This window comes from Thiocapsa roseopersicina (assembly GCF_900106925.1).
In the GTDB taxonomy this organism is placed as follows: domain Bacteria; phylum Pseudomonadota; class Gammaproteobacteria; order Chromatiales; family Chromatiaceae; genus Thiocapsa; species Thiocapsa roseopersicina.
Genome location: NZ_FNNZ01000013.1, coordinates 114570 through 172240 on the forward strand (window position 1 = coordinate 114570; position 57671 = coordinate 172240).

Here is a 57671-nt window from a genome sequence, read left to right on the forward strand (position 1 = left end):
GGCACCAGACGCGACTCCATCCCGCGACGCGTGCCGATCCAGAAGACACCCACGCCCTGTTCGCGCAGACGCTCGGCGACCGCGAGCGCGGGAAAGACATGCCCGCCGGTGCCGCCGGCCATGACGGCTACGCTCGTACCCATGGCAGCCCCCGTGTCGGTCCCTTCTCGGCCTCGATACGACGCACAGCCGCGTCGATCCGCAGCAGGATCGCGATCGACATACAGGCGGCGATCAGGCTGTTGCTGCCGTAGCTCATGAAGGGTAGCGTCAGCCCTTTTGTCGGCAACATCCCGACATTCACGCCGATGTTCACGAAGGCTTGCAGACCGAGACCGAGGCCGATCCCCTGGGCGACATAGGCGGAAAAACGTTCGCCGGCGGCCTGCGCGCGCGCCCCGATCGAGAAGGCCCGCCACGTCAGAAACGCGAATGCCGCGATCAACACCAGCATCCCGACCAGACCGAGCTCCTCGCCCACGACCGATGCGATGAAATCCGTATGTGCCTCCGGAAGAAAGAACTGCTTCTGGATCCCGTTGCCTAGCCCCACGCCGAGCCATTCACCCCGACCGAAGGCGATCAATGCCTGGCTCAACTGATAACCCGTGTTGAACGGGTCCTGAAAGGGATCGAGAAACGAGGTCACGCGCAGCAACCGATAGGGCGAGATCACGACCAACACCAAGAGCCCGGCGGCGACGACCAGGAACAAGACCACGAAGGGCATGAGGCTGACACCGCCCAAAAACAGTAGGCCCATGACGGTCGCCAGCATGACCGCCGTGGTCCCGAAGTCCGGCTGCTGCAGGATCAGTGCACCGGCTACTCCGATCAGGACCATGGGCCGGATGAATCCCGAGATCCGGTTGACCACGTCGTCGGCATGGCGCACCAGGTATCCGGAGACGTAGATGATCGCGAACAGCTTCACCAGCTCGGAGGGCTGAAGATTCAGCGGACCGAGCGGGATCCAGCGCGTCGCGCCGTTGACCTCGCGGCCCACACCCGGCACCAACACCAAGACGAGCGACAGGAGACCGAACAGGAAAAGCCAGACCCCGCCGCGCTCCCACCACTCGACGGGCACGCTGTAGGCCAGGACAGCCGCGGTCAAGGCGAGCCCCAGCGCAAAGCCGTGGCGCGTGACGTAATAGAAGGGATCGTCGCAGCAGTTGGCCGCTATCGACATCGATGCCGAGGCGACCATCACGAAGCCGAATGCCACCAACCCCAAGGCGCAAAAGAGCAAAGGGTAGTCTACCCCTGCGACCGAACGCTCGCGCCTGCGTTGTGCGCTGCGCGCTGGATTTCCACGCACCTGGCGGGCGGCGACCGTCATGCTCCGAGCCCCCGCACCGCCTCGGCGAAGACCCGCCCGCGATGCTCGTAGCTTTCGAACATATCGAAACTGGCGCAGGCCGGCGAGAGGAGAACCGTATCGCCGGGCCTGGCGATCGCCGCCGCCCGAGCGACCGCATCCTGCATGCTCACGGCCTCCCACAGCGGAACCTCGCCGTCCAACGCCTGCGCGATCAGCCCGGCGTCGCGTCCGATCAGAACCACCGCGCGTGCCGTACGCTTGACCGCCGAGCGCAGCGGCGCGAAGTCGGCACCCTTGCCCTCGCCGCCGGCGATCAGGACGGCGCGGCCGGTACTCCCGGGAGGAATCAAACCTTCCAGTGCCGCCACCGTCGCCCCCGGATTCGTCCCCTTGGAATCGTCGTACCAGCGCACGCCGTCGCGCTCGGCGACCAGCTCGCTGCGGTGCGGCAGACCCGAGAAGCGACGCAGAACCGTGCAGGACTGCTCCATCGGCAGGCCGCATCCGGATGCAAGCGCCAAGGCCGCAAGGGCGTTCGCCAGGTTGTGCATCCCCGGAATGCGGACCTCGGAGGCCGGCATCAGCGGCTGCGTCCCGCGGCAGAGCCAATGCGCCCCGTCATGGACGCGCAGCCCGAAGTCGCTGCCGGTCGGCCCGCCGAGGGTGAATCCGATCTCGAGATCGGCATCCCGCGGCATCGCAGCGACGATCGGATCGTCGCGATTCACGACGGCGACCCGCGCCCCCCTGTAGATACGTCCCTTGGTCTGCGCATAGGCGTCCAGATCCGGGTAGCGGTCCATGTGGTCGGCCGAGACATTGAGCACGACCGCCACATCGGCGCCGAGACTGAAGGTGGTCTCCAGTTGGAAGCTCGACAGCTCCAGGACATAGCGCTCGACCGAGGAGTCCAGCAAACCCAACGCCGGCTCCCCCAGATTGCCGCCGACGGACACGCGCTGCCCGGCGGCCGCGGCCATCTGCCCGAGCAAGGTCGTGACCGTGCTCTTGCCGTTCGATCCGGTGATGGCGCAGATCGGGGCCTGCGCGGCACGCGCGAAGAGCTCGATGTCGCCGACGACCTCGACACCGCGCGCCATCGCATCCCGAATCAAGGGGTCCGAGATCGGGACACCCGGACTGACGACCAGACGCGCGGCTGCTGCGAAGGCTTCGGGCTCGAAACCGCCGACGAAGACCGCAACCTCCGGCATCTCGTCCCGCAATTGCTGCAAGCCTGGCGGATGCTCGCGCGAGTCGGTCACGGCCGTCGCGATGCCTTGCGAGCGCAAATAGCGGACACAGGAAAGCCCTGTCTTGCCGAGCCCGACCACCAGGGTCTTCGCGGTATCGGACAGCAGACTCATCGTACCTGCTCGCAAGACATGCGCGGACCTGTGCCGCGATTGTCCGTTTCGATCGCTTTCATTCCCCCCCCGTCGAATCAAAGCCTACGCGAACCCAATGCTGTCGCTGCGCTTACCGGATCTTCAAGCTCGCCAATCCGACCAGCACCAAAACCACCGTCACGATCCAGAAGCGGACGATGACACGCGGCTCGGGCCAGCCCTTGAGCTCGAAATGATGATGGATCGGCGCCATCCTGAAGATGCGCTTTCCGGTGAGCTTGAAGGACATCACCTGCATCATCACCGAGATGGTCTCCACCACGAAGACGCCGCCCATCACGAAGAGCACCAGCTCCTGCCGGGCCGCCACCGCAACCACACCGAGCGCAGCCCCCAGCGCCAGTGCGCCGACGTCGCCCATGAAGACCTGCGCCGGATAGGCGTTGAACCAGAGAAACCCAAGCCCCGCGCCGACCAGAGCGCCGCAGAAGACGACCAGCTCCCCGACCTCCGGGATATGCGGGATCAGGAGATAGCTCGAGATCGGTCCATGGCTCGCGGCATAGACGAAGACCGCCAAGGCGCCGGCAACCAAGACCGTGGGCATGACGGCGAGGCCGTCCAGACCATCGGTCAGATTCACCGCGTTGCTGGCCCCGACGATCACGAAATAGGTCAGCAGAATGAACCAGGGCCCGAGCTGGATCGAGACGTCCTTCAGATACGGAATCAGCAGCTCGGTCTCTGCCGGAGAACCTGCGGTGACATAGAGCGCGATTGCCGCGGCAAAGCCCGCGACGGTCTGCCAGAGATACTTCCAGCGCGCCGCCAATCCGCGCGGGTTGCGCAGCACCAGCTTTTTGTAGTCGTCCACCAGACCGACCAGGCCGAACGCAAGCGTGGTCAGGAGCACGATCCAGACGTAACGGTTGTCCAGATCGGCCCACAACAGCGTGCTGACCGCGACCGCCACGAGGATGAGCGCACCGCCCATGGTCGGCGTACCGGCCTTGGAAAGATGACTCTGCGGGCCGTCGTCGCGGACCATCTGACCGACCTTGTAGGCGCGCAGACGGGTGATCATCGGCCGGCCGACAAGCAAAGCGATCGCGAGCGCCGTGAGCACGCCCATGATGGCGCGCAGGGTCAGATACCGGAAGACATTGAATCCGGTCTGAAATTGCGACAGCCATTCGGCAAGGTAAAGCAACACCTAACTCTCTCCTACGGCGCACAGCGCCTCGACGACCTGCTCCATCCGAGCGGAGCGCGAGCCCTTGACCAGGATACGGTCACCTGCGGACAGCGCGGTCCGGAGCGCGCGCACGAGATCCCCCTGGTCGGTGAAGTGGCGTGCACCGTCGCCGAAGGCGGAGGTCGCCGACATGCTCAGGACACCCACGCTGAAAAGACGGTCGATACCGGCGTCGCGCGCGCGCTCGCCGATCTCGCGGTGCAGTGCATCCGCCTCCGGACCCAGCTCGGCAAGGTCTCCCAAGACCAGCCAGCGCCGGCCCGACAGGCCCGCGAGGACTTGAATCGCCGCGGCGATCGAATCCGGGTTGGCGTTGTAGGTGTCGTCGATGACACCGACCTCGCCACACCGATGGGGATAGAGACGACCCTTCACGGGCATCAGCGTCGCGAGGCCCGCCTGGATCGCGCCCGGCGCGATCCCGAGCGCCAGCGCCGTCGCAGCGGCGGCCAAGGCGTTGCGGGCGTTGTGCTCGCCGGCCAGACGCAGGTCGATCGGGATCGCCTTGCCGTCGTGATGGGCGACGACATGGGTGCCGAAACCCGCCTCGGTCCACTCGACACGGATCTGCGAGCGATCGGCCCGGAGATCTGCCTGAAGGTCCTCCCGGAGATCCGCAGGGTCCTCCAGAGCGAAGGTCAGGACACGGCGGTCCTCGGCCAACTCGCGCCAGAGATCCGCGTAAGGGGAGTCGCCTGCGAAGACGAAAACCCCGTCGGTCGGCAGACCGCGGGCGATCTCGCCTTTGGCACGGGCGACGCCGTCGACGCTGCCGAAGCCCTCCAAGTGAGCGCGTCCGGCATTGGTGATGAGTGCAACATCGGGACGTGCGATGTCGGTCATGTAGCCGATCTCGCCGTGATGATTGGCCCCCATTTCCAGGACGAGAAATGCCTCGTCCCGGGCGCTCAAAAGGGTCAGGGGCATCCCGATATCGTTGTTCAGATTGCCGCGGGTCGCGCGAACGCTGCCGACCTGGCCGAGGATGGCGGCGACCATCTCCTTGACCGTGGTCTTGCCGTTGCTCCCCGTGATGGCGACGATCCGTCCGGGGAAGAGGTCACGCCAAGCCGCGGCGAGGGCTCCGAGCCCGGAGCGCGTGTCCTCGACAATCCACTGCGGCAGGTCCACCGGGAGGGGGTGATCGACCATCGCCGCGACGGCACCCGCGGCGCGGGCGGCGGCGACATGGTCATGCCCGTCGAAGCGCTCGCCGCGCAAGGCGACGAAGAGCTGACCGCTGCAATCGGCACGGCTGTCGGTACCGACCGAGACGAAGCGTCGATCCTCTCCTTCGAGACGGCCACCGGCGCGCGCAACGGCTTCGGCGAGAGACCACATCAGCGACGACCCTCCTGCCATTCGCGCAAGGCTTCGACGACCTGGGCGCGATCACTGAAGCGCACCTTGAGCTCGCCCATGTCTTGGATCGTCTCGTGACCTTTGCCGGCCACGAGCACGGCATCGCCGATTCCGGCCAAGGCCATTGCGGTGCGGATCGCGAGACCGCGCTGGCGTCGCACCCGCACCCGGCTCGGATCAACGACGCCGACGAGGATATTCGCGATGATCGTATCGCCGCACTCCCCGCCCGGGTTGTCGTCGGCGAGGATCAGCTCGTCGCTCAGACGCTCGGCTATGGCCCCCATGACGGGGCGTACGCGGGGATCACCCTCGCCGGCGCAGCCGAAGACCGTGAAGATGCGCCGCGGGCCGTGTTTGCGCAGATTCACGAGCGCCGTCTCGAGTGCGGCCGGTGTCCGGGCCTCGTCCACCACGACGAGCGGCGTCTGCTCGCCGCCGAAGCACTCCATCCGGCCGGGCACGCCCTGGATGCGGCTCGACTCGCGTGCAGCGCGCTCGAGTGGAAGGCCGCGCGCAAGCAGCACGGCCATGACGGCAAGGAGGTTGGACGCATTGAAGTCGCCGATCAAACCGACGGCAAGCTCCGCCTCGGCACAGGTATCCCTTGTCTCGCAGGCGACGCGCAGACGCAGACCTCTCGGCATCGGCACGATCGATCGGGCCCGGATGCAGATATCGCATGCGGCCAACAGGGCGTCGTCGGGCGGCGTCGCGCTCGCATCCGCCACGAAACCCGCTACCGAAACCCCCGCGGGCAGTGCGTTCAGGATGGTCTTCGAAAAGGGATCGCTCAGATTCAGTACGGCCCACTTCAGACCCGGAGACCGGAACAGGCGCAAGACGGCCTCGGCGATCGCCGGAGACTCGGCCGTGTCGCGCGCGACGTCGGGGTCGACGCCGTCGAGTCCGGTGAAGAGCGCATGGCTGAAGTGAAGATCCTCTGCTCGGAAGCGCTCAAGCGCTTCGAAGGAGACCTCGACGGCAGCCGCCCGGGCGCCGCGGGAGCATAGCCCCTCGAGCATCTCCTCGAGGCTGCACAGGTCGGGGTCGTCTGTCGTCTTGAGGTCGCCGGGAAAGCCATGGCCGACGGTGGCGACGACGCCGCAGGGCAACTCGACGGCCAACACCTGAGCGAGCGCGTGCGCAACGCTGGTCTTGCCGCGCGCCCCGGTGATGGCGAAGGTCTCCGAGCATGTCTTCGGCGAGCCGAGAACGCGGTCCGCCATCATGGCTTGACCTCGCGTCGCGCCAGAAGCATCGAGGGCTGCGGATCGTCCGGCGGGACATTGAACAGACGCAGGGCGCCCTCCATCACCTTCTGGAAGACGGGCGCGGCGACGAGGCCGCCGTAGTAGGCCTTGCCCTTCGGCTCGTCGATCATCACGGCGATCACCAGGCGCGGCGAGCCTGCCGGCGCAAATCCGGCGAACACCGCTTGATAGCGCCCGCCGCCGTAGCCGGCGCGCCCTGCCGATTTTTTGGCCGTTCCGGTCTTGCCGGCGACCCGATAGCCGGTGATGGCGGCACGTTTCGCCGTACCTTGATCCGAGACCACCGTCTCCATCATCGCCCGCACCTTGCGCGCCGTTTCGGCGCTGAGGACACGCGTCTCCTCGCCCGCAGGCACAGGCGACGCGGGATCCCGCCTCAACAAGGACACCGGGCGCTTGACGCCGTCGGCGGCCAACACGCCGTAGGCTTGTGCCAGTTGCAGTGCCGTGACCGACAATCCGTATCCGAAGGCTTGGGTGGCATGCTCGAAGACGCGCCACGTCGAATGATGGCGCAGCACCCCACGGCTCTCGCCCGGCACGCCGACATCCGTCGCGTGCCCGAAGCCGAGCTGATCGTAAAGACCCCAAAGATCGCCATAGCTCATCATCTGGGCAATCTTCACGACGCCGACGTTGCTCGACTTGGTGATGACCCCGGTCACATCGAGGTTGCCGTAGTTGCGTACGTCCTTGACGGTGTTGCTCCCGACCGCCAACGACCCGCCCCGCGTCGCGATTGTCGTCGTCGGCTTGATCAAGCCCCGCTCCAGTGCGGCAGCCACGACAAACGGCTTGATCGTCGAGCCCGGCTCCATGACGTCGGTCACGGCACGATTGCGGCGACGCTCGCTGCTGCCGCCGCGCTGGGCGTTCGGGTTGTAGCCCGGCTGGTTGACCATCGCGAGGATCTCGCCGGTCTCGACATCCAAGGCCACCAGCGTCCCGCCGACCGCCTTGTGCTCGGCAACGGCGGCCTTGAGCTCGCGATAGGCCAGAAACTGAAGGCGGCGGTCGAGACTGAGCGCGAGATCCGCACCCTGGCTCGGCGCACGGACCTGCTCGATCTCCTGCACGATCTGCTGTCGCCCGTCGCGAATCACCCGACGCAAGCCGGGCTCGGATTTCAGCCAGGAATCGTACGTGAGCTCGATGCCCTCTTGGCCGCTATCATCGATGTCGGTGAATCCGAGGACGTGCCCGAAGACCTCGACACCGGGATAGAAGCGACGGTACTCGGTCTCGAAGTCCACGCCCGCGAGATCGTGATCGGCGATGACCTGCCGCACCGCGCGCGCTTCTTCGAAGCTGACACGCCGCTTGAGATAGAGAAACCCGCGTTCGGAGGTGGCGTCGAGCCGCTCCTGCAGCTCCTTGGGCTCAAGTCCCAGCGCGACGGCCAGCGGCGGGATTGCATCGCGTCGCTCGACCAGCTTGCGCGGCTCGCCCCAGACGGTTTCCACCGGGGTGCTCACCGCCAGCGGCTCGCCGTTGCGGTCGGTGATCATACCTCGACGCGCGGCGATCTCGCCCACGCGCAGGTAACGGCGCTCGCCTTCGCTGCGCAGATAGTCGGTCTCGACGACTTGACGATAGAAGACCGCCGCCGAGAGGACGACGAAGGCGCTCGACAGAACGCCGACCAAAAGGCGGCGACGCAGCGCGAGATCCGGCTTGGCGTGCCGCGGCTCGGGACGTCGGGCACGGCGATTACGGGTAGACACGGCCGACCTCCTCGATCATCAAGACATCCTCGAACCTTGGATTGAACATGCCGAGCTGGTCCCTGGCCTTGCGCTCGACCCGAACGTGCGTCGAGAGTGCAGCCTCCTCGAGACGGAGCCGATTCCACTCCACGTCGACGGCGTCGCGTTGGGCGCGAAGCTCCTGCAAATGACCGAAATGGATCCTCGTCTGATACTTGGTGTACACCACGGCGATCGCCGAGAGGGTCACGGCCAAGGCCAAACCGACCAGAATCCACAGCGGGCGGGCGCTCATGCGAGGCGCTCCGCGACCCGCATGATGGCGCTGCGTGCACGGGGATTGGACGCGACCTCGGCGGGCGAAGGACGCACCGGCTTGCCGAGGATGCGCAAACGCCCGCGCGATTCCTCGGCGGTCACCGGAAGGCCCTTGGGCAGAACGGGACCGCGCGACTCCGTGCGCATGAAACGCTTGACGATACGGTCCTCCAGGGAATGAAAACTGATGACGACCAGCCGCCCGGCGTGGGCCAAGAGATCGCAGGATTGGCGCAGGCAATCCTGAATCTCCTCGAGCTCGTCGTTGATCCGGATGCGCAGGGCTTGGAAGGTCCGTGTTGCCGGGTGCTTGCCGGGCTCGCGCGTCGGCACCGACCGCGCAACCAAGGCGGCGAGCTGGGTCGTCGTCGTCAAGGGGCTTTCGCTGCGCTGCGCGACGATATTGCGCGCGATGCGTTTGGCGAAACGCTCCTCGCCGAAGTCGAACAGGACTTGGATGATCTCGGCATCGGACGCATGCGCCAGCCATTGCGCTGCCGATTCGCCGTGGGTGGGGTCCATTCTCAAATCCAGCGGACCTTCGGAAGAAAAACTGAAACCGCGCTCCGCCGTGTCGAGCTGAGGCGAGGAGACCCCGAAATCCAGCAGTAGGCCGCAGAGGTTGCCCTGAACGCCGACGTGCGCGAGCAGCTCGGTGATCGAGCCGAAGCGCCCGGACAGCATCGTGAAGCGTCGATCGGCACGCGCAAGCTCGCTCCCCGCATCGACCGCTTCGGGATCGCGATCGATCGCGATCAATCGACCGGACTCGCCGAGGCGCGCCAGAACGGCACGACTGTGCCCGCCACGCCCGAAGGTGCCGTCGACATAGATGCCGTTCGGATCCACGACCAAGGCGTGCACGCTCTCCTCCAGCAGAACCGGCAGATGTTGTTGCTCAATCAAAGGGATACTCTAAAGCGTCAAGGAACCGAGCCCGGCTGCCGTCGCCAACTCTCCGATACCCGCATCGCCGAGCGCCGCTTCGTTGCGCGCGTTCCATGCAGGCTCGTCCCAAAGCTCGAACTTCGAGCCCTGGCCGACGAAGGCGACACGCTTCTCGAGCGATGCGAAATCACGGAGGTATTGCGGCAGCAGGATTCTGCCCTGAGCGTCCATCTCGACCTCCTGTGCGTTGCCGATATAGAGGCGCTGGATCGCACGGGCCGTGTTGTCGAACGCGGGAAGTGCGGCGAGCTTCGCCTCGATCAACTCCCACTCGGGCTCCGGGTACAGCAGGAGGCAGCGGTCGCGATCGACGGTGACGACGAGTTGGGAGTTACACGACGACTGCAGCCGCTCGCGGTACTTTGCAGGAACCGCAAGACGCCCTTTGACGTCGAGATTGACGATGAAGACCCCCCGAAACACGGCCGCCCCCCGTGGTGACATGCGCCAGGCGACTACTTCCCCAATTCCCCACTTCCCCCCACTTCAGTCTCATCTTAGAGCTGCCCAAGGGGATCGTCAAGGTGATGCGCAGCTTTAATTCTTGACAGACAGCAACTTAGACGCGGAGCCCCAGGCACATCATAACCCCTACGTAATGCATTTATTTTCATGCAACTAACAGGTAAAGCTGAAGGGGTTTTACAGGAGAGTCTCAAACGGCGGGGAGGCGGCAGCCCGGCTGCCGTCGGTCGGATCCCGGGAATGGTCCGGGGAAGGGTCTGGGAGCCGGCCTGTAAGCCGGGTTCTGTCGGGGACAGTCATTCATCTGGGACGTACGTCACCGTACGCCTCGAGCGACCTACCCGGGAGCACGCGCGGGCCGCGCGCTGCAGCGCAGGGCTGCATGCCCCCCTATTTGGTCTTGCTCCGGGTGGGGTTTACCCTGCCGCTGCTGTTGCCACCAGCGCGGTGCGCTCTTACCGCACCATTTCACCCTTACCTCCCGTCAGAATGACCGGGTCGGCGGTATCTTTTCTGTGGCACTTTCCGTGGACTTGCGCCCCCCAGGCGTTACCTGGCACCCTGCCCTATGGAGCCCGGACTTTCCTCCCTCGCCGCGAACGGCGAGCGCGACTGTCCGGCCGACTCCCAGCCGAGAAGTATAGCGCCAAGCGAGGCTTCCGGTCTCGGTCGATCGCAAACCCCTGCCGCACCGGCACGCATCACGCCTCGTTGTCCATCGCGGCGACACCGTCGGCACCATGCCCCAAATCCAGCTCGAGGCCGAGGCGGTAGAGCGCATTCTTTTTGACGCCTGTCAGGCGCGCCGCAATCGCCACGGCCTGAGCCAGCGGCAAGGTCTCGCCGAGGATGCGCAGGACCCGCTCCGTCTCCGTCCGATCCGGATCGCCCGTATCGGCGTTCCCCTCGATCAGGACGACCAGCTCGCCGAGGCGCTGCTCGGCGTCTCCCTCGAGGCGCTGCGCCAACTCGGACGCGGTTCCGGCGAGGAAGGTCTCGAAGTGCTTGGTCAACTCGCGCGCCAGGACCAGGCGCCGTGTTTCGCCGAGCGCTTCGCCGAGATCACGCAAGGTGGCGAGGATCCGCTTGCCGCTCTCGTAGAGGATCAGCGTGCCACGCTCGTCGGCGAGCTCGCCGAGCCAGGCAAGACGATGGGACCGAGTGCGCGGGGGAAATCCGACGAACAAGAAGCGGTCGCTCGGCAAACCCGCCGCCGAGAGGGCGCAGATGGCGGCATTGGCGCCCGGCACCGGCACAACGGTCAAACCACGCTCGCGCGCCGCGGCCACGAGACTGAACCCCGGATCACTGATCAGCGGCGTACCCGCATCGGAGACGAGCGCGACGCTCCGACCGGTCTCGATCTCGGCGAGGAGTCGTGGCGCGACACTGGCCTCGTTGTGGTCGTGATAGGCCACGAGCTTGGACGAGATGCCGAAATGCGTCAGCAGCCGAAGCGTCTGACGGGTATCCTCCGCGGCGATCAAATCGACCTCGCTCAACACCTTACGTGCCCGATCGGTCATGTCCCCGAGATTGCCGATCGGCGTGGCGACCACGTATAGTATTCCCGTTGACTGCTGCACCCTGCCTCCCAACGTCTCGAACCGGAACGGATCATGCCCAAGAATCGCGTTGACCACCGTCCCCTGTCCACTCCGATGACGATCTTCGCCGTCCTCGTTGCCGTTTCATTGGCCGGATGCGCGATCGATCCAGCCCGGGACGAGGCGCGCCTGCTGGCGCCGGTCGCAGGAGAGCCGCTGAGACAAGCCGATGCGCTCGCCGCGCAAGGACAGGCGGACGCGGCGGCCAAGGCCTATCTGGACATCGCAAAGGGAGCAACGCCACCGGCGCGCGAACAACTCCAGTTGAAGGCGGCTCGCGCCTACCTTGCGGCGGGCGACACGCAGCAGGCACAGCAAACCATTGGCGAGATCTCGCGCCCGGCGCTCACGATCGGGCAGCGCGAGCAGCTCTTGCTGATCGAGGCGGATCTCGCCCTCTTGGATCGACGCCCCAAGGATGCGATCGCACGACTCCAGGCCGTGCAGGTGCAAACCTTGCCGAAGGATTTGAAGATTCAACGGCTCGGGACACTCGCCGCTGCCCAGCGTCTCGCCAACGATCCCGTCGCCTCGGCCGAGTCGCTGATCGCGCTCGATCGACTTCTCGACAGCGAGGATGCACGTCTACTGAATCAGGTCTCTCTCATAACGACCTTGAGCGCACTGAGCACCGAGCAACTGCGCAAACTCTCACGCAGCGCAAGCGGAGCCATGAAAGGCTGGGCTGAGATCGCGCTCTTGGCGCACGACGCAGGTGCGGATCCTACGACATTCCAGACCCGCTATCGCCAAGAGCACTCCAAACGACTCGGCCATCCCTCCCATCCGGGGTTGGCCGAGGCGTACGTCAAGATCTTGTCGGGGGGGTACGCCTCGGGCGACAGCGTGACGGTCATGCTCCCCCGCGGGGGGCGCTTCGCGGGCGCCGCCACATCGGTGAAGGAGGGCATCGAGGCCGCAAGCCGAGCGGACAGCAGCGGCAACCCACCGGCACTCGCTTTCATCGACAGCACCCAAACGGGGCGCGCGCGTTCCATTCACGCGAAGGCCGTGGAGGGCGGCGCGGACTATGTGATCGGCCCGCTTGAGAAGGAATCGGTGGACAGCCTCGCGGCCGGCCCTGCGCTCGCAGTGCCGACGCTGGCCCTAAACCAAACGACCCGCGACAGCCAGCCCGCAGCGAATCTCTTTCAGTTCTCGCTCTCGCCCGAGAACGAGGCGGCGGAGGTTGCCGACAAGGCCGCCGCGATGGGTCTGAAACGCGCAGCGGTGCTGTATCCGGAAGGGCCGTGGGGAGCGCGTCTGGCCAGTGCATTCCGCAACCAATGGCGCCGATTGGGCGGAACGCTGGAGGCTGAAGCAGTCTACAACCCGACGGCGCGGAGCTTCGAGAAGACGGTGACCACCCTTCTCGGCAACTCGCAGGCGGATGTCCTCTTCCTGGTCGCGACCAACGAGCTCGCGCACAAGCTGTATCCGCAGATCCGGCTGAGCACATCGTCGGTGACGGTGATGTCCACCTCGCACGTCTACTCCGGCGTCTTCGATCCGGCCCGCGACCGGGTTCTGGCAGGTCTGTATTTCGTCGATATCCCCTGGATGCTGAACAGCCGCGGAGAGGGTGCTCTGTCGCGGCGACGCCTGAGCGGATCCTCGTTCGAGGTAGCCAATCCGCTGGCGCGTCTGTACGCGATGGGGATCGACGCCTACCGAATCGCCCCGCGACTGCCCGCTCTGGCCAAGAGCCCCGGCGCCTTTTATCCGGGACAGACCGGCGGTCTCTCGATCGACGCGCTGGGCCGTATCCAGCGCCAGCTCGCACTCGGACGCTTCGGCGCGACCGGCGTGCTCGAGGCAGGGGATCCATCCGACACGCCGTCCACGGAGACCCCTTGAGCGGCGACGCGCATCGCCCGTCCTCGGGGACGACCGACCAAGCAGTCGGACCCCGCGGTGTCGGCGACGCCAAGGAGCGGCTCGCAGAGGACTATCTGAAGCGCCGGCATCTGCAGCCCATCGTGCGCAATCACCGCTGCCGCTTCGGCGAGATCGACCTGGTGATGCGCGACGGCGCGACCCTGGTCTTCGTCGAGGTCAGATACCGACGCTCGGAGCGCTTCGGAACCGCGGCCGAGACAGTCGACCGACGCAAACAACAACGTTTGACGGCTGCCGCGAGCCATTATCTTCAAGCTCACCCGACCGTGTTACCCTGTCGATTCGACGTGGTCGCGGTCAGTGGCGAAGACCGAATCGAGTGGATCAAAAATGCCTTTTCCGTTGAAACATAAACCTCCCTTCGGCATCCTCGCACGGACGCGACCCGGGAAAGTCGGCGCGATCGCGCGGTCGATCATGCAACGGCGACGCACCGCAGCGGCCCTGCTGCTGCTCGGCGCGACGCTCATGGCCGGTTGCGCACCGATGCTCTTCGGCGCAGCGGCCGTCGGTACCGCCGCGACGGTGCACGACCGACGCCCTGCAAACGTCATCCTCGACGATCAGCAGATCGAGCTGGAGGCCATGACCGCTTTGCTGCGAAACCCCGATGTCAGGGACCGCTCGCAGATCTCGGTGACCAGCTACAACCGCACCCTTCTGCTCACCGGCAACGCCGATACGACCGAGGTAGGACAGGAGGCGGCCGCGCTGATGAGCCGAATCGGCAAGGTGCAACGGGTCGTAGACGAGGTCACGGTCGGCCCCCGACTCGACATGACGCGTCAGGCCGAAGACACCTACATCACCGGCCGCGTCAAGACGGATCTGATCGGCGTGCGGCTGCCCGGATTCGACCCGACCCGGGTCAAGGTGGTCACAAACGACGGCGTGGTGTTTCTGATGGGTCTGGTCAGCCCCGCGGAAGCCGATGCCGCGGCGGAAAAGGCCAGTTACGTCCCGGGCGTCAAACGTGTGGTAAAGCTCTTCGAGTATGTCGACGACAACAACGCCTGAGCTGTCGTCGGGGTTCCTGAAGAGCCTTGCGCGGATCGCCGGCATCGGACGCCTGCTCACGGATCCGGCCGATTGCTGGCCCTATGGATACGACAACAGCCGACTCCACGCGCTGCCCCGAGCGGTGGTCTTCGCCGACGACGAGGCGCAAATCATGGCGCTGGTCCGACTCTGCCGCGACGCAGGCGTCCCGCTCGTCGCGCGTGGGCGGGGGACCGGCACCACCGGCGCAACGGTTCCGGACCGCGGCGGCATCGTGCTCTCCTTCGAGCGCATGGATGCCATCCTGCGCATCGCACCGGAGGATCGCCTCGCCGTCGTCCAGCCCGGGGTGCTCAACGAACAGCTCCAGCAAGCCGTCGGCGCCTTCGGATTCTTCTGGCCGCCGGATCCCACCAGTGCGGCGAGCTGCAGCGTCGGCGGAAATCTCGCCTACAACTCGGCGGGGCCGAGGGCGGTCAAATATGGAACGCCGCGCGAGAATACGCTCGGACTCACCGCGATCGACGGTCGCGGCGAGCGACTGCGCACGGGCGTGCTCACGACCAAAGGCGTGGTCGGCTACGACCTGACCCGGCTCATCATCGGCTCGGAGGGCACACTCGCCCTCATCACCGAAGCCACGCTGAAGCTCACCCCGCTACCCGAGGCCAAGCGCACGCTGCGCGCCGCCTATGCGGACATCCACGCGGCTGCGGCCGCCGTGTCGGCGATCATGGCGCAGCCCGTAATCCCCTGCGCTCTGGAGATCATGGACGCCGCGGCGATCCGCACCGTCCGGCGCCATGCGGGCCTCGACCTGCCCGAGGGCGTTGGGGCACTGCTGATGATCGAGGTCGACGGACCCGCGGCCTGTATCGATCAGTCCGTCACCGCCGTGGCCGCAGCCGCCAACCATGCCGGTCTGATCGAGCTGCGTCGCGCCGAGTCGGCCGCGGAGGTCGCCGCGCTCTGGAAGACGCGCAAGGCGCTCTCGCCGGCCTTGCGCCATATCGCGCCGAAAAAGATCAACGAGGATGTCGTGGTTCCGGTCTCGCGCATGGGCGAGCTCATCGATGGCCTGGAGCGGCTATCGCAGGAGAGCGGCGTGCAGATCGTGAACTTCGGGCATGCGGGAAACGGCAACATCCATGTGAATCTCCTGATCGACCCGGACGACCCGGCTGCCGTCGAGAGCGCGCATCGGTGTCTGGACGCCGTGTTTTCGCTCGTGCTCCAGCTCGGCGGAACACTCTCGGGCGAGCACGGTGTCGGGATCGCCAAGCGCGACTTCGTCGACCGCGAGATCGAGGCACCCGTGCTTGAGCTGATGCGCGACATCAAGCGTCAATTCGATCCGGCCGGGATCCTCAATCCCGGAAAAGGCTTTCCGGAGAACGCCCGGGAACCTGAAACGCATCGCTGAACCGAAACCAAAGGGTTCGGTATCGGCTACTTACCCGGCCGCACCAAGCCGCCGAGCCCGACCGCCTCGAGCGCATCCAGGAGCAGACGTCTCACCGACGCCGCATCCTCGCATTGCAGGGCGACCTTGAGCACCTCGCGGGCCCGTGCCCGACTGATGCTGCGGATCACGCGCTTCACGCGCAGCAGGCTTCCCGCACCCATACTCAGGCTATGCACGCCCATCCCGAGCAGGAGGAAGGTCGCGAGCGGATCCCCCGCCATCTCCCCGCAGACGCTCACCTCGCGGCCATGGACACGGGCGCCCGCGAGGATCTGCAGCAACGCGCGCAAGACCGCCGGATGAAACTCGTCGTAGAGCTTCGCGACGTGGGCATTGTTGCGATCGACCGCGAGTAGATACTGGGTAAGGTCGTTGGTCCCGACGGAGAGGAAATCGACGCGTCGCGCCAACGCCTCGCACTGATAGACGGCAGCCGGGACCTCGATCATCACGCCGATCGGCGGCAATCGGACCTGATAGCCTTCCTCGAGCAGCTCGTCGTGCGCGCGATGGATGAGCAGCAGTGCCTCGTCGACCTCGCCGACCGTGCTGATCATCGGCAACAGGATCTGCAGGTTATCCAGCCCGATGGACGCGCGCAGAATGGCGCGAACCTGGGTCAAGAAGATCTCGGGCTGATCCAGCGTGATGCGGATGCCGCGCCAGCCCAAGAATGGATTGGCCTCGTGCATCGGAAAATAGGGCAACGGCTTGTCACCGCCGATATCCAGGGTGCGGATGGTCACCGGCCGAGGCGCGAACAGCTCGAGCACTTGCCGATAGTTCGACATCTGCGCGGCCTCGCCGGGGAAGGTATCGCGCACGATGAAGGGTAGCTCGGTGCGGTAGAGTCCGACACCTGCGGACTCCTCGATGCCGAGCGGGCGCGCCTCGGAGACCAGCCCCGTGTTCAGGTAGAGCGGCACCAGATAGCCGTCCGTGGTCTCGGCCGGGAGATGGCGCAATGCCTGGAGCTCGCTGGTCAGGGCCGCGTCGTCTTCGGCGAGACGCTGATACTCGGCGCGAACGGTCGGGCCGGGCGCGACATAGACCCGCCCGCGGTAACCGTCCACCACCAGCTCGCGTCCCTCGACACGCCCGACCGGCAGATCGGCAACGGCCATTGCCGCCGGCACGCCCATCCCGCGCGCCAGGATGCCGACATGTGAGGAGCCCGAGCCGGTGGTGGAGACGATCCCGGCCAACATCTCGCGCGGGACGTCGGCGATCTGCATGGCGCTGAGCTCGTCGCCGACCAGGATGGTGTTGGGCACGTACTGGATCGGCGCCGCGGTCAGCTTCTGCAGATGAGTCAGGATGCAGCGACCGAGATCGCGAACATCCGATGCACGCTCGCGCAGATAGGCGTCGTCCATGTCGTCGAACACCTTGGCGTGCTCGGCGATGGTCTCGCGTAAGGCTCCGGGCGCCCAGTTGCCGGCGCGGATGCGCGATAGGGTCCCGTCGATCAGGGTGTCGCTCTCGAGCATGAGACGCCAAGCGTCGAACAGGGCCATGTCCTCGGCGCTGAGATGCGCTTGGGTCCGCACCGCGAAGCGGTCCAAGTCCTCGGCCACATGTTCAACGGCACCGAGAAAATCCTTGGCCTCGTTGTCGAGGTTCTCGGCGCGCCGATCCGGAACGGCGTTGAGATCGGCCGGCGGATAGACCACCACGGCGGTCCCGATGCCGATGCCGGGCGAGGCCGGCAAGCCGGGCAGGAAGCGCTGCGGGATCCCGTCGTCCTGCAGACGCGCCAGCTCGCCGTTGGTGCGCGCGAAGGTGATGGCGCCGGCCAGCTGCGATGCGAGGGTCACTACGAAGGTGACCTCGTCGTCGCCGAAATGGCGTTTCTCGCGTTGCCGCAGGACCAGCACGCCCAAGACCTTGCGATTCTGGATGATGGGCGCGCCGAGGAACCCGTGATAGTGCTCTTCCCCGGTATCCGTGATGCGTTGGTAGCGCGGATGGCTGACCGCGTCGTCCAGGTTGATCGGCTCGGCGCGCTCGCTGACCAACCCGATCAGCCCTCGCCCCAGCTCCAATCGCACCCGACCGACCGCCTTGGCGCGCAGTCCGTCGGTGGCATGCAGGACATGCCGACGGTTATCGAAATCGTTGAGATAGACCGAGCAGACGTCGGCCCCGACGGCCTGTTTGACCCGCTGTACGATGATGGTAAGCGCACGCTCGAGGTCGGGGGCGTTGTTGACCTCCTGCACGATGCGACGCAGCGATTCGAGCATCGGCAAGCGTTGGCTCGCAGCCGCCGAGGATCCGGCGACCGACACGCCGCTGTCGAGCCCGACCGACCCTCGCTCGAGGTGCTCCGCGGCGCGACCTGTCATCGTCCGCGCTGATGCATCAAGCCGACCACCCGGGACTGGACGTCCTCACGGGCGGGCGGACCCTCCGGGTACAGGCTCGGGGCGAGCTCCTCGAGCGCCTGCATGTAGACACGGCGCTTGAAGTAGACCACCTCGTGCAGCGGCTGCCAGTAGCGCACCCAGCGCCAGGCATCGAATTCGGGCTTGTCGGTCCGATCAAGACAGAAGGCGTCCTCGCCGCAATCCACCCGCAACATGAACCACACCTGCTTCTGACCGATGCAGGTCGGACCGCAATGCCGACGGATGTAGCGTTTGGGAAGGTGATATCTAAGCCAACCGCGGGTGCAGGCGAGGATGGTGACCTGCCGGGGCTGAAGCCCGACCTCCTCCTCGAGCTCGCGATACATGGCCTGCTCGGGCGTCTCGTCGGAATGAATCCCCCCCTGCGGAAACTGCCAGGCGTTCTGGCCGACGCGACGACCCCAAAATAGACGCCGGTCCTGATTGCTCAGGATAATGCCGACGTTGGGTCTGAAACCGTCGTGATCGATCAAGGAAACGAGTCCGTGAGGCCATGTTGCCTCATTCTTCCACATCCGGCGCATGACCGGCAAGCAGACACCTGTATAAGCGATTGCCACTCAACGGCTTTCGCATGCCCTCGGAAACGGCCTCGAGGCCCCGTCGGGTATCGGGCGAAGGCGCCCGCCACGGCTTGAAACCCCGGTATGATTCCGCGAACATCCGGCGAGGCGACGCAACGCGCCGGCATCCGAGCAGGAAGCCGATGCGCATCGCACCGCGAGACATCAACCGAAGGACAAGACATGGCGCTGGCGATCTTCGATCTGGACAACACCCTCCTGGCAGGCGACTCCGATTATCTGTGGGGCCGATTCCTCGCCGCCGAGGGGATCGTCGATGCAGACTATTACGAGAGCGAGAACGAGCGCTTCTATCGCGAATACAAGGATGGAACCCTGGATATCGCGGAATTCTTGAGGTTCTCCCTGCGACCGCTGCGCGAGCACCCGCGCGCGCATCTCGAAGCACTGCGCGAGCGGTTCGTCGCCGAGCTAATCGAGCCCATCATGCTCCCGGCCGCCAAAAACCTCGTGGAGTCGCACCGCGAGGTCGGAGACACCCTCATGATCATCACGGCGACCAATGCCTTCGTCACGGCGCCGATCGCGCAGCGCTTCGGAATCGCCCACCTGATCGCGACGCTGCCGGCCGAGGAGAACGGGCGCTTCACCGGCGAGCCCTCCGGCCAACCGGCGTTCCGGGAGGGCAAGGTCGAGCGTCTGCAGACCTGGCTGCGCGAGCATCGGGAGACGCTCGGCGGGAGCAGCTTCTACAGCGACTCGCACAACGATCTTCCCCTCCTGGAACGCGTCGACCGGCCGGTTGCGGTCGACCCCGATCCGCAGCTGCGCGAGACGGCCCGGTCGCGCGGTTGGCCGGTCATCTCGCTGAGACCCTGAAGCCGGGTCGCAACGCCGCCCGCGCCCCTCACCGAGGCGTTCACATCGACGTCACGCAGCCCACATACCCCCGCAATACTCCGTATCTATGATTGCCCTCCACGCAAAGGTTCTTTTTCCGAGGGCATGCAATGGTTGCGACTGCGTCTGCGTTGACCGCCAAGCGCGGGGAACGCCTCTTCGTCGAGCTCGCCGCGTCCGAGTCGGAGATCCGCGAGGCCCAGGCGCTCAGGTATCGGGTCTTCGGCGAGGAGTTGGGCGCAAAACTGAAGACGGGCTTGAGCGGACTGGATGTTGACGAGCTCGACGCCTACTGCCAGCACCTCCTGGTGCGAGACACGCGCACCGGCGAGGTCGTCGGCTGTACGCGCATCCTGACCGACCGCAACGCCGCGCGCATCGGTCGGTTCTATTCCGAGAGCGAATTCGACTTGGGAGCGATCCCCCGGCTTAAGGGACGCCTCCTGGAGGTCGGTCGCACCTGCATCTCGGCGGAGTTTCGACAAGGACCGGCGATTGCCGTGCTCTGGTCCGGCCTGGCCGGATTTATCCAGCTCCACGGCTTCGATTATCTGTTCGGCTGCGCCAGCATGCCGCTCGGCGAGAACGATCTCCAAGCCGCGGCCATCATGAACCGCTTGCGACGACACGCCATGGTCTCGCCCGAGTTGCGCGTGGTCCCGCGGGTGCCGCTGCGCACCGCACAGGTGCCCGACGATGTCCTGGATGCGCCGCTGCCGGCCTTGCTGCGCACCTACGTGAGGCTGGGCGCAAAGGTCTGCGGAGAGCCCTGTCGCGACCCTGATTTCGGCGTGGCGGATGTGCTCATGCTGCTCGATGTGGATGCGCTGAATCCGACCTACTCGCGACACTTTTTCGAGCGCACCGCGAGTCTGTGACCCGATGAGACACGTGCGGTCGATCCGCAGGCTTGCACTGATCCTCGCTCACTTGAGCAAAGGTGCGACGCTCGCGCTCTACATCGGGCTCCTTTCGCGACTCGGCCGACGACCGCCGCCGGTCGCGGCCATGACCCGACGCTGGCAACGACGGCTCTGCGAGATTCTGGGCATCCGGATTCACGTCCGCGGCTGCGTGCAGCCCGGATGTCTCCTGATCGGCAACCATATCTCCTGGCTCGACATCCCCGTGGTCGGCGCACACGGCGAGATCGCGTTCCTCTCCAAGGCCGAGGTGCGCGATTGGCCCCTGATCGGCTGGCTGGCGGAGACCGCGGGCACCTTGTTCGTCGAGCGCGGCGCCATCCGCATCGACGAGATTGCCGGCATGCTCCGCAAGATCGGCGGCGAGCAGACCTTGATGCTCTTTCCCGAGGGCACGACAAGCGATGGCTCGGGCGTACTGCGATTCCACCCGCGTCTCTTCGCGCTTGCGCAGGAGACCGGGCTGAGGATTCAGCCGGTAGCCATCGCCTACCGCGGCCACCCAGAGGAGATGCCGGACAACGTTGCGCCCTTCATCGGCGACGACACCCTACTCGCCCATCTGCTGCGGGTGATTCGCCACCCCGGGCTCACCGCGGAGGTCCATTTCCTCCCGCCGGTCGCGATCGACGACGACAACAACACCCGGCGTCTCCTCGCCGAGCGCACCCGCACCGCGATCGTCGAGGCACTCGGCATGCAACCGGACGCCGTGCCGCAACGCTCGCTCGGCGCGCGTCCGGAACCGCCCCCGGGCGTGATTGCAGACCCGACCCCGGGCCGCCCGGAATCCATACCGACGGGTGGAATGGCCCATGTCGTCTGACATCAGCCCGCGGGACACCGATAGGGTTTCCGGGCGTCTGCGCATCGCGATCGTCACCGAGACCTATCCGCCCGAGATCAACGGCGTCGCCCACACCATGCGGCATCTCGCCGAGGGCTTGGCCGAGCGCGGGCATGCCGTTCAACTCATCCGCCCTCGACAGCACGGCGAGCAACGCGACCCGGCTGCACCGACGCTCGGCCGAATCGGCGTACACCTCGTCCCCGGCCTGCCGATCCCCGGTTACCGAGGTCTGCGATTCGGACTGCCGGTCTATTGGCGGCTGCGCCGCCTCTGGGGCCGCGCCGCGCCGGACCTCGTCTACATCGCGACCCAGGGCCCACTCGGCCACGCCGCGCTCTCCGCCGCGCACCGTCGCGGGATCCCGACGGTGACGGGATTTCACACCCAGTTTCAGCAGTACAGTCAACATTACGGCCTCGGCATCTTCACCCATCAGATCGCCGAGACGCTGCGTCATTTCCACAACCGATCGGATGCGACCCTGGTCCCCACCGCCGAGCTCAAGGCGGAGCTTTCGCGCGAGGGATTCCACGATGTCCACGTCTTCGGCCGCGGCGTGGACGTCGATCTCTTCTCGCCCGCTTGGCGAAACGAGGCGTTGAGACGCAGCTGGGGCTGCGACGAGGAGACCTTGGCCGTACTCTATGTCGGGCGGATTGCACCGGAGAAGAATCTCGATCTCGCGCGGGACGCCTTTCAGGCGATTCAATCGACTCGACCGAAGGCGCGTTTCATCCTGGTCGGGGAGGGGCCTGCACGGGAGCAGATCCAACGCGAAAACCCCGGTTTCATCTGTCCAGGGTCCAAAATCGGCGTCGAGCTCTCGAAATATTACGCCTCGGGCGATCTCTTCCTCTTTCCGAGCCTGACCGAGACCTTCGGAAACGTGGTGCTCGAGGCGATGGCCAGCGGTCTACCGGTCGTCGCTTTCGATTATGCCGCGGCTCGATCTCTGATTGATCCCGGGCGGAACGGGGTTACATTACCGTCAGGAGATCGTGAAGCGTTCATCGCTGCGGGATGCGAGCTGGCTCGCGACCTGCCACGCGTCCGAAAGCTCGGAGAACAGGCCCGCCGCGCGGCCGAGGAGATCAGTTGGGACCGCGTCATCCGGAGCGTCGAGGACCGTCTCTTTCAGGTCATCCACCGACAACGTGGAACGGAGGCTTGCCGTGCGACTGTGGCTACAACATCTGAATGAGATCGAGGTATCGCTCTGCCGCGCCTGGAGCCGCGGCGGTCGGCGCCGGTGGATTCAACGCCCTTTCGCCGTCGTCAGTCGGCTCGGCGACGGGGTCTTTTGGTACAGCTTGATCGCCATCCTGCCGCTGACCCACGGACTCCTCGGCCTCAAGGCCAGTGTGCACATGCTCGTCACCGGGGGCGTCGCGCTCGCGCTCTACAAGTCGCTGAAGGTCTATACGCGGCGCGAACGACCCTGTCACTATGCCGCCGAGATCATCGCCCTGGTCCCGCCGCTCGACCGCTACAGCTTTCCCTCCGGCCATACGCTTCATGCCGTAAGCTTCTCGAGCGTCGCCATCTACTATGTTCCCGAGCTCGCCTGGATTCTCGTGCCCTTCACCATGCTGGTCGCCAGCTCGCGGATCATTCTCGGCCTGCACTATCCCAGCGATGTGCTGGTCGCGACCCTGATCGGACTCGCACTGGCCTTTACCGGCATCCTGATGGTTGCTTGACCCTATTCGACTGTGGCCGCGACACACCGAGCTCGCATTTTGGCTGAAGGCCAAAAACAAAAAAGGCCGGGCGACGGCCCGGCCTTTTCGTGGCGGTGCACACGAGGTGCGCCGGCCGATCGGGGGTCTTACTTGGCCTCTGGCTGAGCCGGAGCAACTGGCGCCACCGGGGCAACGGGCGCTGCGTAGGGGTAGGCGTAGGGGTAACCGCCGCCGTAGTAAGGAGCACCGTAGCCGTAGGGAGCACCGTAACCGTAGTAGGGGTTGTTGTAGCCGTAGCCGCGACCCAGACCGCGACCGTAGCCGCGCCCGGTACCGCCGCCGCTCATGCCGAAGTTGAAATCACCGTAGCCGTCGCCGAACATGTCGCTGAAGGCATCGCCGAGACCGGAGCCGTAGCCGGGACCGTAACCGCCGTAACCCGGGCCCCACCAAGCGGACGCGGAAGCGGAGGCACCGAGGAGGGCAGCGACGGCAGCAGCAGTAGCAAGCTTGTTCATTCTATTCTCCGAATCGATTTACGTTGTTGGCAGCAAGCGTGGATGCCTTATCAACATCCACGGAACGCATTATATTAGCAAATGATTAAATATGAAATAAATAATATCAATCGGCTTGATCTTTATCATTGCCTTTACCGATTACCGTGCCTACCCCCTCGCGCAAACGCCGTGCAACCTCGACCAAATCCTCCCAGGCTTTCGCCTTCTGATCGGGCGAGCGCAACAGATAGGCAGGATGATAGGTCACGCGCAGCGGAATCGACGCCGCCCGAAACTCGAGCCAACGCCCCCTTAAGCTCCCCAGCGGTGCGTCCGTCTGCAGGACATGCTGAGCCGCCACGCGCCCGACACAGAGGATCGCGCGCGGGCCGAGCAGCTCGATCTGCCGCATGAGGTAAGCCTCGCACTGCTTGACCTCCTCGGGGCGTGGATCGCGATTCCCCGGCGGGCGGCACTTGAGCACGTTGGCGATGTAGACCTGCTCGCGCGCCAGGCCGATCGCCGCGAGCATGCGGTTAAGCAGCTGGCCGGCACGCCCGACGAAGGGCTCGCCGGCGCGATCCTCGTCCGCGCCCGGTGCCTCGCCGATGATCAGGAGATCCGCGGTGCGACTGCCGACGCCGAAGACGGTGTTGGTGCGGGTCTCGCGGAGTCCGCAGGCGCGGCAGCCGGACACCGCCGTCGCGAGCGCATCCCAATCCAACTTTGTCGGATCGGGCGACGACGGGCCATCGGACGGATCGGGCTCGACCGATCCTGACGCCACGGGTTCCGGCGCGACCGGATTCGGCACGATTTGGGGAGCCGCGGCACGAACCGGCGGGGTCGGGTGCCCGGGCTGCGGGTACGGCGGAACCGAGCTCGGGGCGGCTTGCCCCGGCAAGGGCAACGCGGGTTCGACGAGGGCCGTCTCGTCCGATCGCTCGACCGGACCGGCCGCGACATGGCGCGGCACCCAGACATCGACACCCATCGCGCCCAGGTAGTCCAGACGTCGGCGCTCGTCCATCGCCACGGGGCTCAGACGTCGCCGGTCTGCGGATGGGCGCGATGGGCCGGCTGGAGGATCTTGTTGCAGGCGTTGATGTAGGCCTTGGCGGAGGCGATCACGATATCGGTATCCGCGCCCTGGCCGTTGACGATGCGCCCGCCGCGCTCGAGTCGGACCGTCACCTCGCCCTGTGCGTCCGTGCCGCTGGTGATGGCGTTGACCGAGTAGAGCTTCAGAACGGTTCCGCTGTCGACGATCGTCTCGATCGCCTTGAAGGTCGCGTCCACGGGTCCACCGCCGCTGGCGGTCCCGGCCAGCTCCTCTCCGTCGAACGTCAGCACCAGGTTCGCGCAGGGCGTCTCGCCCGTCTCGGAGCAGACCCGCAACGAGACCAGCTTCACCCGTTCATTGGCCGCGTCCAGGGTCGCATCCGTCACCAGCGCCTGCAGGTCTTCGTCGAAGATCTCGTGTTTCTTGTCGGCCAGATCCTTGAAGCGAGAGAAGGCCGCGTTGAGCTCCTCCTCCGAACCCATCACGATGCCGAGCTCCTGCAGCCGGGTACGAAAGGCGTTGCGGCCCGAATGCTTGCCCATCACCATCCGATTGGCGTTCCAGCCGACATCCTCGGCACGCATGATCTCGTAGGTCTCGCGATGCTTGAGCACCCCGTCTTGATGGATGCCCGACTCGTGCGCGAAGGCGTTGGCGCCGACCACCGCCTTGTTCGGCTGAACGGCAAACCCCGTGATGCCCGAGACCAGGCGTGAGCAGTTCATGATCTGGGTGGTATCGAGCCGGGTTTGGCAGTCGAATAGATCCTGACGGGTGCGCACCGTCATCACGATCTCCTCGAGCGCGGCGTTGCCGGCACGCTCGCCGAGACCATTGATGGTGCATTCCACCTGGCGGGCGCCGTTGCGCACGGCGGCAAGCGAGTTGGCGACCGCGAGCCCCAGGTCGTTGTGACAATGCACCGAGAAGATCGCCTTGTCGGCGTTCGGAAGCCGCTCGCGCAGGGTCCGGATCAGGCTCCCGAACTGATCCGGGATGTTGTAGCCGACCGTATCCGGGATATTGACGGTCCCGGCGCCGGCGTCGATGACCGCCTCGAGGATCCGACAGAGGAAGTCGATCTCGGAGCGTCCGGCATCCTCGGGCGAGAACTCCACATCGTCGGTGTAACGCCGTGCCCGCTGGACGGCATGGACCGCTTGTGCGAGCACCTGATCCGGGGTCATGTTCAGCTTGCGCTGCATGTGGATCGGCGAGGTGGCGATGAAGGTATGGATCCGGCCGGCGTTCGCGCCCGCCAGCGCCTCGCCGGCCCGGTCGATGTCCTTGTCGAGCGCACGGGCCAGGCCGCAGACCCGACTCTCCTTGACCGTCTCCGCCACCGCCTTGACCGCCTCGAAATCACCCGGACTGGCGATGGGGAACCCCGCCTCGATCACATCGACACGCATCCGTTCCAACGCCTTGGCGATGCGCACCTTCTCGTCGCGGGTCATGGAGGCGCCCGGACTCTGCTCGCCGTCGCGCAGGGTCGTGTCGAAAATGATCAAGTGGTCTTTTGCGGTCATGGATGGTCTCTGAGTCGCGCGGCCGTCTGATAAGGAAGGGACCTGGTCTTCGGGAGGCTATTGTAGGCGATCAGCGCGGGAGCGGTGCCCCCCGGATCGAGGTCGGGACGACCTCGCGACGGATCGGACCGGTGTCGGTCGATTCGGGACCTTGTGGCCCGTATCGGTTCCTGTATAAGCTGCCGTCGGCGGCGATCGGACCGCGGACCGGAGGTTGCGGCTCCGACCCGGTCGGAAGCCGACGACTCGACGCCCCATGGATCCCGAGGAGGCCACGCCCGCGATGATGCCGGACCTGCACGACCTGGAGATTCTGCTGCGTTCGGACACCCCGATCGTCCTCATCGAGTCGATCGAGGAGCCGCGTGTCGTCGAGCTGTTCGCCGGGCTTGCCCTGCGTCTCGCCGAGCCGGCCTTTCGCTGGTCGGTCACCGAGGGGCTGCGGCGCATCGAGCTCGATACCGAGCCCCAAAGTCGCCTGGCCGATCCGACCGAGGCGCTGCGCAATATCCGCTCCACACAGGAACGCGGTATCTATCTACTGCTCGACTTCCATCCCTATCTGGATAATCCGCTACACGTGCGCCTCCTCAAGGAGATCGCACAAGGCTACGCGGACCTGCCCCGCACCCTGGTCCTGGTCAGTCACGCGCTCGAGGTCCCGCCCGAGCTGCACCATCTGAGCGTGCGGTTCGGACTGCGCCTACCCGACCGCCAGCGCATCATGGGCCTGATCCGCGAGGAGGCGAAGCGCTGGCAGGATTCCTCCGGCGGGCGCAGCTTCCGGACCGGGCGCGACGCCGTGGATCAGCTCGCCCGAAATCTGCTCGGCGTCACCGAGTCCGACGCACGCCGCCTGATCCGCAACGCCATCCGGCACGACGGCGCCATCACGCGGGAGGACGTCGAGAGCGTCAAGCGCGCCAAGTACGACCTGCTCAGCCCCGATGGCGCCATCAGCTTCGAGTACGACACCCGATCCTTCGCCGAGGTCGCCGGCCTGGGCAACCTCAAGGCGTGGATCGACCGCCGCCGCGATGCCTTCCTGGATCCGGACCGCAAAACGGATCACCCGCGCGGCGTTCTGCTCCTGGGCGTTCAGGGGGGCGGCAAGAGTCTGGCCGCGAAGGCGGTTGCCGGACGTTTCGGCGTCCCGCTGCTGCGCCTGGACTTCGGTGCGCTCTTCGACAAATATATCGGCGAAACAGAGAAAAACCTCCGCAAGGCATTGGCCACGGCCGATGTCATGTCGCCCTGCGTCCTCTGGATCGACGAGATCGAAAAAGGGATCGCGACCGGCACGGAGGACGACGGCGTCGGCCGGCGCGTCCTCGGCACCCTGCTGACCTGGATGGCCGAGCGCAACACCCGCGTCTTCCTCGCCGCGACCGCGAACGACATCTCGCGACTTCCGCCGGAGCTCATCCGCAAAGGGCGGATCGACGAGCTCTTTTTCGTGGATCTACCCGGCGCTGCCGTGCGGCGCGAGATCTTTGCGATCCATCTGAGCAGGCGGGGACTCGATCCCGAACGCTTCGACCTCGCTCGCCTCGCGCAGGCGAGCGAGGGCTTCACCGGTGCCGGCATCGAGCAGGCCGTCGTCTCCGCGCTCTACGCCGACGAGACCGCCGGGGATGGCCTGACCACAGGCAACCTCCTGGGCGAGATCGCCGCTACCCAGCCCCTGTCCGTCGTCATGCACGGCCAGCTTCAAGCGCTACGAGCCTGGGCATCGGGCCGAACGGTTCAGGCCCACGCACCCGAAGAGCAAGACGACGCGACCGTCCTTGCACGCAACGCCGTCGCCGAGATTGCCTCGGGCACGATGGATCCCGCCGGAGCTGCCGTCGACGCGCAGCCCCCAGTGAGCCCCGACTAAGCCCATTCACTCGACTGCGACCCGTGCAATAACCGTTGCCGGCCCATACCTCCCCTCCCAACACGAGGTTCACGAGTCCGTGTCGGCCAAAACTTCGAGGCGCTGCGATGGAATACAAGGACTACTATAAGACGTTGGGCGTGACGCGGGACGCCACCCAACCCGAGATCAAGCGGGCCTATCGAAAGCTTGCGCGCAAGTTCCACCCGGACGTGAGCAAGGAGCCCGACGCCGAGGCCAGATTCAAAGAGATCAACGAGGCCAACGAGGTTCTGCACGACCCGGAGAAGCGTGCCGCCTACGACGCGCTCGGCAGCAGCTGGCACGCCGGCCAGGATTTTCGCCCGCCGCCCGGCGGCGTCCATCACGACTTCCATTTCGGCGCCGACGAGGCAGCCGAGTTCAGCGACTTTTTTTCCAGCATCTTCGGGCGCGAGTTTCACCCGGGAGCCCAGACTCAACGCCGCCGCCGAGGTCAGGATCAAACCGCGCGCATCGTCATCGACCTGGAGGACGCCTATCGCGGCGCGACGCGGCAGTTGCGCCTCGACATCCCCGAGGTCGGCCCGGACGGGCGCGTCAGCTCGCGCACCCGCACCCTGAACGTGCGCATCCCGCCCGGCGTCACGCAGGGTCGCCAAATCCGCTTGGCCGGCCAGGGCGGGCCGGGGATCAACGGCGGTCATGCCGGCGATCTCTATCTGGAGATCGAGATCAATCCGCACCGATTTTTCACCACGGACGGCAAGGACATCCATCTGCGGCTGCCCATTGCGCCCTGGGAGGCCGCACTCGGCGCGTCCGTCTCGGTCCCGACACTCGGCGGGACAGTGAACCTTAAGGTGCCGCCGGGATCTCAGTCCGGGCAACGCCTGCGCTTGAAGGGTCGGGGGCTGCCCGGCGAGCCGGCCGGAGACGAGCTGGTCATGCTCGAGATCGTCACCCCGCCCGCAACCACGGATGCCGCCAAGGCAGCCTATCGCGACATGGCCGAGCGTCTACACTTCAACCCAAGGGCCGAGATGGGAGTCTGACGCATGACGCAGACCGAGACACGCATTGAAGGGATCGTGCTCGACGAGGGGCTGACGGTCACCCTCACCGAGCTGACCCAGCTGTGCGGCTCCAGCGGCCGCGTGGTGAGGCTGATGGTGACCGAAGGGCTCCTGCGCCCCAAGGGCCAAGCCCCCGACGATTGGCGGTTCGACGGCTTCGAGGTGCGTCGGGCACGTCGCGCCGTGCGGTTGCAGCGCGACCTCGACCTCAACCTCGCCGGCACCGCACTCGCGCTCGACCTGCTCGACGAGCTGGAACAACTGCGCGAGCGACTGCGCGCACTCGAGCACCAGCTGGCGCCGAGACGCACACGCGAGCTCGGTTAAACCGCGCCCGGTGCGGTATGCGTCATGTGTTGGAGTGTCTTAGCCGCGCCAGCTCCGACGACTGTCGGAGCTGGCGCGGTTTAACCCACGAACCGCATCGAGAGATCGACCGCGGTCACGTCCTTCGTCAGCGCGCCGACCGAGATGCGGTCGACACCGGTTTCCGCGATGGCCCGAATGGTCGCAATCGTAATGCCGCCCGATGCCTCGAGCCGGGCGCGCCCCGCGCTCATGGCGACCGCCAGACGCAAATCCCCGAGCGCGAAGTTATCGAGCAGGATCGATTCCGCCCCGCCGTCCAAGGCCGTCTGCAGCTCGTCGAGACTCTCGACCTCGATCTGAATCTCCACGCCGACACCGGCTGCCGCGGCCGCAGCGGCGAGCGCGGCCGGGATCGAGCCCGCGGCGAGGATGTGGTTCTCCTTGATCAGGATCGCGTCGAACAGGCCCATGCGGTGGTTGTGGCAGCCCCCGCAGAGGACCGCGTACTTCTGCTGGACGCGCAGACCGGGCAACGTCTTGCGGGTATCCAACACCGCAACGGGGAGACCGGCGACCGCGGCGGCAAATTCAGCCGCGCGGGTCGCCGTCCCGGAGAGGGTCTGAAGGTAATTCATGGCCGTGCGCTCGCCGGTCAGCAGAGCGGCCGACGGTCCCTCGATCAGCGCCAGACGCTGCCCGGGGCGGACGGGGGCGCCGTCGGCGACCTCCCAACGGACGGAAATCCCGGGATCGAGCACGCGAAACACCGTATCGAACCAGGCGCATCCGCAGATGACTGCGGGCTCGCGCGTGATCAACTCGGCCCGAGAGCGCTGATCGCGCGGAACCAAGACGGCGGTGAGATCGCCCGCACCGACATCCTCCTCGAGTGCAGCTCGGACCTGGGCCTCGATGAGACGCGGGTCAGGAAGCCGCGCCGGACGAGCCGCCCCGCGCGAGGGATTCATCTCTTGGTTTGATTCAGCCATCGGAAGGGGCCTTTTGTAGACTCGTCAACATCGCGCGCAAGGCCTGATCCGCGAGCGGCGTCTCGCCGTTGCCCAGAATCGTGACCTGTCCGGCCGCGATCGCCTCGGCGAGACCACGCGCGGAAAAACGCGTCGGGGACCGCCCCTGTCGGTCGAAGAACAACAACTCCTCTCGCGCGGGGTTCCAAGCGACCAACTTGAGACGGACTCGCCCGACATCCTCGCGAGCCCAGTCGATCCAATCGCCGATCGCGCATCCGCACGGAACCGGAATCGGCACCCGAGCCGGGGCCGAGTGGCCGGCTTCGACGTCGGAGCCGCCGAGCACGGCGCCGCGTGCGAATCCCTGAAGCACGTCCAAATGCAAGGTCTGCAGCTCCCCGAGCCACCGTGCCGTCAGACGTGGATCACAGCCGACCTCGGCGAGCCGCCGCCGCAAGGTCTCGAGCAGACGCGGGATCCGATTGAGCAACTGGCGACGCTCCTCGGCGGTACGCTTCACGCTCACGCTCCAGAGCAGTCGATCGATCAACTCGAGTGCGGTTTGCCAATCCGGGCTATCCGAGCCCCGGGAGCGCTCGATCTGGAGCAGAACAAGCGACCAGCCCTCGCGCAGCAGGATCTCCACCGTACTCGGAATCCGCGCATAAGGCGCCAGGCGCTCGGCCAGTGCAGCCGCGACCGTCTCGCGCGCGGGATCGGGGGGCGCGCCGGTACCATCGGCGTCGAAGCTCGGCTCGGCCGGGTCGGAAACACCGGACAACATACCGCCGTGTGGCTCGGCGAGCGGATCCCCTGCCACGGCAGCGGCTCGGGCATCCTCTCGTGCAAGGAAAGCCCTGAAATACCGATCCATTCGGGCAAAGAGTTTGGGATCCCCGTCGAAATCCAGCACCAAGCGCTCGATCACCCGCTCGATCATCCCGTAGAGGCTGTCGGCACCGCGTCCGTCGGCGTCGCTCCAACCCATCGCGGCCCGCCCGATATTGTTGATCAACACCCGCGCAGGATGGGTGTCGTCGGAGAAGAAGTCCTTGTCCAACAGCGCCATCTTCGCGACCGGGATCTGCATCCTCGCGATCAGGATCTTGATGGGATCGGGAATCGCGCCGCCGGCCAACAGATGCTCGAAGAAGAGGAAAACCAGATCGAGCGTATCCTCGTCGCGCTCTGCCAAGGCACGTCTCGGCCGATCCTCGACGCAAAGCGCCGCGGACAGTCGCGTACGCAGGAACGCCTCCGATGCCGGATACCCCATCGCCGGGTCGGGAGCGACATCCAGATTGTCCAACAAGGCCAGAAGCTCGGCCGTCGCGACCTTCACCCGACCGCTATCGGTATGCGGGGTACTGCTCGGTCGTTGGCGTGCAAGCAAGGTCCGCAGGACATCGAATGGAATCGAGAGAGTGTCCCGGGGCTGCTCCGGCATCTCCCGCTTGCCGGGCGTGACAAAGGAAGACGCGGGTCGCGAGGCTGCGCGCGGCCTTGAAGCAGGGATGACGATCTCGGACAAAGCGGGCTCGACCTGGCTCAGACAACTGCGGTAGAAGTCGCCCAACTGGTCCATGACATGCCGATCGAAGAGCTTGTAGACGACGAGCTTGACGGACGGCTCGAGCGGGGGCAGCGCGGTCAGGGTGTCGCGAAAGGCATGGCACAGCGCGGACGGACCGAAAGGATTCTCCTCGAGACCGACCTCGCCCCAGCCCATCAGGGCGGCAAATCGACGATCCAACTCCATCAAATCGCTTCGATAACGTGATTCCGCCTTCGACACCAGGTTTTCGGCGGCCAGAATCTCTTCGAGCTCGGAGTCCGCAAGCAAGGTCAGATCACCGAACGCCGACTCCCTGGCCCTGTCGTGCTCATGCTCCGGCTCGCGATCCCGACCGACGAGATCGCCGGCCTCTTGCTCGACGCGCCGCAAAAAATCGCTCTGAAGACGTCGGCGCTGTTTGACGAGGATCTCGCGCGCGTCGAAATAGACGCGATAGCTCAAATCGTTGGTCGACTTGTCGGCGAGATCGTGCAGAGCGTCGTCGAGCTTCCCGAACAGCGCGCCCCAGAGCGCCGGCAAGCGCTCGCCGAGCAGACGCATGCAGTCGGTCACGAAACGCCCGCGCATGATCAAGGCGTCTCCGCCGGGACCGGATGCTGGGTGGATTCGCGGGGACTTGATCAAGTGAATCTCGACGCCGATAGCCGGTCATGTCACCATCTTGAACCGAGGCACGGGGCGGCCGATAAACCTCGAGGAACCGATGGACTATTATGCAGCGATGGTAAGCAATGCAGGGGACTGTGTCACCTTGGATCGGCGGTTTCCCGGCCGACTCATCCCCGCTTCCCGCCCGCCTTGCGTGTCATGAATCCCGAACCCGATGCCGCCGTCGCCCACCTCGGGGTCGAGTCACCGACACCGCGATGCTCGCCGCCCCGGATCGATGAGGGTGTGCACGCGCGTGCGCACGCCCATGCGGTCGTCGAAGACAAAGCCGGTGTCTACGCGGATATCGACGAGGAAGGATGGCTTGAAGGCGCGGAGCGCCGGCCCTCGCCGAGCCAGGACGCCCGCCCGCCGGGTACGGAAATCGATCTGTTGGTCATCCACAACATCAGCTTACCGCCGGGCGACTTTTCGGGCGACTGGATCGACGATCTCTTTCTCGATCGTCTCGATCCCGCCGCACACCCCTACTTCCGCGAGATCGCCGGTCTGCGCGTTTCGGCACATCTGTTGATCCGGCGCAACGGCCGACTCCTGCAGTATGTTCCTTTCGAGCAGCGCGCCTGGCACGCGGGCGTCTCGCGGTTCGCGGGACGAGAGCGCTGCAACGATTTTTCGATCGGGATCGAGCTGGAGGGAACCGACGACAGGCCGTTCACCGAGGCCCAGTATGCGCGTCTTGCCGAGTGCACACGGCACATCCTCCGTCGCTACCCCGGAATCACCGAGGAAAGGATCGCAGGACACGCCGCGATCGCCCCGGATCGCAAGACGGACCCGGGGCCGGCGTTCGATTGGAATCGCTTTCGACGATCGATTCGCGCAGAAGGCCAAGCGGTTGATCCGTACCCACCGACCGAATGACCCGCCGACCGCTCCGCTAACCGACCCGCGCCAGAGCCAAGCGATCCTGCTCGATGCTCGCAGGTTGCGGATAGGCGTCGGTCCAGCGCAGCAGCTCGAGCCGACCGTCGTGGTGCTCCACGAGGGCGGTGCAGCTCTCCACCCAGTCGCCGCAGTTGCAGTAGGCGACACCGGCGATCTCGCGCATCTCCGCGTGGTGGATATGCCCGCAGATCATGCCATCGACTCGACGGCGCTCCGCCTCGCCCGCGACCGCCGCCTCAAAATTGCCGATATAGCTCACGGCATTCTTGACCTTGTGCTTGAGATACCCGGCCAATGACCAGTACTCGAGGCCGAGCACACGGCGAATCCGGCTGACGAGTCCGTTGAGCATCAACAAACCGTCATAGGCGCGCGAGCCGATCATGGCGAGCCACTTGCCGTTCTGAACCACCGCGTCGAATGCATCCCCGTGCATCACCAGAAAGCGACGACCGTCGGCGGTGGTATGAATCACCTCTTCGCGTACCGCCACGTTGCCGAAATCGGCGCCGAGATGCGTGCGGAACAGCTCGTCGTGATTACCCGGCGTATAGATGACCTCCGTCCCCCGCTTGGCCTTGTCGAGCACCTCGCGGACCACCTGATTGTGGGCCTCGGGCCAATAGACACCGTTCTTCATCGCCCAGATGTCGACGATATCGCCGACCAAGTACAACTGTTTGCACTCGGTCGATTGCAGAAAATCGAGCACGAGAGAGGCTTGGCACCCTCGAAAGCCCAAGTGGACATCGGAGATGAAAATGCTCCGATATTTCAACGGATTCATGCGCTTGATGTCGGTCATCGCATCGCCGGCCTCGAGCCATCAACGTCGGGATATGATCTCCGCGCGCGATTGCCGGCATATTGACGAACCGTGAAGATGCGATGAAATCTCGTGGTGTCACGGACTGCCGAGCTGCCTGCGACCGGTCGGTGCGGGACTCAGTCCCGACGCTCAGTCCGCGCCCCAATGCGGGGTGGCAATCGCGTCGCCGAGATCGGCGGCGACCAGCAGCCGCCTGATCTCGAGCAGACGTTCGATGAGCGCCGGCTCGCGCGCCTCGTAGGCATCACGGTCGGGAACGCGCTTCACCACGACGCCGAGCAGCTCCGTGATGGCGTTGCCGATCGAGTTCTGACTGATGGTCAGCATCAAGCGGCCCGAGTCATGCCGAAAGATGAGCTGCTTGAAGGCGGGCTCCCAGCGGATGGAGTTGGCGTAGGCCGGGTCGCCGAGACAGCGCTCGCGTACCCGTTTCGCGGTCTGCATAAAGGCGTTGTCGAAGAGCAGGACCGATTCGATCTGGTTCGGAAAGTAGACATCCGGCAGGATCTCGGCGTTGCGGCTCGACACCTGCGAGAAGAAGGTGCGGTAGAAGTCGAGAAAGCCGCGCAGGATCTCGTCGTACTCCACCCAGAAGGCGGTGTCGCCGAGGGCCGCGACCCCGCCCTGGATCTCCCAGCAGGGCAAACCCTCCGGATAGCCGGTAAGCGCGAGGCGCGACTCGTCGGTATGCACCGTGCGCAGGATACGCAGGTCCAGCGCCTCGTCGAAAAAACGCCGGTAGACATCGCGCATGTGGGCCTGAAAGAGGCTGTGCTGGCCGCCGTCGGTCAGGTTGGGATGGCTCGGATCGGCCGGCGGGGCCGCGCGCAGCTGCTCCATCGGGAAGACGATGAAATGATTGTGCAGCATGCGGATGCTCGGCACACCCGGCGAGGTCAGCGGCCAGGTGGCATCCAGACTCGCCTCGCCTGCCATCACGAGTGCCTCGCCCGGATCCGGATAGCGTCCGAGCATCTCCTCGATGATGATCCGATTCATCCGGTTCCAGACGCGCTTCACCGACGGCGAGACCTGGGTGCGGCGAACCGGACGGCCGAGCGGGTTGAGGATGCGTTTGGAGGTGTCGTAGATGATCGAGCAATCCAGCTCGGTGGAATGCCCCAGCGCCTTGCGGTAGAGCAGCAGATCCTCTTGGTTGCGCAGCAGGCCGTTGTTCTGCACCAGGTCCCGAAGGTTCTCGGCGCTGTTGAAGAACTCGTTCGGCGTCAGGCCCGCCGGAACGTCCAGCGGGATGGGCCGAAAGGGCGTGACGATCTCGCGCGGTCCCGATGGCATGACGCTACGACTGCTCGCGATCCGGGCAATGCCCGTCGCGAAGACGCCGGGCATAGTCCAGGCGCACGGTGCATTCCTCCCAATTGCCCTGGGCGCATTCCGTTTTGCGGCAATCGAACTCGCAACAGGAGACCTCGTCCGGCACCCGGGCGACCAGTCTTCGGGAAAGCGACGATCCGATACGGCGCAGCAAGCCAGGCTTTTTCTCGGACGCATCGTTCATTTCGGCCCTCGAACAGGGAGATCTGGTGTTGCCCGACAGGGCGCCGTCACAGGCGCGGGCAGCCATCCAGGCCATCCGCTCGCGGTCGATCCGTCGGGGCTTAAACCGCGCCCTGCGCGGTATGCGATGTCCTTGGATGGGATCGGCCTCGGCAGACGGGACGGCCGCTGGAGCCGGCGCGGTTTAATAATTCAAAAATATATCATTACGAACCGCGTACCCGCTAAGGGCTGTGGCTGCACAAAACGTCGACCTCACTCGAAAATCAGCATCTGGCTCTGGACGCGGTTTAAGCCCATGGTTTGGCCTCGAAGATCGCATCCTAGCAGTTTCCGGACCCGGGAAAAGTGCCCCGTCGATACGGCGCCCGACCAAGCACCTTGCGCGCGAACCATCGAGCACGCCATGAATCAGGGAGGCGACCACCCACCGAATCCGAGACCATCCGAATCGGCTGCCGACCGCAGGCGCGATTGACCGGACCGATCTCAGTGCGAATCGCGCCGATGGCGCAGACGACTCTGGCGCAATCGCATCAAGGTCCACACTGGTCCCGAAACGGCGTAGGTCGTCGCCATCAAAAAGAGCATCAGCGGTGGATTGACAAAGACCACGGCAAAGCCAAGCATCACGGCGACGGCTAATAGAAAGGGGACGCGGCCCTGGAAGTTAAGCTGCTTGAAGCTGATGTACCGAAAATTACTCACCATCAGCAGACCGGCACCCGCAGTGAGGATGGCCGCAAGCCAGGCGACATCGGCCCCGGCGACCCCCGTATCCGTGCCGAGCCAGACCCCGCTCGCGATGATGGCCGCGGCGGCCGGGCTGGCGAGACCTTGGAAGTAACGCTTGTCGGCGATCCGCACCTGCGTGTTGAACCGCGCCAGGCGTAAAGCCGCGGCGGCGGTGAAAACGAAGGCGGCCAGCCAGCCGACCTTACCGAGTCCGCCCAAGGCCCAGTGATAGGCGACCAGCGCCGGGGCAACCCCGAAGGCCACCATGTCCGAGAGACTGTCGTACTCGGCACCGAAATCGCTTTGGGTTTGAGTGATGCGAGCCACGCGCCCGTCGATCCCGTCGAGCGCTTGGGCCGCGAAGATCGCGAGCGCAGCCGCCTCGAAACGTCCCTGGGTCGCCGCGAGGACCGCATAAAACCCGGCGAACAGCGCCGCCGTGGTGAAAAGATTGGGCAGCAAATAGATGCCGCGTGGTCGCTTACGGGAAGCTGGCACGTTGTCCATGGGATCGATCTCGTTGGCGGCCGTCTGGTCGGATCGCGAGTATAGCCGGGAGCGGGGCGGCACCGAAAGGAAGCGCGGCGACGCGGAGCGCACCGAAAGTGCGCGAAAAGAAGAACGTCGTCGTGCTATCCATGTGTCATAGACTTGTGGCATCGTTCGATCGCATCGCCGTCGGCGACGTGATCGCTCGGCAACCATGACCCATTGAATTGGAGGGGAGATGAGTCTGCAGCAAGCCAAGCCGCCACTGCCCAGTGACGACAAGCGTTGGAAGCTCGTCAACGCGACCATGCGCCGCAACGGCTATGCCGACCACGCCTTGATCGAGACCCTGCACAGCGTGCAGGACGCCTTCGGGTTTCTCGACGAGGGCTCCTTGCGGTTTGTTGCAGCATCGCTCGACCTTCCGCTGAGCAAGGTTTACGGTGTCGCGACCTTTTATCACCTCTTCACGCTCAAGCCGAAAGGGCGTCATGCCTGCGTCGTCTGCACCGGCACCGCCTGCTACATCAAAGGCGCCGGGGGCCTCGTCGAGCGCCTGCAGGAGCGCTTCGACATCAATCCCGGCGAAACGACCGAAGACGACCGGCTGTCGCTGTTGACGGCACGCTGTGTCGGCGCCTGCGGTCTGGCCCCGGCGATCGTGATCGACGGCGATGTGCTGGGAAAACTCGACAGCGAAACACTCATTGCCAAGCTCGAGGAGCTGACCTGATGAACCTCGACGATCTGGCCGATCTGGCCGAGCAATACCGTGCGATCGACGCGAACGTCGAGCGCGAGGTCCGCGTCTGCATGGCCGCCAGTTGCCAGTCTTCCGGCGCGGCCCCCGTCTTGGATGCACTCGTTGCCGGTCTCGGGGACAGCAAACCTTCGTGCAAGGTCAAAGGGGTCGGATGTATGGGACTCTGCTCGGCCGGCCCCTTGGTGTCGATCGCCGACCGGGAAGCCTCGCTCGAAGAGTCCACGATCTATCGCGACGTCACGGCGGATGACGCCGCCGACATCATCGCAAGCCTCGATGGCCCACCCGTGGAGCGTCTGCGCTGCCCGACGGATCAGCCCTTCTTCGCGCGCCAACAGAAGATCGTGCTGGAGAATGCCGGCATCATCGATCCCGACAGCTTCAAGGGCTATGTGGCCGTCGGCGGTTACTCGGCACTGATCCGGGCCTTGAGCGAGATGACCCCGGCCGATGTCCTGCGCGAAGTGACCGACAGCGGTCTGCGTGGACGCGGCGGCGGCGGCTATCCGACCGGTCTGAAATGGTCGACCGTCGCCAAGATGCCGGCGACCCAAAAATACGTCATCTGCAACGCGGACGAAGGCGACCCGGGCGCCTTCATGGATCGGGCGATCCTGGAGTCGGACCCGCATCGCGTCCTCGAGGGCATGGCCATCGCTGCCTACGCGATCGGGGCGAACAAGGCCTACGTCTATGTCCGCGCCGAGTACCCGCTCGCGGTCGAGCGACTCCAGACCGCCATACGCAAAGCCAAGCGCTCAGGATTTTTGGGCAACAAGATCGGCGACACCCAGTTCAGCCTCGAGGTCGAAATCCGGCTCGGCGCCGGGGCCTTCGTCTGCGGCGAAGAAACGGCGCTCATGGCCTCCATCGAGGGTCTACGGGGCCAACCGCGCCCGCGTCCGCCCTACCCCGCCGAGTCGGGGCTCTGGGGCCACCCCACGCTCATCAACAACGTCGAGACCTTCGCCAACATCGCCCCGATCGTGCGCGAGGGAGGCAACTGGTTCGCCTCGATCGGCACCGAGCGATCGAAAGGGACCAAGGTCTTCGCGCTCGCCGGAACCATCACCAACACCGGCCTCATCGAGGTCCCGATGGGCACCTCGCTGCGCGACATCATCGAGGTCATCGGCGGCGGCATCCCGGGCGGCAAGGCCTTCAAGGCGGTGCAGACCGGCGGTCCGTCGGGCGGTTGTATCCCGGCGCAGCACCTCGACATCGCCGTGGATTACGACAGTCTCAAGACTCTCGGGACCATGATGGGCTCGGGCGGCATGATCGTCATGGACGAGACCTCCAGCATGGTCGATGTCGCGCGCTATTTCATGGAATTCTGCATGACCGAATCTTGCGGAAAGTGTATCCCCTGCCGGACGGGGACACAGCAGATGCACAGCATCCTCGATCGGCTGGCCAAGGCGCAGGCCACACGGGCCGAGCTGGCCCTTTTGGAAGAGCTTTGCGAGGTGGTGCAGGCAACCAGTCTCTGCGGACTGGGGCAGACGGCGCCGAATCCGGTGTTGAGCACCATGCGTTATTTCCGCGACGAGTATGAAGCGAAGCTCGGCGACGCTTAAACCGCGCCCGGTGCGGTTTGCGTTATGTGTTGGAGTGGCTTGGTGGGCGCCGGCTCCGACGACTGTCGGAGCCGGCGCGGTTTAAGGTATTAAAGGATCTTAAATTTTAAACCGCGTCGCACCGAGGTCGACGACATCTCCAAAGGCAAATGCAACATGAACATGACGCATGTCGCTCTGGACGCGGTTTAGCGCGGAGAAGGCTTTAGCGATCACGAAGGCGCAAAACGCGACAGAAACACAGGGTGTCGAGCGGCCGGGCTCGACGCCACTAGATGCCACCGGAAACGAACATCGACCGCGACGGACGCTGCGTTGCGTCCAATGCGTCTTCGCGGTTCAAACTGCACGAACGAGGTTGACGGAGCCGATATGCCCCCACCCGCCAAGCAACCGAACGTCCGCGTCGTCACGCTCAACATCGACGGCCGGGATCTCTCCGCCCGCGAGGACGAGACCATTATCGAGGTCTGTCGCGAGAATCAGATCCCGATCCCGAGCCTCTGTTATCTCGAAGGTCTTTCGGTGTGGGGCGCCTGTCGTCTCTGTCTCGTCGAGCTGGCCGGTCAGGGCCGCCTGTTGGCCGCCTGCTCGACGCGGGTGACCGAGGGGATGCGGATCCAGACGAACACCGAGAAGCTCCAGCGCTATCGCCGCACCATCGTCGAGCTGCTCTTCGCCGAGCGTAACCATGTCTGCTCGGTCTGTGTCTCCAACGGTCACTGCGAGCTGCAGTACCTGGCCCAGAAGTGCGGTGTCGACCATGTCCGCGTGCCCTACCGGCAGGCCAGCTACCCGGTCGACAGCTCGCACGAGATGTTCCGGCTCGATCACGACCGCTGCATCCTCTGCACCCGCTGCGTGCGCGTCTGCGACGAGATCGAGGGAGCCCACACCTGGGACGTCATGGGCCGCGGCACCGAGTGCCGCGTGATCACAGACATGGCGCAACCCTGGGGCGAGAGCGACACCTGCACCAGCTGCGGCAAATGTGTTCAGGTCTGCCCGACCGGCGCGCTGGTCAAGCAGGGCACTTCGGTCGGCGAGATGGTCAAAGATCAACACTTCTTGCCGATTCTCGCCCGCCGGAGACATGCCCAATGAGCACATCGCCCAAGATCACGGTCGCGACCACCTGGCTCGACGGCTGCTCGGGTTGTCACATGTCCTTCCTGGACATGGACGAGCGCCTGATCGAGCTGGTTCAACAGGTCGACATCGTCTACAGCCCGCTGGTCGACACCAAGACCCTGCCCGACCATGTGGATGTGGGCATCCTGGAAGGCTCGGTCAGCTCCGAAGACGACCTGGAGAAGGCCCTGACATTCCGCAAGCACTGCAAGATCCTGGTCAGCCTGGGCGATTGCGCCGTGAACGGAAACGTCCCGGCCATGCGCAACCACTTCAAGCTGTCGGACGTGGTCGACCGCGCCTACCGCGATACCGTCACCATCCAGCCGCAGACCCCGACGCAAGGCGTTCCGGCCTTGCTGGCCGTCGTCAAACCCATCCACGGTGTCGTAGGGGTCGATGTCTTCGTTCCCGGCTGCCCGCCGAGCGCCGACGCCATCTGGTATGTGCTCAGCGAGCTGATTGCGGGGCGCATACCGGATCCCAGCGCCGTAACCCGGTTCGGGGCCTGAAGCCATGACCAAGCCGCCTGTCGGAAGCCAAGCACCGCAGGATGCCGACACGGGCGTGATCGTCGCGCTCCTCGAGCGTCTGCGAACCCAACGTCTGCCGCGCCTGCTCGACATCAAGGCCAAGGTCGAGGGCGGCGCCCGGCTCGACAGCTTCGATATCGAGTTGTTGACCGAGGTCTTCGCCGATGCCAAGGACAAGCAGTCCAAGTGGGCACAACATCCGGAGCTCGACGACATCATCGCCCGGATGACCCATCTCTATCACGAGATCACCGAGCGCGCCTTGAGCAACGAGGGCGACGACTCGAACGCCACACCGAATTCCAACCGCCAGGGGCCGCATCCATGAGCCGCACCGTCGTCATCGAACCCGTTACCCGCATCGAGGGCCATGCCCGCATCACCCTGCAGCTCGGGGATGCCGGAGAGGTCGAAGACGCCAAGTTCCATCTCACCCAGTTTCGCGGTTTCGAGAAATTCTGCGAGGGTCGGCCCTATCGCGAGATGCCGGCACTGACTGCGCGGACCTGCGGGATCTGCCCGGTCAGTCATGTGCTGGCATCCAACAAGGCCTGCGATCACCTGCTCTCGGTCAGCATACCGCCGACCGGCGAAAAACTGCGCCGCATCATCAACCTCGCGCAGATCACCCAGTCGCACGCCTTGTCGTTTTTTCATCTCTCCTCGCCGGATCTCTTGCTCGGCTGGGACTCCGACCCGGTCTCGCGCAACATCTTCGGCGTCATGCGCCAAGACCCGGCGCTGGCCAAGGACGGAATCCGACTGCGCCAGATCGGCCAGACCATCATCGAGACCCTGGGCGGGAAGAAGATCCACCCGACCTGGGTCGTCCCCGGCGGGGTCAGCGAGCCGCTGACTCAGGAGAAGCGCGACGCCATGCTCGCCCTGCTCCCGGAAGGGCTGGACATCGCCAAACGCACCTACGCCTTCTTCAAGACCCTGGTGCCCAAGTTCAAGGACGAGGCCAGTCACTTCGGCAATCAACCGACCATGTTCCTCAGCCTGGTGAGCCCCAAGGGACACCTGGAGCACTACGACGGCCTCCTGCGGCTCAAGGATGCCCAAGGCCGCATCCTCGAAGACATGGTGCCGCCGCACGAGTACGAGCGTCTGATCGGCGAAGCGGTCGAGGACTTCAGCTACATGAAGTTCCCCTACTACAAGCCGCAGGGCTATCCCAAGGGGATCTATCGGGTCGGACCCCTTGCACGTCTGAACAACGTCGATGCCTGCGGAACGCCCTATGCCGACGTGGCGCTCGCCGAGTTCCATATGCTTCAGGAATCCGGCCCGATCGCGAGCAGCTTCCATTATCACTACGCCCGCCTCGTCGAGATCATCTACGCACTCGAGATGATGGAGCGCCTGCTCAAGGATCCGACCATCCTCGACGCGCGCGTGCGTGCCCGCGCCCGCAGCAACCGCTACGAAGGGATCGGGGTCGCCGAGGCCCCGCGCGGGTTGCTGATGCATCACTACCGCATCGACGACGAGGGGCTCATCACCTGGGTCAACCTCATCATCGCAACCGGACACAACAACCTCGCCATGAACCAGAGCATCCGTCAGGTCGCCGATGCCTATGTCGACGGCAACAATCTCCAGGAGGGGATGCTCAATCGCGTCGAGGCGGTCATTCGCTGCTTCGACCCTTGTCTATCCTGCGCCTCGCACGCCTTCGGCGAGATGCCGATCGCCATCGAGCTCAAGGATGCGACCGGCCGGGTCGTCGACACGCTCAGGCGCGGCTGAATGGATCATGCACGCATGGAGGGCAGGAAGGTCTTGATCATCGGCTACGGCAGCCCGATCCGCGGCGACGACGCGATTGGGCCGCTGGTTGCGGATCGGCTGCAGGCGGAGGGCATGCCCGAAGGCGTGGAGGTGATCTCGCGCCACATCCTCACTGCCGAGCTGGTCGCCGATTTGGTGGAGCACGACCGCGTCGTCTTTCTCGACGCCGCGGTCGACGGCGCACCGGGCGAGGTGCGCTGCCGATCGCTCGCCCCCGACGCCAGCGCCATGTCGACCATGGCGCATTTCCTGGATCCGCGCGAGCTTCTTGCCTGGTGCGAGACACTCTACGACAAGGTTCCCGAGACCTTCCTGGTCACGGCGTGCGGGAGCTCGTTCGACTATTCCAATTACGTGCTGACGCCGACAGCCGAAGCGGCGATCGAGCCCATGCTGGATTGGGTGCGGCGGCTGATCGACCCGAACGAATGCGCATCTCGGCTATCGCAGCCGACCGATGGGGCCGCGATGCATGGCGAAACCGGATCGCCGACGATGATTCTTTGAAACCTAAACAAAATCGACTCCGGCACTCGCAGCGTCATCCCTTACCGATCCAATCCAAAAACGGCGCATACGGCTCCAGACGCGGTTCAGTCGTCGGCGTTCGCCGACGGCTTCACGGTCGTCAAGCCGAGCTGCTCCCACATCTGTATCCCGCCGCGATACCACTTGATCCGATCCGCAGGATAGCCGAGCGCCAGCAAGGCGCGGATATTGGTCGGGGACTGCCCGCACCAAGGGCCGTTGCAGTAAAAGACCAACGTCTTGGCGGCGCTGAAGTTCCAGAGCGCATTCAAGCGAATCGCGCCGAGCTCGAATTCCAACAGCTCAGCGATCGCCTCGGGCTGTGCGTGCCCCGGATCCAGTCGCGTATAGGGGAGATGGATCGCACCCGGGATCATCCCCTGCGACACCCAGGGCTCGGTGCGTGAGTCGATCACCAGGATCGGCTCGCCCTTGGCTGCGCGCTCGAGATAGGCGATCAGCTCGAGCTCGCCGATGGTCTCCACGCCGGGCGCCAGCTGCATCGGTTGGATGCAGTAGGGAGGACAGTCGCGGGCGGTCTGATCGTAGGGCGCGACAATGGTGTGATCGGGCTCCTGATGACGCATCAAGATGACCGGTTTTCCCGCGTGCTCGACCTCGACATAGGGCAGGGTCTCGGTGATCTTCACGCGAAGATCCTCCAGATCGAAGAGCCCCTCCTCCGGGTTGGCCGCGCCGACGCCTGTCGCAGCAGCGGCGAGCAACACGAGCGACGCCGTCAGGCATGACGGCAGAGTCAATCTCATCGACACCTCTCTTCACCTCCTCCGAACCGCGTCTGCGGCAAGGGTTGTTGATCGAGCCCGAGCCACATCCGCACGGCACCGGCAGGATACGGCACCGGCACGACTCGCGCCGAACGCGGCTCAGCTGCGGTCGAAGAGTGCACGGAACAACGCTTGGTGGTCGTCGTGCAGATATTGATCGAAGACCTCGGCGAAGGCCGCGCGAGCCTGCTCCTGGCGTCCCAAGAGCTGACCGACGAGCGCACCCATCGCGAGCAGCGTCTCGGTATCGGCCTGACCCTCGGCGTGCATCTGCTTGGCCCAGTCGAGGAGGTGCTCGGCCTGTACAGCCAAGTCCTGAACCAGACCGAGATGATCGAGCAACGTTTTCAGTAACTTGATCAATCGGGTCATCTTGCCCCGCGGGTAGAGACTCTGGAAAAGCTCCATGAGGTATCGGAGCTTCTTGCAGCTCTTGCGCAGCTCATGCAGATCGGTGGCGGGCGAGTCCGGTCGAATCGCGAGCCCCTCGCGTCGCACGCGTTTCGCCATGCGCCGAATACGCTCGTCGGCGAGCGCCTTGATCGGAGCCGCGGCGTCGGACTCGGCCGGATGCTCGGCGACCGGTGCCTCGAGGAAGGTCCGCCACTCCCGCATCAAATCGGCAAAAGCGGGGGAGTCAAACGCGACGGGAAGGCGACCCTGCTCCTCGCTGCGGCGGGCCGACAAGAAGGAATGGACCGCGCCGAGACTTGGGCGCAAGCGCACCGGCAGGGCCTCGCGGTAGCGGTCGAAATCCAGAAGATAGACGTCCAGGTCACGGACCGGCCCCGTGATCTGCTGCAGCCAAGCGAACCTGACCTTGTAATCCTCCAGAAGATCAGCCGGAAAGACGCCCTTCGCCTGACCCAGAACCGAACGCGTGCGGCGCGTGGCGACACGCAGGTCATGCAGAAACTCGGTGTCCAGATGCTCCCGCGCACCGTCCAGATTCGCGACCAGGGTCGCGAACAGACTCCTCAGGAGCACCTTGAGCGCCTCGTCCGACCGCTGATCGGGATCGAGTCGATCCTCGATCTTGGACGAATAGTCGCCGGGGGATCGACCGCACGCCGACAGCGCCTCCGACAGAATCGGCGTCTCGACGGCCTCGAGCCCGAGCCGCTCGGCGAGGAGATCCGTCACCTCCTGCGCCGTCTGCTCGTGGTAGGGCTCTGCGACGAGGTGGATACGCGACGCGAGCGGTCCGCAGGTGTCGACACCGGGGTTGCGTGCAATCATCGTCTCGAGCTCGACGCGCAACAAGGTCTCGGCATCGTCGTTGACGAGCCGAAAGACGGTGACATGACTCTCGATCTCCACGCGTGGAAGCAGCCTTCGGATCCCGCAAACCTCCAGGATGCGCTCGCGCACCGGCCCGAGCGGAAGATCGGAGGCGAAACCGGGCTCGCCGGCAAGGGTCTGAGACAGCGGCGGCGACGCGCCGTCGAGATCGTTTCGGATCAGACGCCGGGTCGAGCGCTGCGTGCGGCATTCCAAAGCACCGCCGTCGTGAAAGATCGCCCAGTCGAAGGTGTCGTAAAATACACGCCTCGTCGTCTCCGAGGGCGCGAGGATGGGACGATAAAGTCCCGTCAGCAGATCCGAGACCTGTTGGAACGGCATGCCGTCGGGAACCCGAAGCTCCGTGGTCGAATGGCTCATGGGATGTGCGGAACACCTCGTACCCTTGGCCAGAGAGATCTTGAGTATGAACGACAAGCGCGCGGAGGACATCCACGAAATCGACACCGACGAGACGTCTCCGGCGCCCGTCCTGCCGGCGCGGTTCTTGCGCGGCTCAGCGACATGCCATGCTGTCGAGACGCATCGACTGCGGGGCCGGATTCGAAATCGTCATCGGATTCCGTTAAGGTCAACCCATCGACGCCGACGCGTCTCAACCTTGCAGAAGGGTGTTGAACCATGAGCAAGCTCGACCAACTCAAGACCATGACCACAGTCGTCGCCGACACCGGCGATTTCGAGCCCATCGCCGAGTACCAGCCCCAAGATGCCACGACCAACCCGTCGCTGATCTTCAAAGCGGCCCAGATGCCGCAGTACCGCGAGCTGGTCGAGGATGCCGTCCTCTTCGGCACGCGCGAGGGCGGCAGCGATCCGATGGATCAAGCCCGGGCGGCGATGGACAAACTCGCCGTCAACTTCGGCACGGAGATCCTGAAGATCGTTCCCGGGCGCGTCTCGACCGAGATCGACGCCCGCCTCTCGTTCGACACCGAGGCCACGCTCAAGCGCGCCGCGGCGCTCGTGGAGCTATACCAAGCCGCCGGCATCGACCCGAGCACCCGAGTCCTCTTCAAGATCGCCTCGACCTGGGAAGGCATCCGAGCGGCGGAGATCCTGCAGCGCCAAGGTCTGCACTGCAATCTCACCCTCTTGTTCAGCTTCGCCCAAGCCGTCGCCTGCGCCGACGCGGGTGTCACACTCATCTCGCCCTTCGTCGGGCGCATCCTCGACTGGTACAAGAACGCCGACAACGTCCCCGGCTATCCGGCAGACGAGGACCCGGGCGTGCAGTCCGTCACCCGGATCTACAACTACTATAAACGCCACGGCTACGACACCGTCGTCATGGGCGCGAGCTTCCGCAACCTCGACGAGATCCTGGAGCTGGCCGGCTGCGACTACCTCACCATCTCGCCGGCCCTGCTCGGCGAGCTCGCATCGACCGAGGGCGATGTCCCGCGCAAGCTGGACCCCGAACGGGCGCTCGGCATGGAGATCCCGAAGGTCGGCTTCGACGAGCCCGGCTTCCGCTGGGAGCTCAACGAAGACGCCATGGCCTCCGAGAAACTCGCCGAGGGTATCCGCCTCTTCGCCGCCGATACGCGTAAACTCGAGCAGTTCGCCCATGAGGTCTGCCACAATTGCTAAACCGCGTCCGGCACAACCTATTCAGTGCTCACTTGAGCTTAACCGCCGATGAAGCCACGAACGTCGGCGTAGACGCGGTTTAGGATGATAAGACAGGGAGTATGCTGAACAGGTCCATAGCGAAGCCTCTTGGCGTGCTCGAGATCGCCGTCGAATCGATAACATGGAAATAGACCGCGAATGCATGTCAACGCTTTAAAAATGAAATACTTAAACTGCGTCGGCTCCGACGGCCGTGGATTGATCGGAGGCCGAATCGAAGTTCAGTCAATCCATATCATGCCGGACGCAGTTTAATGGAGCACCGCGCACGCAAACGCTTCGGCCAGAACTTCCTTCACGACCGCCAGGTGATCGACCGTATCCACGGGGCGATTGCAGCGACGCCGGGCGAGCGGGTTGTCGAGATCGGTCCCGGGCAGGGCGCCATCACACAAGGGCTTCTGTCTGCGGTCGGCTCGCTCGATGTCGTCGAGCTGGATCGCGACCTGATCGGCCCGCTGCGCGATCAGCTCGGCCCGCTCGGCGATCTGCGGATCCACCAGGCCGACGCCCTGAGCTTCGACCTCTGCGCGCTCGTGCACGCGGGCGAACGCCTGCGTCTCGTCGGGAATCTCCCCTACAACATCTCCACACCGCTCTTGTTCCGATTCCTGGAGCAGGCCGAATGCATCGAGGATATGCACTTGATGCTCCAGAAGGAGGTCGTCGAGCGCATCGTCGCGGATCCGGGCGACAAGACCTACGGACGGCTCTCGGTGATGGTTCAGACGCTGTGCTCGGCGGACTGTCTCTTTCGCATCGGTGCTGGCGCCTTCACCCCGGCCCCGAAGGTCGAGTCCGCCTTCCTGCGGTTACGGCCCCATCGGCCGCTTCCCTTCCCCGTCGATGATCCGGCACTGCACGCCCGTATCGTCGCCGCGGCCTTCGGGCAGCGGCGCAAGACCCTGCGCAACAGCCTGTCCAAACTGGTGGATGCGCAGCTGCTGATCGCGACCGGGATCGACCCGACACTGAGGGCCGAAAACCTCGATGTCGCAAGCTATACGCACTTGGCAAACGCTGCTTGCAAATCGCCGCTCGTACCCTGAAATTGACCAGTCCGATTGGGGTATTGGCGAACCGAGGACAGCGAGATGGCGGACGCGGGTTCAGGCGAGGATTCGGGCGAAATCAAGGTCGACGAGGGTTCGGAGATCACGCTGGCGCGGGCCAACGATGTCCTCCCGACCCGCATCCCCATCCTGCCTGTCGCCTCGCGCCCCTTCTTTCCCGGCCAAGCCGTTCCGCTGATGATGGACGCGGAGAGCTGGTCCTCGACACTCAAGGTTGTCGGGGAGAGCGAGCACAAGATCCTCGGCGTGGTGCTGGTCCGCACCGAGACCTCCGAGGAGGCGCAAACAACCGATTTCTACCCCGTCGGCACGGCCTGCCGGGTCCATCGCGTCCACCACCAGGACGGCCACCTGCAGGTCCTCGTGGAGTGTCTGCAGCGTTTCAGCATCGCGACATGGGTCAGCCGGGAAGCACCGTTCGACGCACAGGTGACCTACCTCCCGGAGCCCGGGGGTCGACCGAACGAGGAGATCAAGGCCTACGCCATGGCCGTGATCAACACCATCAAGGAGCTGTTGCCGCTCAACCCGCTCTATGTCGAAGAGCTGCGGATGTTCCTGGACCGCTTCGGCCCCGATGATCCGTCGCATCTCTCCGATTTCGCGGCCAGCCTCACCACCTCGACCAAGGAGCAGCTCCAGGAGGTGTTGGAGATCCTGCCGCTGCTGCCGCGCATGGAAAAGGTGCTGGTCCTGCTCAACAACGAGCTCGAGCTCGCCCGCGCCCAACAGAAGATCCGGCGCACGGTCGAGGAGAAGATGCACAAGCAGCAGCGCGAGTTCTTTCTACGCGAGCAGCTCAAGGCGATTCAAAAGGAGCTGGGCATCGCGAAGGACGACCGCACTGCCGAGATCGACCGCTTCACCGCGCGGATCGAAAAGCTCGTCCTGACCGAGCAGGCGAGCAAACGTGTCGAAGAGGAGATGGACAAGCTGCGCATGCTGGAGACGGGGTCTCCGGAATACGCCGTGACCCGCAACTATCTGGACTGGATCACCATCCTGCCCTGGGGCAAGCACTCCGCCGATAAGCTGGACCTCAAGCGCGCGCGCCGCGTCCTGGATCGCGATCATTACGGCCTGGAGGATGTGAAGAAACGCATCCTCGAGTTCCTGGCCGTGGGTATCCACAAGGGCGAGATCGCCGGCTCCATCATCCTGCTGGTCGGCCCGCCCGGTGTCGGCAAGACCTCGATCGGGCACTCCATCGCCGATGCACTGGGCCGGCGCTTCTATCGCTTCTCGGTCGGCGGCATCCGCGACGAGGCAGAGATCAAGGGCCACCGTCGCACCTATATCGGCGCCATGCCGGGAAAGTTTCTCCAGGCAATCAAAGACGCCGGCACGGCCAATCCCGTCATCATGCTCGACGAGATCGACAAGGTCGGCGCCTCCTACCACGGGGATCCTGCCTCGGCCCTGCTCGAGGTCCTGGACCCGGAGCAGAACAGCGACTTCCTCGATCACTATCTGGATCTGCGCTTCGACCTCTCGAAGGTCCTTTTCGTCTGTACCGCAAACCAGACCGACAGCATCCCCGGCCCCTTGCTCGACCGCATGGAGGTGATTCAGCTCTCCGGCTATATCGCCGAGGAGAAGCTCCAGATCGCCAAGAAGTATCTGCTGCCGCGCCAGATCGACCGGGCTGGTCTGGCCAAACGTGCGGTGACGCTCGACACCAAGACGCTGCGCGCCCTGATCGAAGGCTATGCCCGAGATGCCGGGGTGCGTCGGCTGGAGAAACAGCTCGGCAAGATCGTGCGTAAGGTCGCCGTGCGCATGCTCGAAGGCGAGGAGACACCGATCAGCGTCGGCGAGGACGACCTCAAAGACTATCTCGGCAGCCCGGTGTTTCGCGACGAGCGAAAGCTCTCCGGCCCGGGCGTCGTCACCGGTCTGGCCTGGACCGCCATGGGCGGCGCCACGCTCTCCATCGAGGCCGCCCGAACTCACAGCTTCACGCGCGGATTCAAGCTCACCGGCCAGCTCGGCGACGTGATGAAGGAATCCGCCGAGATCGCCTACGGCTACCTGGTCGGCCACGCCGCCGAGCTCGGCGCCGATCCGGCCTTTTTCGAGAACGCCTTCATCCACGTCCATGTTCCGGCCGGCGCCACCCCGAAGGACGGTCCCTCGGCCGGCATCACCATGACATCCGCCCTCCTCTCGCTCGCCCGCAACCAACCCATCCGCCGACTCGCCATGACCGGCGAGATCACCCTGACCGGCGAGGTCTTCCCGGTCGGCGGGATCCGCGAGAAGCTCATCGCGGCGCGGCGCGCCGGCATCCGCGAGATCATCCTACCGGAGGACAACCGCGGCGAGTTCGAAGAGGTGCCCGAGCATGTCCGCAAGGGATTTAAGGTACATTTCGCCTCGCGCTATCTCGACGTGCTACCGCTCTTGTTCGGGACAGTGTCGAGAACCTAAACCACGTCCAGAGCGACATGCGTCATTTTCATTTTGCCTATGGCTTTGGAGATCTCCTCGATCTCGGTGAGACGCCGCTTAAAACTTAATATTTTTAATACCTTAAACCGCGCCGACTCCAACGACCGTCAAGTCTGCCGGGGCCGATCCCATCCAAAAACAGCGCATAGCGCGCCGGGCGCGGTTTAAGTCTTCTCGTCCAAACACTGCCTCAACGACAGACGCCAATCGGGCATCGCCAGTCCGAAGGTCTCTTGGAAGAGGCTGTTGTCGAGGACCGAGTAGAGCGGGCGACGCGCCGGCGCCGGATATTCGGACGAAGGAATCGGGATCAGACTCGCGTCCAGACCGGCGTCCTCCAGGATCGCACTCGCGAACCCGTACCAGCTGACCTGGCCCGAGCCAGTCAGATGATAAAGCCCGCCGACCTTCTCAAGATCCAGCTCGCCGCGCAACACTCTATAGAGCACCAAGGCCGTCGCCGAGGCCAACATCCGACTCCAGGTCGGCGAGCCGATCTGGTCGTCGACGATCCGCAGCTCGTCGCGCTCTTTGAGCAGTCGCAGCATGGTCAGCAGGAAATTGGCGCCGCGGATGCCGTAGACCCAACTCGTGCGAAAGATCAGGGCACGAGCGCCGGAGCTCAGCAGCGCCTGCTCGCCGCCAAGCTTGGTCTCGCCGTAGACATTGAGCGGTCCCGGTGCGTCGTCTTCTCGATAGGGCCGATCCAGATTGCCGGAGAATACGAAGTCGGTCGAGTAATGGACGATCGGCGTCCCGCGCTCGGCCAGCATGGCACCCAGCTCGCCGACCGCATCGGCATTGATCCGCTGCGCGATGGCACGGTCGGACTCGGCCTTGTCCACGGCGGTGTAGGCGGCGGCATTGACGACCGCGTCAGGGGAGGTATCTTCGACGAGCCTCGCCAAGGCGGCAGGGTCCAGCAGATCGATTGTCGGTCCGTATTCCCCTTCGAGAGAGGCCGGGATCACATCGCCGAGTGTCGCGAGTGTGCGCCGCAGCTCCCAGCCGACTTGCCCGTTGGCACCGATCAGGAGGATGCGGGGCCGTTCGGCGGTCGTGCGCTTGGTGGTCATAAGCTGGCCTCGTAGTCGGGAAGGCGTTCGGGTGGGATCTCGCTCAAACAGGCTGCGGCCGAATCCTTTGCAGAGAGCTCGGGCGCCCCTTCGAGCGGCCAGTCGATGCCGATCTCGGGGTCGTCCCAGCGCAGACTGAGCTCGGTCTCGGGGCTGTAATAGTCCGTGTTCTTGTAGATGAAGAGGGCCGAGTCGCCGGTGACCAGGAAGCCGTGGGCAAACCCCGGCGGGATCCAGAACTGACGACGGTTTTCTCCGGACAGGGTCGCACCGACCCAGCGTCCGAAGGTCGGCGAGCCGCGGCGGATATCGACCGCGACGTCGAAGACCTCGCCGTCCATCACCTGTACCAACTTGCCCTGAGCGTGCGGATGCTGAACGTGGAGGCCCCGCAAGACCCCCCGGCGCGAGTAGGAGAGGTTGTCTTGGACAAAGGGCGCAGGGATGCCGATCTCGGCGTAGCGATTGGTGCGGTAGGTCTCCATGAAGAAGCCGCGCTCGTCGCCGAACACCTTCGGCTCGAGGATAAGGACACCCGGGATTGCCGTCTCGATAACCTTCATACGTCACCTCGACGCAGCAGCCCGAGCAGATACTCGCCGTAGCCGCTTTTCTTCAGCGCCTCGCCCATCGCCCGGAGCTGATCGTCGTCGATCCAACCGTTGAAATAGGCCACCTCTTCCGGACAGCAGATCTTGAGACCTTGGCGACGCTCGATCGTCTCGATGAACTGCCCGGCCTGCATCAGGGACTCGTGCGTGCCGGTATCGAGCCAGGCCGTGCCGCGACCGATGCGGCTCACGTGCAGCTCGCCTTGCTCGAGATAGCGGATGTTGAGGTCCGTGATCTCCAGCTCGCCGCGCGGCGACGGACGCAGCTCCTCGGCAAGTCCGCAGACCTGATTGTCGTAGAAATAGATGCCGGTCACCGCCCAGTTTGACTTGGGTTTGCTCGGCTTTTCTTCGAGGCTCAGGACATGCCCGGCCGCATCGAACTCGGCCACGCCGTAGCGCTCCGGATCCGAGACGTAATAACCGAAGACGGTAGCACCGCGCTCGCGCGCACCCGCGGCCCGCAGCTGATCGACCAGACCGTGGCCGTAGAAGATGTTGTCGCCGAGAACGAGACAGGATGGCGATGTCCCGACGAAGTCCTTGCCGATCAGGAAGGCTTGCGCGAGCCCGCCCGGATGGGGCTGCTCGGCATATTCGAGATGGAGCCCCCATTGGGATCCGTCCCCGAGCAGGGATCGGAACATCGGCAGGTCATGCGGCGTGGAGATGATCAGGATCTCGCGAATCCCCGCCAACATCAGGGTCGAGAGCGGGTAATAGATCATCGGCTTGTCGTAGATCGGCAGCAGCTGCTTGCTGATCGCCCGCGTCAGCGGATAGAGACGCGTGCCGGAGCCCCCGGCCAGGATGATGCCTTTTCGATTCATAATCCGATCCCTCAACCCGCGGCGCCGAGACGCTCGCCCAAATAGCTCCCGTCGGTGACGCGCCGGCACCAGTCCGGATGGTCCAGATACCAGTCGACCGTCAGGCGCATGCCGGACTCGAAGGTCTCCGCCGGTTCCCAACCCAACTCGCGCTTGAGCTTGCCGGCATCGATCGCATAGCGCCGATCGTGTCCGGGGCGGTCTTTGACGAAGGTCTTCAGACCCGCGTGCGGCCGATAGGGCGAATCGGGCAGGTGCTTGTCGAGCAGGGCACAGAGCGTATCGACGACCTCGAGATTGGTCTTCTCGCTGTTGCCGCCGACGTTGTAGACCTCGCCTGGTCTGCCGGCCTCCAGCACGCGCAGGATCGCCCGGCAGTGATCGACGACATACAACCAGTCGCGCACGTTCCCGCCGTCGCCGTAGATGGGCAATGACTCGCCGCGCTGCGCCTTCAGGATCATCAGCGGGATCAGCTTCTCGGGAAACTGGTAAGGCCCGTAGTTATTCGAGCAGTTGGTCGTCAGCACCGGCAGACCGTAGGTGTGAAACCAGGCACGCACCAGATGGTCGGAAGCCGCCTTGGACGCCGAATAAGGCGAGTTTGGCGCGTACGGAGTCGACTCGGTGAAAAGCCCCGTCGGTCCCAGCGAGCCGTACACCTCGTCGGTCGAGACGTGCAGGAAGCGGAAGGCGTCCTTGGCCGCTCCGCTGCGCTTGGCCCAATGCGCACGGGAGCAATCCAGCAGGTTGAATGTGCCGACGACGTTTGTCTGGACGAACTGGGCCGGGCCGTCGATCGAGCGGTCGACATGACTCTCGGCCGCGAAATTCACGACCGCGTCGACCTCGTATTCCGCAAGGAGTCGCGCGACCAGCGCAGAATCGGCGATGTCGCCCTGCACGAAGACGTGGCGCGGGTTGTCCTTCAGATCGGCAAGGGTGTCCAGATTCCCGGCATAGGTCAGAAGGTCGAGGTTGACCACCCGAGCATCGGTCGTCTCGAGGATGTGGTGGACGAAGTTGCCGCCGATGAATCCGGCCCCGCCGGTGACGAGAAGGGTCAGCACACGCAATGCTCCTTGACGCTGATGGTTGAACGCTTAAACCGCGCCCAGCGCGGTATGCGATGTTTTTGGATGGGATCGGCCCCGGCAGATTTGACGACCGTTTGCGTCGGCGCGGCTTGAGATATTAGGTAAATAGATCATTTTAAACCGCGCCCGAAGAGCCGAAGATGGTGAGTTGTCGTGTTCAACGAGCCATTGCTCTCGGATGTCTCGGAAAAGCAGGATTCAAAGCAATTCAAAGCAATTCAAAGCTCGAATGCTTTTCATACCTGAACCGCGTCAGCTCCGAGCCTCATCGATCCACGCGAGATTGAGCCCATGCGACAACAAAGCATGACACGCCGGACGCAGTTCAGCTTTAGCAGGGAAGAATACACCTGCTTTTCTCCCTACCCCCTCACTAAGTGAGTGAGCCGAATCAAAAACAACAAGTTACATTCGATACAGCTACTACAGCTTCCTCGACGGTAAAATATTATGTAAGAAATTGGCCAATTTTACCAAGAAATTGATCCCAATCTTTATGTTCTGCCCTGTCCCCAACGCCATTGCTAGAGAACCAACACCGCCTGACCAGCTTCAGAACAGGGCAACCTACGCCCAGCTTGGGTACCCTGTCGCAGCGTGTACCACCAAGAAGGATGCAGGCAAGGAAACATCCACTCCACCCGAGGAATCGAGCGCTCCGGACCGAGGCTTCGCGGCTAGCGCCTGCCAGCATTGTCCATCCGCAGGCAAAGGCGTGCAGACGTCCTCGAAGCGAAATGCTCGCTAAGCGGGACCAACCTCTTAGACTGCTCAAAGGGTGTCGCACGAATCAGGAGCCGACAGGTGCCCTGGGCAACGTGTTGCCGTTGAGATCGAGCGGGAGCCGGCTTCGGTCCGGTATCCGGACAGAGTATCGAAGCCATTGCCGATTTTTATGACTGGCTTGGAGCCGGTGTCGAGTTGGAGGTTACCGGAGAATTCGTAAGCCATTCGATGGTGGCGTTTGGCATCCGACCATTCAGACCTTCGGGATCCTCGGCTTGTCGCGCTTCACGAAAGCCTGGCTGGTGGATTTCTATCAATATTGGATCTGGACATCAACGAAGACGATGGAATTGCGGTGCATCGCGAGCATGCTTTTCCACGTTCGCCGCGCGACGACGTGCCGCAACACTTTAAGCACCTTTGGTCGAAGTCGGGGCCTCTGTATGAAGATTGGATCTGGAATGTTGGCAATACCGTACTGCTGGAGCACAACAAGAATATCGGCGAGGCATCGAACCCGGCTCGCCGATCACGGCCAACATCTCCTCATGGGACAGGAACCCGAGCATGGGACGCTCGCTGCGCTTGGAGGGGACTCCAAGGGCTTGCTTGAGGATATGCAAGGCCGTGATGTCGCGGCGGGCGGCGAACTTCAAGAACGCACGCAGGGCCATGAGACGCAGATTGCGGCTCCTCACGCAGTTGTGGCGCTGTTGTTCAAGATCATAGAGGAACGCCAGGATCAGCGCGGGCTCGAAATCGCTGAGCCGTCGGCGCACAGTACAGCAAGTAGATGGCCGCATGTGGCCCGAAGCGCCTCATGCCCACGAATAACAGGATCTGGACAGCGGCACTGCGGCAAATGCTCGTCGAGAAAACGGGCAAACACCGCTTCGTCGAGTTGCTCGACAGTGAGGTGTTCCTGCTCCATCCAATGCGCTAAATGAGCGAGGCTGCCGAGGTAACTGGCTGCCGTAGACGTGGCGTAGCGACGATCCTCAAGGTAACGCTCGAAGGCTTCGCGGTACGGCGCAAGAGGGCTTGCTCGGACGACGTCACGAGCGCCGGAGGACAACGGCCGCGTGGCGGACATCCTGTTTGCTGCCACCCAAGCCTCCGCGTTGGGTGACTGAATTGGACGCAGAGCCGCACCCCTCGCGGCAACCCCTCCGAGCGGCATTGATGTCCGACAAGCGGTCGCCAGAACCGACGGACCCAGTGGCCGCAGTCGAGTCGACAGCGGGCGTTCTGTTTCGCGTGGCATCCGTCGTCGTCCCGCGTCTCGCGCGAGCGAAGGGTGCGGCACGCGAATCCCCTTGGGCAGCGGCCGGTGAACGAGAACCGTGAATAACGGTTCGTCTATTCCGACGCAGCGGTCATGGCGACTCTGTAAACGAGCAAGGACCTTGTGCGCGTGGGTCCAGATCAGTCAGACGATGACCCGACGCAACCGCAGGGCGTTGGTCACCACCGAGACCGAGCTGAAGCTCATCGCCAGGGCCGCGATCAGGGGGGATAGTAACATCCCGGTCAGAGGGTAGAGCACCCCGGCCGCGATCGGCACCCCCAAGGCGTTGTAGAGGAGTGCGAACAGCAGGTTCTGGCGCATGTTGCGCACGGTCGCCAGCGAGACCCGGCGCGCGCTGGCGATGCCTCGCAGGTCCCCTTTCACCAGCGTGACCTGGGCGCTGTGCATGGCAACGTCGGTGCCGGTGCCCATGGCGATACCGACATTCGCGCGGGCCAGTGCCGGCGCATCGTTGATGCCGTCCCCAGCCATGGCAACCCTGTGTCCCTGCGCCTGGAGCCGGGCCACCAGATCATCCTTATCCTTGGATTTGACCTCGCCAAAGACTTGATCGATGCCGAGCTTGCGACCCACGGCGCGGGCAGTGGTGTCGCCATCGCCGGTGGCCATGATGATGGACAGGCCGCTGGCCCGGAGCAAATCCAATGCCTCCGGCGTCGACGCCTTGATGGGATCGGACACCGCCACAAGCCCGACCGCCTTGCCGGCAACAGAGAGGAACATGACGCTGGCACCTTCCTGGCGCAGGGCCTCGGCCTGCTGCTCCAGCGCATGCCAATCGACGCCGTTTTCTTCCATCAGCACGGTATTGCCGAGCACGACCTCTTGCCCATCGACGACGCCGTGCACGCCGATGCCCGATGAGGATTCGAAGCCCTCCGGTGTACTGAGCGTAAGTTGGCGCCGACGCGCCTCCGTCACGATGGTCTGCGCCAATGGATGCTCGCTGCCCTGATCGAGGCTGGCGGCAATGCGCACGACCTCGGCTTCGTCCCCGCCGGTAGCCGCGACCGCGCCGTGAAAGGCGGGCCGACCCTCGGTGAGCGTGCCGGTCTTGTCCACGATCAGGGTGTCCACCTTGCGCAACGTCTCGATGGCCGCCGCATCGCGGAACAGCACGCCATGAGTCGCCGCCTTGCCGGTGGCGACCATGATCGACATGGGTGTGGCCAG

General features: G+C 64.7%; 52 protein-coding genes and 1 other RNA gene (2 of these 53 cut by a window edge). 23 read left to right on the forward strand and 30 right to left on the reverse strand.

Going from position 1 to position 57671, the window contains the following annotated elements:
* From murG to rsmI, 12 genes are all read right to left on the reverse strand, one after another.
* Positions 1–143: the 5' portion of an undecaprenyldiphospho-muramoylpentapeptide beta-N-acetylglucosaminyltransferase gene (murG, locus tag BLV04_RS14510; RefSeq protein WP_093033448.1), read on the reverse strand. 952 nt of this gene lie to the left of the window's left edge; only the first 143 of its 1095 coding nucleotides appear in the window; its start codon is at positions 141–143; its stop codon lies beyond the left edge, outside the window.
* Complete coding sequence (gene ftsW / locus BLV04_RS14515) at positions 128–1342, reverse strand: putative lipid II flippase FtsW (RefSeq protein WP_093033451.1); 1215 nt, start codon at positions 1340–1342, stop codon at positions 128–130. The genes murG and ftsW overlap by 16 nt, the downstream gene beginning before the upstream one ends.
* The gene (gene murD, locus BLV04_RS14520) at positions 1339–2691 is read right to left on the reverse strand and encodes a UDP-N-acetylmuramoyl-L-alanine--D-glutamate ligase (protein WP_093033454.1); all 1353 of its coding nucleotides are present in this window, start codon (positions 2689–2691) and stop codon (positions 1339–1341) included. Before murD ends, ftsW begins: the two co-directional genes overlap by 4 nt.
* Before the next feature lie 112 nt (positions 2692–2803).
* Entirely contained in the window at positions 2804–3886 is a 1083-nt protein-coding gene (mraY, locus tag BLV04_RS14525; protein WP_093033456.1) for a phospho-N-acetylmuramoyl-pentapeptide-transferase, read from the reverse strand.
* Complete coding sequence (locus BLV04_RS14530) at positions 3887–5269, reverse strand: UDP-N-acetylmuramoyl-tripeptide--D-alanyl-D-alanine ligase (RefSeq protein ID WP_093033458.1); 1383 nt, start codon at positions 5267–5269, stop codon at positions 3887–3889. It lies immediately after the preceding gene.
* Positions 5269–6522 (reverse strand): Mur ligase family protein, encoded by a 1254-nt coding sequence (locus BLV04_RS14535; RefSeq protein ID WP_093033461.1) that lies wholly within the window; start codon positions 6520–6522, stop codon positions 5269–5271. The genes BLV04_RS14530 and BLV04_RS14535 overlap by 1 nt, the downstream gene beginning before the upstream one ends.
* Positions 6519–8288 (reverse strand): peptidoglycan D,D-transpeptidase FtsI family protein, encoded by a 1770-nt coding sequence (locus BLV04_RS14540; RefSeq protein ID WP_093033464.1) that lies wholly within the window; start codon positions 8286–8288, stop codon positions 6519–6521. The genes BLV04_RS14535 and BLV04_RS14540 overlap by 4 nt, the downstream gene beginning before the upstream one ends.
* The gene (gene ftsL / locus BLV04_RS14545; protein ID WP_093033467.1) at positions 8275–8565 is read right to left on the reverse strand and encodes a cell division protein FtsL; all 291 of its coding nucleotides are present in this window, start codon (positions 8563–8565) and stop codon (positions 8275–8277) included. The genes BLV04_RS14540 and ftsL overlap by 14 nt, the downstream gene beginning before the upstream one ends.
* Positions 8562–9494, reverse strand: a complete 933-nt coding sequence (gene rsmH, locus BLV04_RS14550; protein WP_245731895.1) for a 16S rRNA (cytosine(1402)-N(4))-methyltransferase RsmH — start codon at positions 9492–9494, stop codon at positions 8562–8564. Before rsmH ends, ftsL begins: the two co-directional genes overlap by 4 nt.
* 9 nt (positions 9495–9503) lie before the next feature.
* The gene (gene mraZ / locus BLV04_RS14555; RefSeq protein ID WP_093033473.1) at positions 9504–9959 is read right to left on the reverse strand and encodes a division/cell wall cluster transcriptional repressor MraZ; all 456 of its coding nucleotides are present in this window, start codon (positions 9957–9959) and stop codon (positions 9504–9506) included.
* A 298-nt stretch (positions 9960–10257) separates the two neighbouring features.
* Positions 10258–10629: RNase P RNA component class A (gene rnpB, locus BLV04_RS14560), an RNA gene on the reverse strand.
* Between the two features lie 73 nt (positions 10630–10702).
* On the reverse strand, positions 10703–11587 hold the full coding sequence (rsmI, locus tag BLV04_RS14565; protein ID WP_093033476.1) for a 16S rRNA (cytidine(1402)-2'-O)-methyltransferase: 885 nt from the start codon (positions 11585–11587) through the stop codon (positions 10703–10705).
* Positions 11588–11620: 33 nt separating this feature from the next.
* On the opposite strand from rsmI, the gene BLV04_RS14570 reads away from it, so the two are divergent.
* The 4 genes from BLV04_RS14570 (at position 11621) to BLV04_RS14585 (ending at position 15929) form a co-directional block, all read left to right on the forward strand.
* On the forward strand, positions 11621–13465 hold the full coding sequence (locus BLV04_RS14570; RefSeq protein ID WP_093033479.1) for a penicillin-binding protein activator: 1845 nt from the start codon (positions 11621–11623) through the stop codon (positions 13463–13465).
* Positions 13462–13860, forward strand: coding sequence for a YraN family protein (locus BLV04_RS14575; protein ID WP_093033482.1), 399 nt, complete (start codon positions 13462–13464; stop codon positions 13858–13860). The genes BLV04_RS14570 and BLV04_RS14575 overlap by 4 nt, the downstream gene beginning before the upstream one ends.
* Before the next feature lie 64 nt (positions 13861–13924).
* Positions 13925–14524: a BON domain-containing protein gene (locus tag BLV04_RS14580; RefSeq protein ID WP_245731896.1), complete on the forward strand. Its 600-nt coding sequence runs from the start codon at positions 13925–13927 to the stop codon at positions 14522–14524.
* Entirely contained in the window at positions 14502–15929 is a 1428-nt protein-coding gene (locus BLV04_RS14585; protein WP_175534639.1) for an FAD-binding oxidoreductase, read from the forward strand. The genes BLV04_RS14580 and BLV04_RS14585 overlap by 23 nt, the downstream gene beginning before the upstream one ends.
* 26 nt (positions 15930–15955) lie before the next feature.
* Here BLV04_RS14585 and ptsP read toward each other — a convergent pair whose 3' ends face one another.
* Positions 15956–18217: a phosphoenolpyruvate--protein phosphotransferase gene (gene ptsP / locus BLV04_RS14590; protein ID WP_093033636.1), complete on the reverse strand. Its 2262-nt coding sequence runs from the start codon at positions 18215–18217 to the stop codon at positions 15956–15958.
* A gap of 98 nt (positions 18218–18315) precedes the next feature.
* Entirely contained in the window at positions 18316–18855 is a 540-nt protein-coding gene (locus tag BLV04_RS14595; RefSeq protein WP_217633705.1) for an RNA pyrophosphohydrolase, read from the reverse strand.
* A 273-nt stretch (positions 18856–19128) separates the two neighbouring features.
* Here BLV04_RS14595 and BLV04_RS14600 point away from each other — a divergent pair, with 273 nt between their 5' ends.
* From BLV04_RS14600 to BLV04_RS14620, 5 genes are all read left to right on the forward strand, one after another.
* A complete protein-coding gene (locus BLV04_RS14600) occupies positions 19129–19785 on the forward strand; it encodes a histidinol-phosphatase (protein ID WP_093033488.1) in 657 nt (218 codons plus the stop codon).
* Positions 19786–19916: 131 nt separating this feature from the next.
* Positions 19917–20684: a GNAT family N-acetyltransferase gene (locus BLV04_RS14605; RefSeq protein ID WP_093033491.1), complete on the forward strand. Its 768-nt coding sequence runs from the start codon at positions 19917–19919 to the stop codon at positions 20682–20684.
* Between the two features lie 4 nt (positions 20685–20688).
* Positions 20689–21555 (forward strand): lysophospholipid acyltransferase family protein, encoded by an 867-nt coding sequence (locus tag BLV04_RS14610; protein WP_093033494.1) that lies wholly within the window; start codon positions 20689–20691, stop codon positions 21553–21555.
* Positions 21545–22780 (forward strand): glycosyltransferase family 4 protein, encoded by a 1236-nt coding sequence (locus BLV04_RS14615; protein WP_093033497.1) that lies wholly within the window; start codon positions 21545–21547, stop codon positions 22778–22780. The genes BLV04_RS14610 and BLV04_RS14615 overlap by 11 nt, the downstream gene beginning before the upstream one ends.
* Complete coding sequence (locus tag BLV04_RS14620; RefSeq protein WP_093033642.1) at positions 22752–23279, forward strand: phosphatase PAP2 family protein; 528 nt, start codon at positions 22752–22754, stop codon at positions 23277–23279. Before BLV04_RS14615 ends, BLV04_RS14620 begins: the two co-directional genes overlap by 29 nt.
* Before the next feature lie 128 nt (positions 23280–23407).
* Here the strand turns inward: BLV04_RS14620 and BLV04_RS14625 are convergent, their stop codons facing one another.
* The 3 genes from BLV04_RS14625 to BLV04_RS14635 form a co-directional block, all read right to left on the reverse strand.
* Entirely contained in the window at positions 23408–23779 is a 372-nt protein-coding gene (locus BLV04_RS14625) for a sulfur globule family protein (RefSeq protein WP_093033500.1), read from the reverse strand.
* A 106-nt stretch (positions 23780–23885) separates the two neighbouring features.
* A complete protein-coding gene (locus BLV04_RS14630; RefSeq protein WP_175534640.1) occupies positions 23886–24791 on the reverse strand; it encodes a uracil-DNA glycosylase in 906 nt (301 codons plus the stop codon).
* 11 nt (positions 24792–24802) lie between these two features.
* Entirely contained in the window at positions 24803–26353 is a 1551-nt protein-coding gene (locus tag BLV04_RS14635; RefSeq protein ID WP_093033506.1) for a 2-isopropylmalate synthase, read from the reverse strand.
* A 286-nt stretch (positions 26354–26639) separates the two neighbouring features.
* Between BLV04_RS14635 and BLV04_RS14640 the strand changes: the two genes are divergently transcribed.
* The 3 genes from BLV04_RS14640 (at position 26640) to BLV04_RS14650 (ending at position 29614) form a co-directional block, all read left to right on the forward strand.
* Positions 26640–28232 (forward strand): Ycf46 family AAA ATPase, encoded by a 1593-nt coding sequence (locus tag BLV04_RS14640; protein ID WP_371828645.1) that lies wholly within the window; start codon positions 26640–26642, stop codon positions 28230–28232.
* Between the two features lie 107 nt (positions 28233–28339).
* Positions 28340–29266 (forward strand): DnaJ C-terminal domain-containing protein, encoded by a 927-nt coding sequence (locus tag BLV04_RS14645; RefSeq protein ID WP_093033509.1) that lies wholly within the window; start codon positions 28340–28342, stop codon positions 29264–29266.
* 3 nt (positions 29267–29269) lie between these two features.
* On the forward strand, positions 29270–29614 hold the full coding sequence (locus BLV04_RS14650) for a chaperone modulator CbpM (RefSeq protein WP_093033512.1): 345 nt from the start codon (positions 29270–29272) through the stop codon (positions 29612–29614).
* 80 nt (positions 29615–29694) lie between these two features.
* Here the strand turns inward: BLV04_RS14650 and nadC are convergent, their stop codons facing one another.
* Positions 29695–30585: a carboxylating nicotinate-nucleotide diphosphorylase gene (gene nadC, locus BLV04_RS14655; RefSeq protein ID WP_093033515.1), complete on the reverse strand. Its 891-nt coding sequence runs from the start codon at positions 30583–30585 to the stop codon at positions 29695–29697.
* Positions 30578–32767: a DUF1631 family protein gene (locus tag BLV04_RS14660; RefSeq protein ID WP_139191939.1), complete on the reverse strand. Its 2190-nt coding sequence runs from the start codon at positions 32765–32767 to the stop codon at positions 30578–30580. The genes nadC and BLV04_RS14660 overlap by 8 nt, the downstream gene beginning before the upstream one ends.
* 330 nt (positions 32768–33097) lie before the next feature.
* On the opposite strand from BLV04_RS14660, the gene ampD reads away from it, so the two are divergent.
* A complete protein-coding gene (ampD, locus tag BLV04_RS14665) occupies positions 33098–33676 on the forward strand; it encodes a 1,6-anhydro-N-acetylmuramyl-L-alanine amidase AmpD (RefSeq protein WP_245731901.1) in 579 nt (192 codons plus the stop codon).
* A gap of 16 nt (positions 33677–33692) precedes the next feature.
* On the opposite strand, the gene BLV04_RS14670 is transcribed toward ampD, so the two are convergent.
* The 4 genes from BLV04_RS14670 to pssA form a co-directional block, all read right to left on the reverse strand.
* On the reverse strand, positions 33693–34505 hold the full coding sequence (locus tag BLV04_RS14670; RefSeq protein ID WP_093033524.1) for a UDP-2,3-diacylglucosamine diphosphatase: 813 nt from the start codon (positions 34503–34505) through the stop codon (positions 33693–33695).
* 153 nt (positions 34506–34658) lie between these two features.
* On the reverse strand, positions 34659–35825 hold the full coding sequence (locus BLV04_RS14675) for a hypothetical protein (protein ID WP_093033527.1): 1167 nt from the start codon (positions 35823–35825) through the stop codon (positions 34659–34661).
* Positions 35826–35829: 4 nt separating this feature from the next.
* A complete protein-coding gene (locus BLV04_RS14680; protein ID WP_139191940.1) occupies positions 35830–36114 on the reverse strand; it encodes a hypothetical protein in 285 nt (94 codons plus the stop codon).
* A gap of 422 nt (positions 36115–36536) precedes the next feature.
* Positions 36537–37289 carry a CDP-diacylglycerol--serine O-phosphatidyltransferase gene (gene pssA / locus BLV04_RS14685; RefSeq protein WP_093033533.1) on the reverse strand — a complete coding sequence of 251 codons (753 nt, stop codon included), beginning with the start codon at positions 37287–37289 and terminating at the stop codon, positions 36537–36539.
* 220 nt (positions 37290–37509) lie between these two features.
* Between pssA and hoxE the strand changes: the two genes are divergently transcribed.
* The 7 genes from hoxE to BLV04_RS14720 all read left to right on the forward strand — a co-directional run bounded on the left by hoxE (position 37510) and on the right by BLV04_RS14720 (position 43579).
* Positions 37510–38004: a bidirectional hydrogenase complex protein HoxE gene (hoxE, locus tag BLV04_RS14690; protein WP_093033536.1), complete on the forward strand. Its 495-nt coding sequence runs from the start codon at positions 37510–37512 to the stop codon at positions 38002–38004.
* Positions 38004–39614, forward strand: coding sequence for an NADH-quinone oxidoreductase subunit NuoF (gene nuoF / locus BLV04_RS14695; RefSeq protein WP_093033539.1), 1611 nt, complete (start codon positions 38004–38006; stop codon positions 39612–39614). The genes hoxE and nuoF overlap by 1 nt, the downstream gene beginning before the upstream one ends.
* A 372-nt stretch (positions 39615–39986) precedes the next feature.
* Complete coding sequence (gene hoxU, locus BLV04_RS14700) at positions 39987–40718, forward strand: bidirectional hydrogenase complex protein HoxU (RefSeq protein WP_093033541.1); 732 nt, start codon at positions 39987–39989, stop codon at positions 40716–40718.
* Positions 40715–41257: an NADH-quinone oxidoreductase subunit B family protein gene (locus BLV04_RS14705; RefSeq protein ID WP_093033544.1), complete on the forward strand. Its 543-nt coding sequence runs from the start codon at positions 40715–40717 to the stop codon at positions 41255–41257. The genes hoxU and BLV04_RS14705 overlap by 4 nt, the downstream gene beginning before the upstream one ends.
* Before the next feature lie 4 nt (positions 41258–41261).
* Complete coding sequence (locus BLV04_RS14710) at positions 41262–41606, forward strand: hypothetical protein (protein WP_093033547.1); 345 nt, start codon at positions 41262–41264, stop codon at positions 41604–41606.
* Complete coding sequence (locus BLV04_RS14715) at positions 41603–43030, forward strand: Ni/Fe hydrogenase subunit alpha (protein ID WP_093033550.1); 1428 nt, start codon at positions 41603–41605, stop codon at positions 43028–43030. The genes BLV04_RS14710 and BLV04_RS14715 overlap by 4 nt, the downstream gene beginning before the upstream one ends.
* Positions 43031–43579, forward strand: a complete 549-nt coding sequence (locus tag BLV04_RS14720; RefSeq protein WP_245731898.1) for a hydrogenase maturation protease — start codon at positions 43031–43033, stop codon at positions 43577–43579.
* An 86-nt stretch (positions 43580–43665) separates the two neighbouring features.
* On the opposite strand, the gene BLV04_RS14725 is transcribed toward BLV04_RS14720, so the two are convergent.
* Positions 43666–44367 carry a rhodanese-like domain-containing protein gene (locus tag BLV04_RS14725; RefSeq protein ID WP_245731899.1) on the reverse strand — a complete coding sequence of 234 codons (702 nt, stop codon included), beginning with the start codon at positions 44365–44367 and terminating at the stop codon, positions 43666–43668.
* A gap of 120 nt (positions 44368–44487) precedes the next feature.
* Positions 44488–46050, reverse strand: coding sequence for a CHAD domain-containing protein (locus tag BLV04_RS14730; RefSeq protein ID WP_245731900.1), 1563 nt, complete (start codon positions 46048–46050; stop codon positions 44488–44490).
* 261 nt (positions 46051–46311) lie between these two features.
* Here BLV04_RS14730 and tal point away from each other — a divergent pair, with 261 nt between their 5' ends.
* The 3 genes from tal (at position 46312) to lon (ending at position 50828) form a co-directional block, all read left to right on the forward strand.
* Positions 46312–47283: a transaldolase gene (gene tal, locus BLV04_RS14735; protein ID WP_093033556.1), complete on the forward strand. Its 972-nt coding sequence runs from the start codon at positions 46312–46314 to the stop codon at positions 47281–47283.
* 296 nt (positions 47284–47579) lie between these two features.
* Positions 47580–48374 (forward strand): 16S rRNA (adenine(1518)-N(6)/adenine(1519)-N(6))-dimethyltransferase RsmA, encoded by a 795-nt coding sequence (rsmA, locus tag BLV04_RS14740; RefSeq protein ID WP_093033560.1) that lies wholly within the window; start codon positions 47580–47582, stop codon positions 48372–48374.
* Between the two features lie 45 nt (positions 48375–48419).
* Positions 48420–50828: an endopeptidase La gene (gene lon / locus BLV04_RS14745; RefSeq protein ID WP_093033563.1), complete on the forward strand. Its 2409-nt coding sequence runs from the start codon at positions 48420–48422 to the stop codon at positions 50826–50828.
* A 185-nt stretch (positions 50829–51013) separates the two neighbouring features.
* Here lon and rfbD read toward each other — a convergent pair whose 3' ends face one another.
* The 5 genes from rfbD to BLV04_RS14775 form a co-directional block, all read right to left on the reverse strand.
* On the reverse strand, positions 51014–51925 hold the full coding sequence (rfbD, locus tag BLV04_RS14750) for a dTDP-4-dehydrorhamnose reductase (protein WP_093033566.1): 912 nt from the start codon (positions 51923–51925) through the stop codon (positions 51014–51016).
* Entirely contained in the window at positions 51922–52488 is a 567-nt protein-coding gene (gene rfbC, locus BLV04_RS14755; protein WP_093033569.1) for a dTDP-4-dehydrorhamnose 3,5-epimerase, read from the reverse strand. Before rfbC ends, rfbD begins: the two co-directional genes overlap by 4 nt.
* A complete protein-coding gene (rfbA, locus tag BLV04_RS14760) occupies positions 52485–53366 on the reverse strand; it encodes a glucose-1-phosphate thymidylyltransferase RfbA (protein ID WP_093033572.1) in 882 nt (293 codons plus the stop codon). Before rfbA ends, rfbC begins: the two co-directional genes overlap by 4 nt.
* Positions 53367–53377: 11 nt before the next feature.
* Positions 53378–54436, reverse strand: a complete 1059-nt coding sequence (gene rfbB, locus BLV04_RS14765; protein WP_093033575.1) for a dTDP-glucose 4,6-dehydratase — start codon at positions 54434–54436, stop codon at positions 53378–53380.
* Positions 54437–56618: 2182 nt separating this feature from the next.
* A protein-coding gene (locus BLV04_RS14775) for a copper-translocating P-type ATPase (protein ID WP_443080515.1) crosses the window boundary here: on the reverse strand, positions 56619–57671 show its 3' portion. The gene runs 408 nt beyond the window's last position; 1053 of the gene's 1461 nt are visible here — the last part of the coding sequence; the start codon falls outside the window, past its right edge; it ends in the stop codon at positions 56619–56621.

Bases quoted from the DNA above. Each gene is read 5' to 3' on its own strand.
- BLV04_RS14625 (WP_093033500.1), bottom strand. From the start codon at position 23,779: ATGAACAAGCTTGCTACTGCTGCTGCCGTCGCTGCCCTCCTCGGTGCC.
- BLV04_RS14630 (WP_175534640.1), bottom strand. From the start codon at position 24,791: ATGGACGAGCGCCGACGTCTGGACTACCTGGGCGCGATGGGTGTCGAT.
- BLV04_RS14645 (WP_093033509.1), top strand. From the start codon at position 28,340: ATGGAATACAAGGACTACTATAAGACGTTGGGCGTGACGCGGGACGCC.
- nadC (WP_093033515.1), bottom strand. From the start codon at position 30,585: ATGGCTGAATCAAACCAAGAGATGAATCCCTCGCGCGGGGCGGCTCGT.
- BLV04_RS14535 (WP_093033461.1), bottom strand. From the start codon at position 6,522: ATGATGGCGGACCGCGTTCTCGGCTCGCCGAAGACATGCTCGGAGACC.
- BLV04_RS14580 (WP_245731896.1), top strand. From the start codon at position 13,925: ATGCAACGGCGACGCACCGCAGCGGCCCTGCTGCTGCTCGGCGCGACG.
- BLV04_RS14705 (WP_093033544.1), top strand. From the start codon at position 40,715: ATGAGCACATCGCCCAAGATCACGGTCGCGACCACCTGGCTCGACGGC.
- BLV04_RS14570 (WP_093033479.1), top strand. From the start codon at position 11,621: ATGCCCAAGAATCGCGTTGACCACCGTCCCCTGTCCACTCCGATGACG.
- BLV04_RS14730 (WP_245731900.1), bottom strand. From the start codon at position 46,050: ATGAGCCATTCGACCACGGAGCTTCGGGTTCCCGACGGCATGCCGTTC.
- BLV04_RS14635 (WP_093033506.1), bottom strand. From the start codon at position 26,353: ATGACCGCAAAAGACCACTTGATCATTTTCGACACGACCCTGCGCGAC.
- rfbD (WP_093033566.1), bottom strand. From the start codon at position 51,925: ATGACCACCAAGCGCACGACCGCCGAACGGCCCCGCATCCTCCTGATC.
- BLV04_RS14715 (WP_093033550.1), top strand. From the start codon at position 41,603: ATGAGCCGCACCGTCGTCATCGAACCCGTTACCCGCATCGAGGGCCAT.
- rsmA (WP_093033560.1), top strand. From the start codon at position 47,580: ATGGAGCACCGCGCACGCAAACGCTTCGGCCAGAACTTCCTTCACGAC.
- BLV04_RS14600 (WP_093033488.1), top strand. From the start codon at position 19,129: ATGGCGCTGGCGATCTTCGATCTGGACAACACCCTCCTGGCAGGCGAC.
- pssA (WP_093033533.1), bottom strand. From the start codon at position 37,289: ATGGACAACGTGCCAGCTTCCCGTAAGCGACCACGCGGCATCTATTTG.
- BLV04_RS14710 (WP_093033547.1), top strand. From the start codon at position 41,262: ATGACCAAGCCGCCTGTCGGAAGCCAAGCACCGCAGGATGCCGACACG.
- BLV04_RS14610 (WP_093033494.1), top strand. From the start codon at position 20,689: ATGAGACACGTGCGGTCGATCCGCAGGCTTGCACTGATCCTCGCTCAC.
- ftsW (WP_093033451.1), bottom strand. From the start codon at position 1,342: ATGACGGTCGCCGCCCGCCAGGTGCGTGGAAATCCAGCGCGCAGCGCA.
- rfbA (WP_093033572.1), bottom strand. From the start codon at position 53,366: ATGAATCGAAAAGGCATCATCCTGGCCGGGGGCTCCGGCACGCGTCTC.
- lon (WP_093033563.1), top strand. From the start codon at position 48,420: ATGGCGGACGCGGGTTCAGGCGAGGATTCGGGCGAAATCAAGGTCGAC.
- BLV04_RS14650 (WP_093033512.1), top strand. From the start codon at position 29,270: ATGACGCAGACCGAGACACGCATTGAAGGGATCGTGCTCGACGAGGGG.
- rfbC (WP_093033569.1), bottom strand. From the start codon at position 52,488: ATGAAGGTTATCGAGACGGCAATCCCGGGTGTCCTTATCCTCGAGCCG.
- BLV04_RS14670 (WP_093033524.1), bottom strand. From the start codon at position 34,505: ATGACCGACATCAAGCGCATGAATCCGTTGAAATATCGGAGCATTTTC.
- ftsL (WP_093033467.1), bottom strand. From the start codon at position 8,565: ATGAGCGCCCGCCCGCTGTGGATTCTGGTCGGTTTGGCCTTGGCCGTG.
- BLV04_RS14615 (WP_093033497.1), top strand. From the start codon at position 21,545: ATGTCGTCTGACATCAGCCCGCGGGACACCGATAGGGTTTCCGGGCGT.
- hoxE (WP_093033536.1), top strand. From the start codon at position 37,510: ATGAGTCTGCAGCAAGCCAAGCCGCCACTGCCCAGTGACGACAAGCGT.
- BLV04_RS14640 (WP_371828645.1), top strand. From the start codon at position 26,640: ATGCCGGACCTGCACGACCTGGAGATTCTGCTGCGTTCGGACACCCCG.
- tal (WP_093033556.1), top strand. From the start codon at position 46,312: ATGAGCAAGCTCGACCAACTCAAGACCATGACCACAGTCGTCGCCGAC.
- murD (WP_093033454.1), bottom strand. From the start codon at position 2,691: ATGAGTCTGCTGTCCGATACCGCGAAGACCCTGGTGGTCGGGCTCGGC.
- BLV04_RS14680 (WP_139191940.1), bottom strand. From the start codon at position 36,114: ATGGCTGCCCGCGCCTGTGACGGCGCCCTGTCGGGCAACACCAGATCT.
- BLV04_RS14530 (WP_093033458.1), bottom strand. From the start codon at position 5,269: ATGTGGTCTCTCGCCGAAGCCGTTGCGCGCGCCGGTGGCCGTCTCGAA.
- hoxU (WP_093033541.1), top strand. From the start codon at position 39,987: ATGCCCCCACCCGCCAAGCAACCGAACGTCCGCGTCGTCACGCTCAAC.
- nuoF (WP_093033539.1), top strand. From the start codon at position 38,004: ATGAACCTCGACGATCTGGCCGATCTGGCCGAGCAATACCGTGCGATC.
- BLV04_RS14675 (WP_093033527.1), bottom strand. From the start codon at position 35,825: ATGCCATCGGGACCGCGCGAGATCGTCACGCCCTTTCGGCCCATCCCG.
- BLV04_RS14720 (WP_245731898.1), top strand. From the start codon at position 43,031: ATGGATCATGCACGCATGGAGGGCAGGAAGGTCTTGATCATCGGCTAC.
- BLV04_RS14605 (WP_093033491.1), top strand. From the start codon at position 19,917: ATGGTTGCGACTGCGTCTGCGTTGACCGCCAAGCGCGGGGAACGCCTC.
- BLV04_RS14585 (WP_175534639.1), top strand. From the start codon at position 14,502: ATGTCGACGACAACAACGCCTGAGCTGTCGTCGGGGTTCCTGAAGAGC.
- ptsP (WP_093033636.1), bottom strand. From the start codon at position 18,217: ATGCTCGAATCGCTGCGTCGCATCGTGCAGGAGGTCAACAACGCCCCC.
- BLV04_RS14725 (WP_245731899.1), bottom strand. From the start codon at position 44,367: ATGAGATTGACTCTGCCGTCATGCCTGACGGCGTCGCTCGTGTTGCTC.